At 41.6% G+C, this 57,671-nt stretch carries 43 protein-coding genes, 8 tRNA genes and 3 rRNA genes (2 of these 54 only partly in view); 9 read left to right on the top strand and 45 right to left on the bottom strand.

Annotated elements, in window-relative coordinates:
* The 5 genes from CD03_RS36365 to CD03_RS0122070 all read right to left on the bottom strand — a co-directional run.
* A protein-coding gene (locus CD03_RS36365; RefSeq protein ID WP_197041687.1) for an InlB B-repeat-containing protein crosses the window boundary here: on the bottom strand, positions 1–1,814 show its 5' portion. Its footprint begins 5,494 nt before the window's first position; only the first 1,814 of its 7,308 coding nucleotides appear in the window; its start codon is at positions 1,812–1,814; its stop codon lies beyond the left edge, outside the window.
* A 338-nt stretch (positions 1,815–2,152) separates the two neighbouring features.
* Complete coding sequence (locus tag CD03_RS0122085) at positions 2,153–2,737, bottom strand: nucleoside recognition domain-containing protein (protein ID WP_027295486.1); 585 nt, start codon at positions 2,735–2,737, stop codon at positions 2,153–2,155.
* A 140-nt stretch (positions 2,738–2,877) separates the two neighbouring features.
* Complete coding sequence (locus CD03_RS0122080) at positions 2,878–3,555, bottom strand: lysoplasmalogenase (RefSeq protein ID WP_044289593.1); 678 nt, start codon at positions 3,553–3,555, stop codon at positions 2,878–2,880.
* A gap of 100 nt (positions 3,556–3,655) precedes the next feature.
* A complete protein-coding gene (locus tag CD03_RS0122075; RefSeq protein ID WP_027295484.1) occupies positions 3,656–5,017 on the bottom strand; it encodes an MATE family efflux transporter in 1,362 nt (453 codons plus the stop codon).
* A 201-nt stretch (positions 5,018–5,218) separates the two neighbouring features.
* The gene (locus CD03_RS0122070; protein WP_027295483.1) at positions 5,219–8,356 is read right to left on the bottom strand and encodes a glycoside hydrolase family 2 TIM barrel-domain containing protein; all 3,138 of its coding nucleotides are present in this window, start codon (positions 8,354–8,356) and stop codon (positions 5,219–5,221) included.
* Between the two features lie 287 nt (positions 8,357–8,643).
* Here CD03_RS0122070 and CD03_RS0122065 point away from each other — a divergent pair, with 287 nt between their 5' ends.
* Entirely contained in the window at positions 8,644–9,486 is an 843-nt protein-coding gene (locus CD03_RS0122065; RefSeq protein ID WP_027295482.1) for a helix-turn-helix domain-containing protein, read from the top strand.
* Between the two features lie 62 nt (positions 9,487–9,548).
* Positions 9,549–9,671, top strand: a complete 123-nt coding sequence (locus tag CD03_RS39010) for a hypothetical protein (protein WP_255348096.1) — start codon at positions 9,549–9,551, stop codon at positions 9,669–9,671.
* A gap of 946 nt (positions 9,672–10,617) precedes the next feature.
* Here CD03_RS39010 and CD03_RS0122055 read toward each other — a convergent pair.
* From CD03_RS0122055 to CD03_RS0122045, 3 genes are read right to left on the bottom strand one after another with little or no spacing between them, the layout of a single operon-like run.
* Entirely contained in the window at positions 10,618–10,974 is a 357-nt protein-coding gene (locus tag CD03_RS0122055; RefSeq protein ID WP_027295481.1) for an MGMT family protein, read from the bottom strand.
* Between the two features lies 1 nt (position 10,975).
* Positions 10,976–11,929 (bottom strand): D-2-hydroxyacid dehydrogenase, encoded by a 954-nt coding sequence (locus CD03_RS0122050; protein WP_027295480.1) that lies wholly within the window; start codon positions 11,927–11,929, stop codon positions 10,976–10,978.
* Between the two features lie 20 nt (positions 11,930–11,949).
* On the bottom strand, positions 11,950–13,011 hold the full coding sequence (locus CD03_RS0122045) for a hypothetical protein (RefSeq protein WP_027295479.1): 1,062 nt from the start codon (positions 13,009–13,011) through the stop codon (positions 11,950–11,952).
* Between the two features lie 373 nt (positions 13,012–13,384).
* On the opposite strand from CD03_RS0122045, the gene CD03_RS36360 reads away from it, so the two are divergent.
* Entirely contained in the window at positions 13,385–14,506 is a 1,122-nt protein-coding gene (locus CD03_RS36360; protein WP_052377916.1) for a L,D-transpeptidase family protein, read from the top strand.
* A gap of 128 nt (positions 14,507–14,634) precedes the next feature.
* Here the strand turns inward: CD03_RS36360 and rsmI are convergent, their stop codons facing one another.
* From rsmI to holB, 4 genes are read right to left on the bottom strand one after another with little or no spacing between them, the layout of a single operon-like run.
* Positions 14,635–15,471: a 16S rRNA (cytidine(1402)-2'-O)-methyltransferase gene (rsmI, locus tag CD03_RS0122035; protein WP_027295478.1), complete on the bottom strand. Its 837-nt coding sequence runs from the start codon at positions 15,469–15,471 to the stop codon at positions 14,635–14,637.
* 39 nt (positions 15,472–15,510) lie between these two features.
* Positions 15,511–16,248: a tRNA1(Val) (adenine(37)-N6)-methyltransferase gene (locus tag CD03_RS0122030; protein ID WP_027295477.1), complete on the bottom strand. Its 738-nt coding sequence runs from the start codon at positions 16,246–16,248 to the stop codon at positions 15,511–15,513.
* Positions 16,238–17,143 carry a PSP1 domain-containing protein gene (locus tag CD03_RS0122025; RefSeq protein WP_027295476.1) on the bottom strand — a complete coding sequence of 302 codons (906 nt, stop codon included), beginning with the start codon at positions 17,141–17,143 and terminating at the stop codon, positions 16,238–16,240. Before CD03_RS0122025 ends, CD03_RS0122030 begins: the two co-directional genes overlap by 11 nt.
* Positions 17,144–17,145: 2 nt before the next feature.
* Positions 17,146–18,135 (bottom strand): DNA polymerase III subunit delta', encoded by a 990-nt coding sequence (gene holB, locus CD03_RS0122020; RefSeq protein WP_027295475.1) that lies wholly within the window; start codon positions 18,133–18,135, stop codon positions 17,146–17,148.
* A gap of 59 nt (positions 18,136–18,194) precedes the next feature.
* Here holB and CD03_RS40065 point away from each other — a divergent pair, with 59 nt between their 5' ends.
* Positions 18,195–18,359 (top strand): DUF6783 domain-containing protein, encoded by a 165-nt coding sequence (locus tag CD03_RS40065; protein WP_442969743.1) that lies wholly within the window; start codon positions 18,195–18,197, stop codon positions 18,357–18,359.
* A gap of 156 nt (positions 18,360–18,515) precedes the next feature.
* Here CD03_RS40065 and CD03_RS0122015 read toward each other — a convergent pair whose 3' ends face one another.
* The 7 genes from CD03_RS0122015 to CD03_RS0121985 all read right to left on the bottom strand — a co-directional run bounded on the left by CD03_RS0122015 (position 18,516) and on the right by CD03_RS0121985 (position 27,691).
* On the bottom strand, positions 18,516–19,109 hold the full coding sequence (locus tag CD03_RS0122015) for a hypothetical protein (RefSeq protein WP_027295474.1): 594 nt from the start codon (positions 19,107–19,109) through the stop codon (positions 18,516–18,518).
* A gap of 86 nt (positions 19,110–19,195) precedes the next feature.
* Positions 19,196–20,647, bottom strand: a complete 1,452-nt coding sequence (locus CD03_RS0122010) for an aminotransferase class I/II-fold pyridoxal phosphate-dependent enzyme (RefSeq protein ID WP_027295473.1) — start codon at positions 20,645–20,647, stop codon at positions 19,196–19,198.
* 15 nt (positions 20,648–20,662) lie between these two features.
* Positions 20,663–22,042, bottom strand: a complete 1,380-nt coding sequence (locus CD03_RS34385) for a fibronectin type III domain-containing protein (protein ID WP_052377915.1) — start codon at positions 22,040–22,042, stop codon at positions 20,663–20,665.
* Between the two features lie 169 nt (positions 22,043–22,211).
* The gene (locus CD03_RS34380; protein ID WP_081820338.1) at positions 22,212–24,308 is read right to left on the bottom strand and encodes an amylosucrase; all 2,097 of its coding nucleotides are present in this window, start codon (positions 24,306–24,308) and stop codon (positions 22,212–22,214) included.
* Positions 24,309–24,619: 311 nt separating this feature from the next.
* The gene (locus tag CD03_RS0121995) at positions 24,620–25,894 is read right to left on the bottom strand and encodes an MGH1-like glycoside hydrolase domain-containing protein (protein ID WP_027295472.1); all 1,275 of its coding nucleotides are present in this window, start codon (positions 25,892–25,894) and stop codon (positions 24,620–24,622) included.
* A gap of 55 nt (positions 25,895–25,949) precedes the next feature.
* On the bottom strand, positions 25,950–26,792 hold the full coding sequence (locus CD03_RS0121990; protein ID WP_081820337.1) for a carbohydrate ABC transporter permease: 843 nt from the start codon (positions 26,790–26,792) through the stop codon (positions 25,950–25,952).
* Complete coding sequence (locus tag CD03_RS0121985) at positions 26,789–27,691, bottom strand: carbohydrate ABC transporter permease (RefSeq protein WP_027295470.1); 903 nt, start codon at positions 27,689–27,691, stop codon at positions 26,789–26,791. The genes CD03_RS0121990 and CD03_RS0121985 overlap by 4 nt, the downstream gene beginning before the upstream one ends.
* A gap of 73 nt (positions 27,692–27,764) precedes the next feature.
* Between CD03_RS0121985 and CD03_RS39005 the strand changes: the two genes are divergently transcribed.
* On the top strand, positions 27,765–27,887 hold the full coding sequence (locus CD03_RS39005) for a hypothetical protein (RefSeq protein WP_255348108.1): 123 nt from the start codon (positions 27,765–27,767) through the stop codon (positions 27,885–27,887).
* Between the two features lie 19 nt (positions 27,888–27,906).
* Here CD03_RS39005 and CD03_RS0121975 read toward each other — a convergent pair whose 3' ends face one another.
* The 4 genes from CD03_RS0121975 to CD03_RS0121960 form a co-directional block, all read right to left on the bottom strand.
* Positions 27,907–29,292, bottom strand: a complete 1,386-nt coding sequence (locus CD03_RS0121975) for an extracellular solute-binding protein (protein WP_027295469.1) — start codon at positions 29,290–29,292, stop codon at positions 27,907–27,909.
* Positions 29,293–29,526: 234 nt separating this feature from the next.
* Positions 29,527–30,615, bottom strand: a complete 1,089-nt coding sequence (locus CD03_RS0121970; RefSeq protein WP_027295468.1) for a response regulator transcription factor — start codon at positions 30,613–30,615, stop codon at positions 29,527–29,529.
* A complete protein-coding gene (locus CD03_RS0121965) occupies positions 30,593–32,458 on the bottom strand; it encodes a sensor histidine kinase (RefSeq protein WP_081820336.1) in 1,866 nt (621 codons plus the stop codon). The genes CD03_RS0121970 and CD03_RS0121965 overlap by 23 nt, the downstream gene beginning before the upstream one ends.
* Positions 32,459–32,725: 267 nt before the next feature.
* Positions 32,726–34,084, bottom strand: a complete 1,359-nt coding sequence (locus tag CD03_RS0121960) for a uracil-xanthine permease family protein (RefSeq protein WP_027295466.1) — start codon at positions 34,082–34,084, stop codon at positions 32,726–32,728.
* A gap of 179 nt (positions 34,085–34,263) precedes the next feature.
* Between CD03_RS0121960 and CD03_RS0121950 the strand changes: the two genes are divergently transcribed.
* Positions 34,264–34,767 (top strand): RNA polymerase sigma factor, encoded by a 504-nt coding sequence (locus tag CD03_RS0121950; RefSeq protein ID WP_044289592.1) that lies wholly within the window; start codon positions 34,264–34,266, stop codon positions 34,765–34,767.
* On the top strand, positions 34,754–35,950 hold the full coding sequence (locus CD03_RS0121945; protein WP_027295464.1) for an anti sigma factor C-terminal domain-containing protein: 1,197 nt from the start codon (positions 34,754–34,756) through the stop codon (positions 35,948–35,950). The genes CD03_RS0121950 and CD03_RS0121945 overlap by 14 nt, the downstream gene beginning before the upstream one ends.
* 190 nt (positions 35,951–36,140) lie before the next feature.
* Here the strand turns inward: CD03_RS0121945 and CD03_RS34375 are convergent, their stop codons facing one another.
* The 7 genes from CD03_RS34375 to CD03_RS0121910 all read right to left on the bottom strand — a co-directional run bounded on the left by CD03_RS34375 (position 36,141) and on the right by CD03_RS0121910 (position 44,102).
* Positions 36,141–37,463, bottom strand: coding sequence for an MATE family efflux transporter (locus CD03_RS34375; RefSeq protein ID WP_044289591.1), 1,323 nt, complete (start codon positions 37,461–37,463; stop codon positions 36,141–36,143).
* Between the two features lie 387 nt (positions 37,464–37,850).
* On the bottom strand, positions 37,851–39,320 hold the full coding sequence (locus CD03_RS0121935; protein WP_027295463.1) for an ISLre2 family transposase: 1,470 nt from the start codon (positions 39,318–39,320) through the stop codon (positions 37,851–37,853).
* Between the two features lie 114 nt (positions 39,321–39,434).
* Positions 39,435–40,043 (bottom strand): sugar O-acetyltransferase, encoded by a 609-nt coding sequence (locus CD03_RS0121930; RefSeq protein ID WP_027295462.1) that lies wholly within the window; start codon positions 40,041–40,043, stop codon positions 39,435–39,437.
* A gap of 55 nt (positions 40,044–40,098) precedes the next feature.
* Positions 40,099–41,766, bottom strand: a complete 1,668-nt coding sequence (locus tag CD03_RS0121925; RefSeq protein WP_027295461.1) for an alpha-glucosidase — start codon at positions 41,764–41,766, stop codon at positions 40,099–40,101.
* A gap of 113 nt (positions 41,767–41,879) precedes the next feature.
* Positions 41,880–42,821 carry an AraC family transcriptional regulator gene (locus CD03_RS0121920; protein WP_242849137.1) on the bottom strand — a complete coding sequence of 314 codons (942 nt, stop codon included), beginning with the start codon at positions 42,819–42,821 and terminating at the stop codon, positions 41,880–41,882.
* A gap of 91 nt (positions 42,822–42,912) precedes the next feature.
* Complete coding sequence (locus CD03_RS38335) at positions 42,913–43,590, bottom strand: (2Fe-2S)-binding protein (protein WP_044289590.1); 678 nt, start codon at positions 43,588–43,590, stop codon at positions 42,913–42,915.
* Positions 43,590–44,102, bottom strand: a complete 513-nt coding sequence (locus CD03_RS0121910) for a ferritin (protein ID WP_027295459.1) — start codon at positions 44,100–44,102, stop codon at positions 43,590–43,592. The genes CD03_RS38335 and CD03_RS0121910 overlap by 1 nt, the downstream gene beginning before the upstream one ends.
* 193 nt (positions 44,103–44,295) lie before the next feature.
* Here CD03_RS0121910 and CD03_RS0121905 point away from each other — a divergent pair, with 193 nt between their 5' ends.
* The gene (locus CD03_RS0121905; RefSeq protein ID WP_027295458.1) at positions 44,296–45,645 is read left to right on the top strand and encodes an MATE family efflux transporter; all 1,350 of its coding nucleotides are present in this window, start codon (positions 44,296–44,298) and stop codon (positions 45,643–45,645) included.
* Between the two features lie 212 nt (positions 45,646–45,857).
* Here CD03_RS0121905 and CD03_RS34365 read toward each other — a convergent pair whose 3' ends face one another.
* From CD03_RS34365 to CD03_RS0121820, 15 genes are all read right to left on the bottom strand, one after another.
* Positions 45,858–47,486, bottom strand: coding sequence for a putative polysaccharide biosynthesis protein (locus CD03_RS34365; protein WP_044290227.1), 1,629 nt, complete (start codon positions 47,484–47,486; stop codon positions 45,858–45,860).
* A gap of 212 nt (positions 47,487–47,698) precedes the next feature.
* A tRNA-Lys gene (locus CD03_RS0121895) sits at positions 47,699–47,771 on the bottom strand.
* Positions 47,772–47,821: 50 nt separating this feature from the next.
* A tRNA-Phe gene (locus CD03_RS0121890) sits at positions 47,822–47,894 on the bottom strand.
* Positions 47,895–47,970: 76 nt separating this feature from the next.
* Positions 47,971–48,044, bottom strand: a tRNA-Met gene (locus tag CD03_RS0121885).
* Positions 48,045–48,085: 41 nt separating this feature from the next.
* Positions 48,086–48,167, bottom strand: a tRNA-Tyr gene (locus CD03_RS0121880).
* Positions 48,168–48,171: 4 nt separating this feature from the next.
* Positions 48,172–48,244 (bottom strand) — tRNA-Thr (locus CD03_RS0121875).
* A gap of 5 nt (positions 48,245–48,249) precedes the next feature.
* A tRNA-Val gene (locus CD03_RS0121870) sits at positions 48,250–48,322 on the bottom strand.
* Positions 48,323–48,364: 42 nt separating this feature from the next.
* Positions 48,365–48,438: transfer RNA gene (locus tag CD03_RS0121865), tRNA-Asp, on the bottom strand.
* 121 nt (positions 48,439–48,559) lie between these two features.
* Positions 48,560–51,446 (bottom strand): 23S ribosomal RNA (locus CD03_RS0121860).
* 244 nt (positions 51,447–51,690) lie between these two features.
* A 5S ribosomal RNA gene (gene rrf / locus CD03_RS0121855) occupies positions 51,691–51,808 on the bottom strand.
* Positions 51,809–51,938: 130 nt separating this feature from the next.
* Positions 51,939–53,469, bottom strand: a 16S ribosomal RNA gene (locus CD03_RS0121845).
* The 16S, 23S and 5S rRNA genes sit together here with 8 tRNA genes alongside, the layout of an rRNA operon.
* Positions 53,470–53,868: 399 nt before the next feature.
* Positions 53,869–53,956, bottom strand: a tRNA-Ser gene (locus CD03_RS0121840).
* 106 nt (positions 53,957–54,062) lie between these two features.
* Positions 54,063–54,773, bottom strand: coding sequence for a lysophospholipid acyltransferase family protein (locus CD03_RS0121835; RefSeq protein ID WP_027295457.1), 711 nt, complete (start codon positions 54,771–54,773; stop codon positions 54,063–54,065).
* A gap of 7 nt (positions 54,774–54,780) precedes the next feature.
* Entirely contained in the window at positions 54,781–55,335 is a 555-nt protein-coding gene (locus CD03_RS0121830) for a Fe-S-containing hydro-lyase (RefSeq protein ID WP_027295456.1), read from the bottom strand.
* Positions 55,336–55,484: 149 nt separating this feature from the next.
* On the bottom strand, positions 55,485–56,330 hold the full coding sequence (locus CD03_RS0121820; RefSeq protein ID WP_027295455.1) for a fumarate hydratase: 846 nt from the start codon (positions 56,328–56,330) through the stop codon (positions 55,485–55,487).
* A gap of 366 nt (positions 56,331–56,696) precedes the next feature.
* Between CD03_RS0121820 and CD03_RS0121815 the strand changes: the two genes are divergently transcribed.
* Positions 56,697–57,671, top strand: the 5' portion of a protein-coding gene (locus CD03_RS0121815; RefSeq protein WP_027295454.1) for a bifunctional diguanylate cyclase/phosphodiesterase. The gene runs 1,278 nt beyond the window's last position; 975 of the gene's 2,253 nt are visible here — the first part of the coding sequence; it begins with the start codon at positions 56,697–56,699; its stop codon lies off the right edge, out of view.

The raw sequence follows: 57,671 nt of genomic DNA, 5'->3' as shown, positions 1-57,671 counted from the left end.
ACTGCGGAGTCATACCAGTTCCATGCACCTACTCCGGTATTCAGTTCATTTACTGCATACTGGCCCGCTTCCGGGTACATCTCCGTATGGTTGATATGCACACCAAAGTTTGCATTATATTTCTCACCTTCAGACAGCATGGTGTTAAAGTCTTCCAGACCTCCTGCACGGTTATTATAGTTTGCAAAGTCAGGATGGCTTGCATCATGCCCTTCCCCCTGATATCCCTTCAGGATAATCATCTGTTCAAATCCATCTGTTCCCAGATTAAACTTCTTAACATTATCTAAAATACGCAGGAACGGATATTGTGCTGCACTGCCCACGTTCATTGCCACGCTGGTGTAGGACTGCATAACATCTTCTGCCCCCGGAATCTTCAGATCTGATTCATCCGCATAGCAGTCATCCCTATACGCAATTGTACCATCCTGAAAGTCAATCGCACCATCTGCATTCCGGTCCGCCGTAATCGCAACCGCCGTATAAGGCTTCTCAAAATCTTTGTCATCCAAACCTTTCACCAGAAACTCATTTGTCCACAGCCCTGTTGTATAGTGGTCACCGTTTTTCATCGTCTGGTAAGCCACGCCGCTGTAATCTTTTGAAGAATCGTTCCGGATAGATGCCGCCAGCTCATTATTATTTACAACCGTAATAACTGCTGACTTGTATGCCGGATCCTCTGCAGGATTTGCTGTCAGGTCTATGCTGCTCTGGGTTCTGTTATCATTCACAGTCAGTGCTGCACCTGCCTGATCACTGCTTACAGATACCAGGCTGTGTTTTGGAAAATGAATGGTTTTAATCCCATCAGATATGTTTTCCAGGGTCATCACCATTACATTATCCCTCACCGTCAACACGGTATCAAAAGACATGCTCCCTGCTTCCATATGGTACGTTGCCTTGTTTCCCTCAATTTTTGAAGTCACAGCGGGTACATATGCCTTATTATTAATCTCCAGGGCATGGTACGGAACTTCCTGTCCCTGCATAACCTTGCCGTCCAGGTTATAGCTGATTACTCTTGGAAAATCAGCATCAACTTTTACTGACATCTGGTCTGAAGAAATTTCTTTTTCCGTAATACTGCCTGTTACAGGTTCAATAGTATTTGAGGAAGACACGGAAAATTTCCGGATACCGCCGCCGGAACCTTCAAAATACATGCCGGACTTTCCGGTATCCATGGTAATTTCCGGTACTTCACCATTAAAGATCTCTGCATCATCCAAAAATACCGTAACAACCTTTTCAACAACCCTTACGCGGAGCTTATAAGGTTTCAGACGTTTTGCATAAAGCCTCTGACCATCCCCGTAAGTGTTGCCGCTGGATAAAAGGGACACAGTACGACCGCCGCTGGTTTTCAGATACCAGGGCGATGTATTCCCTCCAACACCGCCATTACCAATTACAGTATAGGAATCGGGTCCTGCATACCGTACTACTGCATAAAAGTTTCCATTATTATTTGCAGGGTCAATTTCAAATTCTACCTCCGTATTTTTAAGTTCCGGCGAGTTCTCATCGATTACCAGTTTTGTACCACTTGCTGGTACCTGAAGTTTTCCATCCCCCTGAGTCAATGTGCCCGTCCCGCTTTTAACCGTAAACCCGTCGATACTATCTTTTGAAAAATCCTTTTGGTATAATCCATCAGTGCCCTCCGGTCCACTCAGGTCAGCTGTGGATACGGACTTTTTCTCATTAGCGCCCCCTGCTGCGTTTGCCGGCATAACCGGCTGAACCGCCAGACAGGTACATAAAAACACCGGCAGAATCTTTTTCCATAACTGCTTCTTCTTCATACATTTACCTTCCTTTCCAATCATCTTTTTTGTTTTCTTAGCTCCTCCGAAACAATACTCTTGTTATATTACCTCCTTCTGAAATACTCAACATTGCACTTCCATCACCTCTGACTTTGATTTTCATCTTTATTCTTGGTTATTTAGTACAGTATTTGGCTTTTTTTTTAATTATTTTTACATATAATTCCATTATATGCGAAAGTAAAGCCCATGTATTTGTACATATACTTATACTTTTTACACAATACGCATATTCACATTAAAGAGGGGCACCTTTCTGAGAAGGTGCCCCTGGCCTGTATTAATCTATATTTCAAAAAACAGCACGGGGTTTGTCAAGTCTTGCTCCGCTTTCCATTCCCCATAATCTTCGCAAACACAATCCCTGTCAGAGTAGAAACGCAGGTCGCCACGATTGCAGCCCCCACGATCGAAGTTGGATTCGTACTCCCATACTGACTCCGGTATGCAATAATGTTTACCGGTATCAGCTGAAGTGAAGAAATATTTAAAATCAAAAATGTACACATAGATTTACTGGCGACAGGTTTATGATGATTCAATTCTCCCAGTTCTTCCATCGCCTTTAACCCCGCCGGTGTAGCCGCCCATCCAAGACCCAGAAAATTCGCTATAAAATTTGTGGTAATATGCTCATTTGCTTTATGATCCTTGGGAATCTCAGGAAACATAAAATGAACAAAGGGCCTGATTTTCTTAGACAGACTCTTAATCAAACCGGCCTCAGAAGCTATCTCCATAATCCCCACCCAGAGCGACATCACTCCTACCATAGTAATGCAAAGCGTTACCGCCTCCTTCGATGAAGTAAGAGCCGCATCTGTAATTTCCTGCATTCTTCCGGTAAACGCACCATAAATAATTCCTATTACAATCATTCCACCCCAGATATAATTCATATATACCCCCAATCAGTTCGTACTGCAGACCATTTTTTCAATGATACACTCTCTTGGCTTAATATATGAAACAAGTTCTTTTTTCATGACATTTTAGATTCGTAATTATCGTTGATCAATTTTAAAGATCACCACTTTTCTCAGAATATCTGCCTTCCTAAAAATACTCCGGATGCAGCAATCAAGTACACCGCCCCATAATACAAGGACATAATCGCATACCGGTAAATTTTTTCTTTCCTCTTATGGATCAGCCGGAAGCCCAGGATGCAGTCGGAACATACAAAAAAAATGCCGCCCACAGCAGCCATTACGCCACTCATTCCTCCCTTTGCAATCACAACTGTAATTCCCATGGATGCCATAACGCTTAAAGCCGCCATATAGAGAAACGCCGGGATTTTCATTCTGGACAAACCCGGAATTTCTTTGCGGAATCCATAGATTATTCCCACATAAATCAATATAAAAATAATGATTGTAATCCATTCTGCCCCGCCATCCATTGCAAATGCCATTATAAAGCAAACATGGGCTAAGCCAAACGCAGAGGCTCCGGCTATAAAATATATCTCCAGTAACACATCCGCAGTCATACAAAGCAACGTTCCCATAAAGATAAGCCAGTTAACCGCTTCCCCTTGGCAGAAAACGCCATAAATCGCCAATATTACAGGCATAAAAGTTGCTGACGCCTTTAAAGCCAGTGCTTTCATGCCAATTTTATCCGCCCGGCGGCAATATGCACTTCCAAAACAAACGGTCAAAATGAAAGTCACCAGCAATATCGTCCTATCATTTTCTAACAGTAATCTCATCTGCAAACCCTCCCTGCCACTTCGGTTACAAAAACCTGTTAAAAATCCCTTTCATCAGCCTGCATATCCATACTTTTCCCGGCTGCATATTGATACCTGCTCAAGCAGCATTTCCATATGCCAGACGTTTCCATTTCGCCTGTCGGAAACGGATCACATAAACCAATCCTCTGGTGCACTCGTCCAGTGCCATAGCAATCCATACCCCTTCCAGCCCCCAGCCAAATGTTATGCCAAATACGTAAGCCATACCAAAAGCAATCAGCCACTCTCCTGTAATCCCGGCGATCATCGGAGTCTTTGCATCTCCCACTGCTATGAGGCTACGTGTCATAATAATATTAATTGCCCTGCCGATTTCCAAAAAGAATTCCAGAAATAAAATCCTTCTTCCTAAAGCCAGAACCTCCGGATCGCTGGTAAACATTCGAAATACCAGATTGCTGTTTATAAATAGCAATAGGGTCACACCAAGGCAGACACAGAGGCAGATTTTCATAGTGCTCCAAACCCTCTTTTGAATATCTTCAATCTTCTTAAGCCCCAATAAATATCCCAGTACAATCTGGGTAGCCTGGGAAAGCGCAACTGCATAAACGTATGAGAGATTTGCTAAAATGCTGCAATATCCCTTTGTGGCCGTTACCATGGTTCCAAACGTATTTACAATTCCCAGAATACAGATCTGTGATACATTGTATGAAAAGCTCTCCGCCCCTGACGGAAAAGCGATCTTACACAGATTCCCCAGTAATTTCTTCGGAAACGGCATTAAAAACCGAAGTCCAAGAGGTAGCCGGACTTTCTTTACAAACAACAGAATAATCAGCAGAAGTCCTATTGTTTTACTAATTACCGTAGAGGTAGCTGCCCCTGCAATCCCAAGTTGGGGAAATCCGAGCCATCCGTTTATTAATATTGCGTTCCCTGCTATATTCAGTATATTCATAATTACCGAAACATACATCACTTCTTTCATTAAAGTATATGTACGCAGAATTGCAGCAAAATTCAAGTATAACCCCTGAACCAAAATAAAACTGCCTACGATCATCAGATATGACCTGGTTTCCCCCATGATTTCCTGCTGCAGCTTCATCATAGTAAATATCGGCTTGTTTGCCAGCATTACAATCAGAGTAATGACAACGCTGACTCCCGTTATCAAGGTCAGCGAAACCATACAGGTCTTAGATGCATTTTCGTCATCCTTTGCCCCCAAGAACTGAGACAGTATCACCGTGGTTGCCATGCTGATCATATTCAGCACAATAATAACCAGATTCATAATCTGATTTCCGTTTACAATAGCCGCCACCGATTTCTGTGAATACTGGCTGATCATGATCTGGTCAATATTTCCTACTAATAACTGCAGCATCAGTTCCACAAAAATCGGAATTGACATTTTAAATACCCTGGACGTTGTATTAATTCTTACTTGCCCTGTTTGCTCTTCCATTCTCTTCTCTCTTCCTTAAGCGTGTTAACGCATAAATTTTTTCTAAATAAGCCCCGTACATTATACCAAACTACTTTATATTTTCATATATTAAAAACTATCAAAAATTCCTATCGATCCGCAAAAAAGAACTGCCCTGCCAGACAAAAGCACTTTAATATGCTTACATGCTGGAGGCAGTTCTTTATTTATTTCATAAATTTATTTATGATCTGATCCCTTACTACACCGACCTGGTTTTATAAAGCACTCAAACACGAATTCTTCTTTATCTAAGCGATATTCCATAGCCAGCTCCGGTCCACAGCTGTTGGAACCTATACCGCTTTGTATATAATCCAGGCAAAGTACTGTGTACCCGGAGGGAACTAAGTCATAGTTATGTTCCTTTTGGGTTAATTCTTCCTGCGTATAGACAGAGGCATTAAAGCTGAATGTCTCTTTTCCGTAAGCCGTAAGTTCTGCTCTGGTTCCACATATTTTCACATAATCGCAATCATAGTGGCTTCCATTTTCCTGTGGACGAATATAGTCCTCATGCATTTTCTCTATCGGACTTTGGAATTTACCATGATAGCTGGCGCGGCATTTATCAATGTAGCTTTCAACCGGTCCGAGTCCTGTGTATTCTGCCTGTTCCATTTCTTTTGGCAGGAAAAGACGAAGTCCGAACCTTGGCAGAAATGGTAAGCCGGAAGGACGGCGAACCTCCTGGTGTGTACCAATTGTTCCATCCGGATAAATGGTCCAGCATACCTGAATCTCAGCAAGCCGCTGCGTATAAATTGCGGAGAGGGAAAGGCTGGTGCTTATTTCCACGCATCCCTCCCATGTCCTGTAACTGGTTTCATAGGCACGGGTAACAATTTTATCGTAATTTGCCTTCATCCAAAGGTGTTTCACATTCCGGTCATTATCGGTAGGCGCTCTCCATACATTAAATTCCATGGGTTTTTCCAGATAATTCATATTCTGGTATACCATTTTCTCAAATGCCCCGGTCAGTTTATTATATACGTAGGAAAACTCTGGTCTGCTTATATATATATAACGGTCATCTTCCTGGATAGTCAGACCTTCACTGATATTTTCTTTATTAATATTGTCTTCCTTAATAATTTCTTTTTTAATATTATCTTTCTTCTCCAGATCTTTCAGACTTTCCAGAAGAACTTTCACGGTCTGATTGCAATTATCCTCAGTGGCTAAAGCCGTTTCATCAAATCCCAACAGATCTCCTTTTTGAACCGGACCATCTGTTTTAGCCGCCCGATATTCCAGTTTCAAATAACATTTTCCTGATTTTGGAATCGTAAATTCAAGTGACAGCTTCTTCTCATGATGGGGTTTCAGATCCAGCAATGCAGCATCTGTAATCTCACCGGATTCAATAATTTTTCCATCCTGCAGTACCGCATATGTAATCGTCAAATAGTCTTTCAGGTTTAAATAATCCATAAAATTCCGGATGGTAACCTCCCTGGTATCCTGGGCAAATTGCATTACCCGTACCGGACGATGTACATTCTTAAATTCTAACAGACCTGTATGAGGCGTGCGGTCCGGATAAACCAGTCCATCCATACAGAAATTTCCATCGTGGGGATACTCACCGGAATCACCGCCATAGGCATATTTTTTCTCACCCAGTTCTGTTTTTCCCACATCGATTGCATGATCACACCATTCCCAGATAAAACCTCCCATAAATCCATCATACTGCTGAATTACCTGGAAATAATCCTCAAGATCTCCCGGTCCATTTCCCATTGCGTGGCAATACTCACACTGTACAAACGGCTTATCCATTCCATTTTTAAAGTATTCATGAATTTCAGAAACAGATGCATACATCCGGCTAAAAGTATCCAGATTAGAAAAATCATTCTCCCTGTTCTTATCTGCATGAAGAGCACTTTCATAATGGGTAAGACGGGAAGGATCAAACTCCTTCGTCCAGCGCAGCGCATTTTCAAAAGTACAACCGTACCCGCATTCATTCCCCATGGACCAGCAGATAACACTCGGACGGTTTTTATCACGCTCCACACAGTGCTGAACACGATCTAATGTGGATTCTATGAAATCTGGATTATCCGAAATATAATGTGCCGTACGGGCAAAGCTCTGCAGCCAGTCTTCCTCCGTCATATAGACATCAGCGGTACCGTGGCTCTCATTGTCCGTCTCATCAATCACAAAAAAACCATACTCGTCACATAACTGATAAAACTGAGGCGCATTTGGATAATGGCTGGTACGGATCGCATTCATATTATGCTGTTTCATCAATTCAAGATCCTTTTTCATCTGGGTAACACTGATTACCGATCCCGTAACAGGGTCGCTGTCGTGGCGGTTTGTTCCATGAAGCTTAACTTTAACATTATTAATATATAAAACAGCGTCCTGAATTGTAATATCCCGGAATCCCAAACGCTCTGTAATTACTTCATTATCCGTTTTCAATACCAGAGTATAGAGAAAAGGCTGTTCTGCATTCCATAATACAGGCTGGCTGACAGCAAACTGTATTTTACTGCCCTGTGATCTGCCTTCTGCAACAATATTCCCCTGATGATCCTCCAGACAGTATTCTACCGGAATCTCTCTGCTGCTGAAAATAAGATCTGCACAAACCTCTGCCCTTTCATTATCCTGGGAAATATCTGTCTTTACAAAATAATCGAATAGCATTTCTTCCGGTCTGGCAAGAAGATAAACATCACGGAAAATTCCGGACATTCTGAATTTATCCTGATCCTCCAGGTAACTGCCGTCACACCATTTTAAGACCAGAACAGCAAGGTTATTTTCGCCTTCTTTCATCACATCCGTTACATCAAACTCACTCATTCCATGGGAAATCTGGCTATACCCCACAAATGCGCCGTTCATCCATACATAAAAACAGGAATCCACCCCTTCAAAATTCAGGTACTGCCTCGGAGCCTCCGGTAATTTATGATATTCAAAAGTATGAAGATAAGCTCCGCATGGATTATCCTGGGGTACATAAGGCGGGTCCATGGGAAATGGATATCTGGTATTCGTATACTGATGGCGGTCATATCCAAAGTTCTGCCATACGCCCGGCACCGGTATTTCTCCAAAGTTCTGTGCCTGATAGCCGGTCTGGTAGAACTCTTCCTGAAGATCATAAATACTGCCATAATACCGGAACTTCCAGGTTCCGTTTAACAGAAAAAACCGGTCAGATGCTTCTCTGTTCCCCACCAAATCATTTCTTCTGCCGGAAGCAGGAATATAGTAACTTCTGTTCGGCATTGTGTTTTTGTGTAAAACTTTCAAATCTTCATAATATCTTGGAATTATCATTTTAGAATCCTCCTGTAATTTTTATAGAAATACAAAACCGTATCTGATCTGTCATTGATCATGTTTAATACTGATTATAAATTCCGGATCATAAAATTTCCATATCCAGGATAGGCGAATATATGCACAAAATGATACAAATGTTATTGTAACTATAATCTTCCCGCGTTATAATGAAAACATAGCTGCGACCAGAAAGTCTAACGCAGTAAGTTTGGACAAATGGCTGGTACTTTGCAATGGTTATCAGCTGGTTGCTGCAATTATATCAGACCGGAGGTATTTTAATGTATTCTAACTCAGGCTATTTTAATGATGTTGATATTGATATTTTGGATCAGGAACATGAAATTTCAGTTTACAGCTGCGGTAATTACCGCTTCATATCCCGGAAAGAAATGGTAACCCTCCGCCCAAACGGACGCCTTGATTATCAACTGATCTACGTTGCCCAGGGTAAAGCCGATTTTGAAAAAAATGATGTTCGAAAAGAACTCGCTGCAGGCAGTCTGATTCTTTACCGTCCTTCGGAGCCCCAGAAATACTATTACTATGCAAAGAATACGCCGGAACTCTTCTGGGTACATTTTTCCGGTTATGGAGCAGAAACGCTGTTAGAAGCTGCCGGGTTTAAAGAACAGGATATCCTGGAGATCGGATTCACATCTGAATACACGCAGCTTATGAATAAAATGATACGGGAGCTCCAGTTAAAACGTCCGGGACACAGCGAGTTACTGGCATTGTATTTCCGGGAGTTCCTCACGTTAATTTGCAGATATCAGCTGGAAAAACGCCTTGGCAGAACAAAGAAAAAAACAGAAATTGAAACAGCGGTACATTATTTTAACGAACATTTTCCTCAGGAGCTGAGTATTCAGGAATATGCCGCCAAAAACCATATCAGTACCTGCTGGTTTATCCGAAACTTTCGCCAATATATGGGCATGACACCTATGCAGTATATTACTTCCATCCGTATGACAAAAGCAAAAGAATTACTGGAGACAACCGATCTTACCATAAATGAAATCGGTGACCTGATCGGCTATCAGAATGCGCTGTACTTCAGCAGAATCTTCAAGAAAACTGTTGGTACTGCGCCCACTGCATATCGACAGTCTATATAGGGCGAACAAATTCAGCTTAAATTTGGGTTTTGCTGATTAATGAGGCTTTGTAGATGTAGGTAGTGTACGGAAAGATGGGAGTGGGAAACTGGCATGGGCTCCGTCAGCTGGCCGCAGAACTGGTATTTTCTAACCTTTCCGAAGCGCTTTTTGGCGGCACGCGGGCATTCGCTCCGAAATCCTGATGCATTTCGCAACTCACTGCCCGCTTAGTATCCGATGGGAGCCAGTCGAATACTATCCGCCAAAAAACACTCCGGCAAGGTAAGTAAATACTCAGATCTGCTCTACGCTTCCTCCGCCCATACCAGTTTCCCACACCCATCTTTCCGAAATAGCATTCGTTGATACAAAGCTGGTTTTCTCAGCAGGTTGGAACCCCTGGGCTGTGGCTGGCTGTTCTTTATTGGATGCAGTGCTGTATGTTTCGGCTATTTATGCGTAAAAGGAGATGAAAGTTTGCTACTTTTTCTGGAATGAAGAAACAAATTACTGTGATAAGTTCAGTTGCTTTATGCTATTCGTTTTCAGCATGATAGATGCCCCGAGGCTAAAACTGTCTATTCTTTATCGGATGGAACGCAGTATATTTTTAGATGTTTATGCATAAAAGAAGATGAAAGTCTACTTCTTTTTCTGATCACAGAAAAAAAACAAATCCCGTTCTCAAGATCAGTTGCTTGATATCATTAGCTTACACCAATCGCGTCCGGCATGCCACAACCCCAGGGTCCCACCACGCTGAGAAAATTAGCTTTGTATCTACGAATGCTATCTCGGAAAGAGAAGGGGGCGGACCAGGACATTGGTTTGGAAGGCGTATAGCAGAGCTGAGCATTTACTTACCTTACCGGAGTGCTTTTTGGCGGATAGTATTCGACTGGCTCCCATCGGATACTAAGCGGGCAGTGAGCTGCGAAATGCATCAGGATTTCGCAGCGAATGCCCGCGTGCCGCCAAAAAGTGCTCCGGAAAGGTTAGAAAATGCCAGTTCTGCGGTAAGCCTTACAAACCAATGTCCTGGTCCGCCCCCTTCTCTTTTCGAACAATACCTATCATCTACAAAGCGTCCCCTTCCTCAGCTAACCCCCCAATTTCTACATATCCATAAAACACAAAAAACAGGGACTTCTATATCCCTGTTTTTTCAAAATATGCCCTCAAACAAAGTGCATCTTCCAATGTATTCTTCCAACCATATTTTTTCAAATCCACTCTCAGATCCGAACTCACTTCCACTCCTTCTTCCATAAGAAGCACGTCCTGCTTATCCGGATCCTGAAAACATCCTGCACCGGAGAGATATCCCTGATGATTTACGATCCTGTGGGCAGGCAGATTATCCCCGGAGAAATTATGCTTAAGCGCATAGCCGACCTGTCGTGAATTTTTAGGTTTTCCGCATAAAAGGGCAATTTGACCGTAGGTTGCCACTTTACCCGCGGGAACTGTTTTACATACCACTGCCACTCTTTGATAAAAATCCATATTACAGCCGATATCCCGTCTCAAAATCTATTCTGTTCTTAAGAGGTTCTCCTACGGCAAACCTTCTCCTGTTTTCTAATGCAATCCCTACAATCCGCTCCAAAGTTTCAGGTATAGAATACCCACCGGAAACGTGGGGTGTTAAGATCAGATTATCCAGATCCCAGAGAGGGTGCTCCTTTGGAAATGGCTCCGGTGTGATGACATCAAGTCCCGCACCGGCAATCCATTTTTCCTTCAAGGCCCGATATAAAACCTCCGTATCGATTAAACTTCCTCTTCCTACATTTAATATGATTGCAGAGCTCTTCATCTTTTTAAACCGTTCTTCGCTCATGAACCCAATCGTCTTATCATAAGCCGGCATGGAAAGCGCCACAATATCCGCCCTTCCTAGAAGTCTGTCCACATCCTCTTCATAATACAACTCATCTACATATTCCGGCTTCTCGCTTTTCCTGCGCTTAACGCCAATTACGTGGCTCCCCAGGGCTTTCATCCTTTTGGCATACTCCATCCCGATATCTCCAAGACCGATCACCAGGACAGTACTTCCCATAATTGTACTTACGCCGCTCTCATAATGCCATCTGTGATTTATTTGGTTGCGGACATACAATGCGGTATTTTTCTTTAATGCAAATGTTAGCCCCACCATAAACTCCCCAATTGACAGACCATATGCTCCTGAAGCATTGGTCAGAATTGTACCTTCTGCCAGCACTCCCGGATTACAATAACCATCCGTACCGGCACTATTTAGCTGCAGCCACTCTAAATTGGCAGAGCCTTCAATAAATTCCGGCGGCACATTGCCGATAATAATATTTGCCTCCTGAACCAGTTCCCTGGTTACGGACTTATACTTTGTATATTTATAGCTGGCGCCCGGATCTATTTGTTCCAGGTCCATGCGCTGTGCCTCAGCCATTGGCAGCGTTACTAAGATATTCATAGGGAATGCCTCCTGTCTATTTATGCCTGGGGATTACCATTTTGCCATCCGCTATTATAGAATGTATCATATTCCTTCCATGCATCATCCCAGCTTGTGTATGCTTCATCGCCACGTTTATCACTAAAATCATAATGCTCGTTTATATAACGTCCAAGATATGCCGTTACCTTCCGGGCACCTCTCGAGTTCAAATGAATCGGATCAATATAATCCGTTGTAAAGTCGATACCTAATTCATCATATAGATCCTGTTTGTTAAAATTAATATAATCAAATCCATACTCTTTTACAATTTCAAATACCTTATTCATCTGCTTTTGTGCATTCTGAGACATTGATCCTGGCATAGAAGTAAACAAGAACTTCAAATCATTCGCTTTCCCATATTCTAATATTTCCAGCAAAATCTCTGACTGAAGTTCCGATATATCACCTATTTTATCGGTTGTCTTAGGTCTTTTCTGGGTTTCTACAGTAAATGCATTTTTTTCATAGACACCCTTCATCTGCCTCTCCGGTATTGTAAAATCGTATTTATTCAACTCTTCCCATCTCGGATGATATTTAATAAATGGAATATAAAAAGACATCTTGTGATCCAGGAATGACTTATCTTCATTATATTTCTCTGCGTATGTAAAAGCTTTGCCTAGAACATCCAGCCGGTTCTTCGAAAACTTCATATTATCCGTCAGACGCCGGATCTTAAACTCCTGTAATTCTAATTTACTGCTTCTTAATCCGCGTAAGTCAATAATAAAGAACTTTGTATTCTGCTTTTTATGTATTTCTTCTATCAAATTAGTAACAAATGGTAATGGCAGACTGTCCGTAGACATAGGATATAATGCCATGCCGTACTCATTCCAGGCAAGGGGGGCTGCCCATGCACGGTCTACCACACTGCTGCCAATAAGTGCACCATCCCATGAATTCTTTGTCTCTCTTTTATAAAATGCTTCATAGCGGTCATTAATTTCTATTGAAGCCGGTTTAACAAATATTCCATTCATCACATAAAAAGCACCACCTGCAAGCATCAGAAAACATATCATTCTTAGTATCTGTTTTTTAGTCATAATCTTCTCCCATATTATAATAATAAACAATAATCATCAACTAATCAAACCATTCAGCACAGAACTGTACAGGGCGACTGCTCCATGAATTTCATTGCATTTTAGCGTCAAATTAGCCATTGCGCCATACAGTCCCGATGGGTACGGTTATTTCAAGTTTTTATTATAACATTTTATGTCAATTATGTCTAATAACTTTCTCTATTACCATTTTTAACCCAGAATCGTTATTCAAATATTTTCTACTTTTTTTCGATTGTTTTTCACTTATACATCAGACACAATATTTCTCCCAATTACTTTTGACAAACCTCCGCTCCCCACCTATAATAACATCAACAGCACAAAAGAAACACCAAACGGGAGGAACCACATGAAAAAGTATATCAACGCCAATAAAATAGTAAAGTTATTCTTCTTATTCGCGCTTGTCCTAACCATGGCATCTGCCATATCACTCCCCACCCGGGCAGCGTCCACAGGACTTTTAAAAGACGTCCGTAAAGCTCCTGTCAAAAAAGGGGACTGGATAAAGAAAGGAAGTAAATGGAAATACCGCTATACCAACAAAACCTACGCAAAAAATACCTGGCTTAAAATAAACGGCAGGTATTACTATTTTAAAAAAAGCGGGTACATGGATACCGGTTGGAAAACATATAATAGACAAAAATATTATCTGAATAAAAACGGTGACATGGCAACTGGATGGGTTCAATATAAAAAGAAATGGTATTACTTTAATAAAAACGGGACGATGGCATCCAACAAATGGATTAGTTATAAAAAACAGAAGTATTACGTAGGTGCCAAAGGTATTATGGCCACCGGATGGAAGACCATTCAAAAGAAAAAATACTATTTTAATAAGAGCGGACAGCTGATGAAGGGTTGGGCAAAAGTAAAGGATGACTGGTATTATCTTAAAAAAGACGGTTCTCTTTCATCCTATAACAAAGCAAGCCAGATGATCTTCGTAAAAGCAACCGGAAGCATGGCAGAATTTACCATGCTGGAACGGAAAAATGATACAACCTGGAATGAAATCTTAAGTACAACCGCCTATGTAGGACGTCTCGGCGTGGGTGCAACATACGAAGGCCTTGCTACCACACCCAGTGGAACATACAGCTTTGGAGTAGCATTTGGCAATAAGTCGAATCCGGGCACCGCATTCCCTTATACCAAGGTAAACCCATCCCACTATTGGGTAGATGATCCAAACTCACAATATTACAACAAGTTTGTCAGCACGAAAAAAATATCGCCGGATTGGAACAGCGCAGAACACCTATCTGAGTATCCAACCGCCTACGCCTATGCACTTTCCATAAATTACAACACTGCCTGTACTCCAGGTGCAGGTTCCGCTATCTTTCTCCATTGTTTTGGCGGCGGCGCCACTGCAGGCTGTGTAGCAATCCCGGAACAGGATATGGTCTTTGTATTACAGCATATAAAAAGAGATGCAATGATTCATATTTCCAGAAAGTAAAACTCCGTTGCAGGTTGTGGAGGATTTCTACCTTTGCGGCAGCCTCCAAAATGGACATGTGCGCGAGTCCCCGGGCTTGCTGTACACAATAAAAGAGAATCGGGGAAGACGACATTCCCCGATTCTCTCTATATCAACTCTTGATAAACATCCCGTTTACTAATTCCACGATCTTTCGCAACACATTTCATTGCTTCTTTCTTATCCATCCCAATATCCAGATAGCGCTTCATGTGTTCCTCTATGGTTAATTCCTCCCAGGCTTTACGTGCCTCTTCCCTGATCTCCTGACGGCTTCTGCCCTCAATGACCAGCACACATTCCCCCCTGGGATCCACTTCCTTATAATGAGCCAACGCCCCTTCAATCGTAGTCACAAAAGCAGTCTCATGTTTCTTCGTCAATTCCCGGCACACAGTAATCTTCCGGTTCCCCAGTACCCCGAAAAGTTCTTCCAGTGTCCTGACAAGCCTGTGCGGCGCCTCATACAGGATCATCGTTCTGGTTTCCCCTTCCAGTTCCGCCAGAACTTCCTTCTTTTCTTTTTTATCAGAAGGCAGAAATGCCTCAAATGCAAAACGCCTGGTAGAAAGTCCCGACAAAGTCAAAGCAGTAATACATGCCGCTGGCCCCGGAAGGGAAGTTACTTCCACGCCTGCCTCATAACACAACCGAACCAGTTCTTCACCGGGATCTGAAATCCCAGGTGTCCCTGCATCTGTTATCAGGGCTATATTTTTCCCGTCCCTCATCTGTTCAATGAGATAATGGGCTTTGTCAATCTTATTGTACTCATGATAACTGGTCATAGGAGTTTTAATATCAAAATGATTCAGCAGCTTAATGCTGTTTCTGGTATCCTCTGCTGCAATCAGATCCACTTCCTTCAGAATACGCAGCACACGCATCGTAATGTCTTCCAGGTTACCAATTGGTGTAGCACATAAATATAATTTTCCCTGCATGTGAGTCATCTCCTTCTAAAGGCTGTCTTAAAAATCAGATCAATAGCCATACACATCATAAATCTCATCCGTATACACACCGGGTTCTTTGTATACGATCAATGGTTTTTCTACTGTTATTCTGGGTTTTCCACCCTTCAGGCCTTCAATTAGAACCATATTCGGCTCTTTGTCTGCAAAAGGATATACTAACCGCATCCGCTTGGGCTCCAGACGGTGCGCGGTCATCTTTGTCATGATCTCAGCCATTCGAAATGGCCTGTGCACCATGTAGAACCTTCCGCCCGGACGCAGAAGCTTAGATGCCTGTCCAATTACATCATCCAGCGTACACAAGATCTCATGTCTGGCGATCGCCTTAGGCATATCCGGATTGACCAGACCATGGTTTCCCGTCATATAAGGCGGATTACTTGTAATAACATCAAAAGAAGCCGCATCAAATAATGTATGGGCCTCTTTGATATCTCCTTGTACAATAGAAATCTGATCTTCCAGATGATTATAGAGAACGCTCCGCCTTGCCATATCTGCACTGGCTTCCTGGATCTCCAGACCGGTAAAATGCTCCCCCTTAGTCTTTGCCTTCAGCAAAATCGGGATAATCCCGGTCCCTGTTCCCAGATCCAGTGCCTTCTCTCCCGGCTTTACATGAGCAAAACCGGACAGCAGCACTGCATCCATTCCAAAACAAAATGTCTTATTATTTTGAATAATCTTATATCCGTTGCGCTCCAGATCATCAAGGCGCTCACCGGGATACAGCTCAATTGTCATCTAACTTGGATTTCCCTTCTTTTTTCTCCATGTCTTCCAACTGCTTCAATTCCTTATCAACGCTGATTTTTTCCTTTTTCCGTTTCGGTTTGAATTTCAATTGGTCTACTTTATAATCACGAATTTCTTTTTCATCATTTACTTCCACGATAACCTTCACAGTCTGACGGAGTACACTTACACTTTGTACTTCCCCTTTCAGTCCGTCTTCTGTAAGAACACGATCTCCCACATTTGGCAGCCTGCTGTTCAGATATTCATATGTCTCTTCTTCATTCTTAAGACAGCACATCAATCTTCCGCATACACCGGAAATCTTCGTCGGGTTCAAAGAAAGGTTCTGTTCCTTCGCCATTTTAATAGATACCGGTGCAAATTCAGCAAGGTATGTATTACAGCAGAGAGGCCTTCCACAGATTCCTATACCACCAAGAATCTTTGTTTCATCACGTACCCCGATCTGCCGGAGTTCGATTCTGGTTTTAAATACAGCCGCAAGATCCTTAACCAGATCACGGAAATCAATTCTTCCGTCTGCGGTGAAATAAAACAGTACTTTATTATTATCAAAAGTATACTCTGCATCAATGAGTTTCATTTCCAGATTATGTTTCTTAATCTTCTCCTGGCAGATACGAAGAGCATCTTTTTCCTTTTCTTTATTCTTCAGTTCTCTGTCCGCATCCTCCTGGGTTGCTACCCGGATTACCGGTTTTAAAGGCTGAATCACCTTCTTTTCATCCATATCCGTAACCTTCGTTACCACGGTACCGTATTCTACGCCCCTTGCAGTTTCTACGATTACATGATCCCCTGGATCCATAGCGTAATGCTTGGGATCAAAATAATAGATCTTTCCCGCATTACGAAATCTAACACCTACAATCTTAACCATTGCTAGTTCTCCTTTATCATAAGGAACAATAATTCCATCGTTAAATCAAAGTTTACATTTGCATTCAGACGGGCCTTCGCCTTCTGCAGTCCACTTAATATCTTCTCAATCCCCTCATACGAACTCATATTCGTCTGATCGGCAATCACTCTTACCTGATCACGGAATACCAGCCCATTGGGATCTTTCGTTGCTTTAAAATAAAGCACATCCCGATACCAGATAGCCAGAATATCCAGATAATCCTGTATCTCCATCTTAAATTCGGAAACAGCTTTTACTGCCGCAATAATTTCACTGATCTCCATATCCTTTGCATGTGTCAGCAGATGCAGTGCTGCCGCCTTAATCTCATTAAAATTATCAGAAGATGCCAGTTGTACTGCTTTTCCAATATTTCCCTGAGCAAACGCCACGCATACATCCGCCTGGTAGTCAGGCACCTCCACATTTTCCATCAGATACTTTTTAACCATTTCATCCGGTACCGGCTTCATATTCAAAGTCACACACCTGGATAATATTGTTGCTAAAAGAGAGGTTGCGTTAGCCGTCAGTAAAAGAATTACCACATAAGCCGGCGGTTCCTCAATTGTCTTCAGTATCGCATTTTGCGCCTGGACTGTCATTTTCTCAGCATCCGGCACGATATATACTTTATAAGGGCTGCTGTAAGGCTTCACCATAACGTCGCCTACCAGCTTCTCCCTGATATCCTCAACTCCAATACTATTTGGCTTATCATGGGTCACCGTAATAATATCCGGATGGTTCCCGTTCTCAGCCTGTTTGCAGGATCTGCAAATACCACATGGTTTTGCGCCTTCTCCTTCACACTGTAATGCCATTGCAAATATATTAGCCAGACTCTTCTTGCCAGAACCTTTTTCACCATTAAATATATAAGCATGAGAAACCTTGTTCATCTTCATCGCATTCTGTAAATGTTCCACTATTTGTTTGTGTCCTATAATCTTATTAAATCCTGGCATAATATCACTCCTCACTGCCTCTTTGCACCAGAGCCTGTTTGAAAATTGCTTTCTGACAGCTGTGTGTCACCCTATTCGTGGAATTTGTTCCGGTAATACAAGGTGCAGCGGGCTGCACTGGCTATTTACGGAGCAGATTCCACGTGAAGCGGGGTGTACAGATGGCGGGAATAAATTTCCAAACAGGCTCTGGCCTGGACCAAATGCAGGCCTATCTGTCTTAATAAGTCCTATTATAACATAACATCATCCATTTACCTAGCTTTTTTGGGTAAATTGTATGAATTGTCTGTGAACCTGTTACTGTTCACAGACCAGCCTGTAAACGTAACACCGGCTGTCAATTAAAACCGCCTTCAGTCAGGAGGCAGGCTCACTGGCTATTTTACAATATCGTAGATGTAATCAACTACTTCATTCATGCAGGCTTCTCTGTCCGTATCATTTACAAAACGTTTTGTAATTCCTGCTTTTGCAATATTTTCTTCAGAAAAATCCTGGGCATCAGCCAAAAATCTGCGGCATAATTCCTCATATTTGGGCTGTTCCTGCTTCCGTTCCCGCCTAAGAGCCCTCTCAAGCCGGTTATCATCCGCAACCTCAATATAAATAGGCACTACCTTCTCATCTCCAAAATAAGCTTTCATCTTCTCAAAAGATTCCAGTGTCCCAATTGCCAGAAAATTCTCATGATCCAGATGAAACTGTCCATCATCCACTGTTGCATAACTCCAGATACCATGGATGGTATCATAGGATCGCATTTCAATTACTTTTCCTTTATTTTTAAGCTCCAAAAGCCTGGCTTCATCTACAAAATGATATTCTACCCCATCTTTTTCCTTGGCGCGGATAGGGCGGGAGGTATAAAGTATTACATTTTTCAGATGCAATTTCTTATTCTTCAATACCTCCTTAAAAATCGTATCTTTACCAGTTGCACTTTTTCCCATGATGTAAAATATCTTTCCCATAAATATCCTCTTTCTGTAAATTATTAACGATGCCAGATCATTCCAAAACGTCCCTAAACCTGCTTCTTCCCGGCTGCAATGTATATTCAGACCTGCTCCAGAACTTCTATAAAGTGCCCGGAATAATCCTGCATTCCCTGAAGCGTAATTCCTTTTTCCCTATATTGTATTACGTTTCCCACAAACTCTCTACTTATTTTTTCACCCGGTACAATTAACGGAATTCCAGGCGGATAAAGATATACAAATTCCCCTGCTATCCGGCCTGATGCATTTTCCAGCAGGACCGGCTCCATCTTTTTTTCCATCGCCCGGCATACTGGCATTACTTCCCAATCTGTTTCTCCATCTGTTTCCCGATCTACTTTATCCTCTGTTTTTTCCATCTTCTTTAAAACATTATCATTTTCACTCAATCTCCGGTCTATATCTGCCAGCGCCTGGTACAGTCTGTCAAATCCCTCCCTGGAATCCCCTATGGAGGTTAATGCCAGGGCATAATCCCCTGCTGCCATTTCCAGTTGCAGATGGTAGTGCTGCAGCAGTTCTTCATATAATTCATTACCGCTCATACCGCCATTTTTTACGTATAGGATCAGCTTGGACAGATCCAGGTCCACAACCTCCTTCTCTCCTGCCAATTGTGCTTTTCCTGCCAGACAAACCCGTTGAAAATCTGCTGCTTTCCTCCTGAATGCCTTCAGGTTTTCCACAAATTCTTCAAACAGCCTGTCGCCGGATTCCTCCAGCATGCGTATACACTGATCCACACCTGCCATAAGCAGATAAGAGGGGCTGCTGCTTTGGTAAATCCCCAGATATCTCTCGAGTTTTGCCTTATCTACCAGACCGCCATTCAAATGAATCAGACCAGTCTGCGTAAATGCCGGCAATGTCTTATGCAGACTGTGAATTACAATATCCGCCCCTTTTCCAATGGAATTCTCCGGGAAATACGGATGAAATCCAAAATGTGCGCCATGTGCTTCATCCACAATCAGGGGTTTTTTATATGTGTGACAGATATCCGCTATCTTTTTTACATCCGATACCACTCCGTCATAAGAAGGGGACGTAATGATCACTGCCTGAATATCCGGAGAAGTTATCAACAGTTCCCGTATTTTTTCCGGTCTTAATCCACAATTCAGCCCAATTCCCTGTTCCTGCTGTGGATAAATGTATACGGCTTCCAATTCTCTTATCAAAACACTGTGGTAAACGGCCTTATGGCAATTTCTCGCCATCAGAATCTTACCTCCTATGGAAGTACACGCAGATACTGCGCTCAGAATTCCAGCCGTACTGCCATTCACCAAGAAATAAGTATTAGCAGAACCATAGACTCCTGCCGCCCGTTCCTGAGCCTCTTTCAGTATTCCTTCTGCATGATGCAGATTGTCAAATCCCTCTATTTCTGTTATATCTGCCTCTATTGGATTCATAAATTCCCCCAGACGCCTCTTATGTCCCGGCATATGAAAAGGATAATAATCTGATTTGGCATAATTCCTTAATTCATCATATAAATAAGGCATTTCCTATTCCTTTCTTCATCCCAGTAAATCCTGCAATATCTGGGCAGCCGATTTATTCCGGTACCCCTGGGGATCTGTCATAACTGAACTTCCCGATACATCCCAGCGCATCTGGGCATAGTGGGACAGATAACTTTCTCCCCGCATACAGTTTGGATATTTCTTATACCACTTTGGAAAATAGTTCTTCATGTAATAGGCTGCCAGATTTACAGCCTCACTTGAAGTATTCCCATAGCGGTCTACGGTGCCGTTTATCTGCACCCCCTGAGGGCTGCTGTGAACCAGTACCACACTTCCATCCTGACATGCACCGACTACAATCCATACATGGCCGCAGTCACTGCAGGATGAGCTCATTATATCTCCCGGCTGATAATCTTTGACGCTGAAACGTCCCACATACTGCCCCCAGCCTCTGGATGCAAAATCAGATGCCATCTCCTCTGCTTTCATGACATAACCCTCTTTTCCACTGGAAGTGTTCATGATATTGTATATGCACCATCCCACATATCCGGAGCAGTCCAGACCATCACGAATCTGATAACGTGTCTGATTATAGTCATAACTGCTGTTCTGTTTATTAAAAAACCGCTCCCATTCAGGACTAACTCCTATGGTTCTGGCATCTGTTCCGGCACCGGTATCTTCTTCATTCCAGCCCCCGCCCCAGACATACATAGTCTTGCCTACCGGCTGTAACGCAGTCTCCAGGAATTTCTTCAGCGTGGATTTTCCTTTTTTCTGAGCTTTGGGCACTTTTGCTTCTATAATAGCACTATATTTACTGTAATAAATTTTTCCATCCACCTTTTTTCTGGTTTTAATCCTGTACCTGTAGGTTAGCCCTGCTTTTAATCCTTTGACACTATAGTTTCTTTTTGTTGTAGATGCAATCTTAATATATTTATTACGGCTTTCACTGTATTGATAGATTGAATATCCGGTTGCCCCGCCTGCCTTATCCCAGCTCAGTGAAATACTGTCCTTTTCAGCCTTAGCCTTCAGCCCTGAAGGCTTCCTGACAACAGGTTTGGGCAATACTGTGATTACTTTAGAAAAAGAACTTGTCAGAGTCTTTCCTTTTTTGACGGCATATGCTCTTATTTTAAAGCGGTAGCTCACTCCACATTTCAGCTTACGGAAAGTAAAATTCGTTCCGGTTGTCTTCTGAACACGCCTATAACTGTTTTTCTTCATATCATATTGGTAAATCCGGTAATACTTTGCACCTTTGCTTGATTTCCAGGTAAGCTTTACCGTCCTGTCACCCAAAATAGCTTTTACCTTTTCCGGCCGGTTTAGTTTTGCCTCTGCCCGAACAGGCATAACTGCAGTCAATACCACCACCATTAACACCACATATATACTCCATTTTAAATATCTCTTCACTGTAACCCTCCTCCTCTTTCGCAAACCATTACCCTTAGAGTTTCCATACTCCATTTCAAAAGCAAATTTGAGCTTATTTTATCATGGGGCTGTCTGATTCACAAGCAGGAATCCACGTATTCAATAAAAATGGCACTGCACTTATAAAGTACAATGCCAGATGCTGCCATTATTTTCTCTTCAGCCAGTAAAATCCATATCCCGGCATTTTCACCCCTGATGCTCTCATTTCTTTGCCGGTAACTAAGTCCTGATACATTCCATCTTCTTCATTAATCCACGACATTCTTTCATTTTCACTGAAGTTAAAAAGACCTATAACTTTTTCACCGCCTGCCATACGTACCAGACACAATACACTGTTATCCCAGGTTTCCAGTGTCCATGTCTCTGCCGTAGACACAAACGCAGCATGACTCTTGCGGATATTTTCCAGTTGCCCTAATCTGGAAAATACCTGCCCCTGAACAGTCTTGTCATCCCCGATATAATCCGTCAGCTCCCATTTAAACGCACCCCTGTGAATATATCTGGAATCCGGTGCCTTGTGGATATCCTCTTTGTAACTGTAGTCATTTACCTGGGCTATCTCATCTCCGCTGTAGATCACAGGAATTCCTGACTGCATGAACATATATGCATGAAGCATGATATCCAGCTGGATTGCCTGCTGCATCTCCTGCTCATTCTGTTCGAACCCTGCTTTTTCCACACCACACATAGAGGCCGTTGTTCCGCAGAAGCGTGCATCACCCGTGACCGGATCGGCATTATATAACTCACCCCGGCTGAAACTGCCTTCCTGACTTCCTGTGAAGAAGTCATTGATATACTGTTTGTGTGCCCTTTCATCCATGCCCCAGTTCTTAAGGGTCTTATAGTCCAGTCCCCATCCAATGTCATCGTGGCATCTGAGGTAATTAAGAAACGTATATTCCTTAGGAAGTCTGTCGATAATCTCCATCTGCTGCTTTAACAGCCTCACATCCCTTGTTGCCACGGAATTCCAGGTAGTTGCCATAGTCGTAACATTATACAGCATATGGCACTCCGGTTTTTCAACAGATCCAAAATATGGCGTCACTTTCTCCGGCTCCATAACCACCTCACCCAGCAGGAGAATTCCCGGGCATACAATTTCTCCAATCATACGCATCATGCGGACAATGGTATGAACCTGAGGCAGATTGCGGCAGTCAGTCCCAATCTGTTTCCAGATATAAGGAACCGCATCGATACGGATAATGTCAATACCCTGATTCGCGAAGAAAAGGAAGTTGTACATCATTTCATTAAATACCGTTGGATTCCCGTAGTTCAAATCCCACTGATAAGGGTAAAAGCTGGTCATTACAAAATGTCTGTTCTCTGGCAGGTAAGTAAAATTTCCCGGGGCCGTTGTAGGGAATACCTGGGGCACCGTCCGCTCAAACATTGCAGGGATCGAATAATTGTCATAGAAAAAATACCGGCTCATGTACTCTCCATCACCCTGTCTTGCTTTTACTGCCCACTCATGATCCTCGGAAGTATGATTCATTACAAAATCAAGGCATACACTCATATCCCGTTTATGACATTCTTCTGCGAGTTCAGACAAATCCTCCATGGTTCCCAGATTCTCCTGAACCTTCCGGAAATCAGATACTGCATATCCGCCATCGGAACGTCCCTCCGGTGATTCCAGAAGAGGCATCAGATGCACATAGTTCACATTGCATTTCTCAATATAATCCAGTTTTCCCTTCACTCCCTGCAAGTTTCCGGCAAAATTATCCACATACAGCATCATGCCCAGCATATCACTTTGTTTGAACCAGTCCTGTCTCAGCTCTCTTTTACTATCCAGATTCTTAAGCGCAGCCTTACGTTCCTGATAAAACCCATACATATTTTTACAAAGTTCATCAAACATGTAATCATTGTTATATAACTCCATATAAAGCCACTTAAGTTCATTCACATGTCTGTTAAATCGTTCCTGATATTTGTCATTTTTTACCGTTGCTTTTGCGGTTTCTGTGTTATCCGGTTCTTCTGCGTATACTGCATCCGGAGCGGCAACCGTCTTTTTCAAACTTTCCGAAAACGTTTCCAGAACAGGCAAAACATTTTCCTTTGATGCTTCTTTTGACTCCTCCTTCACAGCTTCCGGTACTGATTTCTTCACTTCCCCTGCAATCGACACTTCCGGAACCTTCTCCTGACCTTCCGGAACAATTGCACCTTGTTTTGCAGCTGCCTTTTTAACTGTTCTTTTCTTCATAAATTCCTCCATTCACGCAGTACCGCACGAAAACCACTGCGCATAAGAATCCGGTACTTTGCAAATCCCATATCTCACTCCGGTTTCTTATATTCCTTTAGCTAATATGTTTACTGGTTACGAAACTATATGTATTATAGCAAAGTTTACGAGACTTTACCATTGTCAGATGTGGAGAAAAGCAGTAACTATGTATGGATATACAAACTTTTCTATATATTTATTTATAATCAATTAAAAACAGAGTGGGAACCAAACGGTTTCTCCACTCCTTATACACTAATGCACTACCCGGGTCAACAGATATTTCATTACTCATCTAATTCTTTTACCATATTCAGAACAAGGATATTCCAGTTAATAAATCCACCATTCATGACCGGCTCACCGGTAAATGGATTATAGTATTCATGCAGACTCCCCGTCTTCTCCAGGTCACTTCCTAACAAAATAAGAGTTCTTCTGCACATTTCTTTTGCCTCTTCCCTATAGCCATAATCTAGCATCCCCCTGAAAATTACATAATTGGCTACAATCCAGACCGGTCCCAACCAGTTAGAGGGATTATTCGTTGCTGAAAGATCAAACATCTTCTCATCCTTTGCCAGGGTAGTAATCCCATATGGAGTGGAAAAAGTTACCTCATCTTTCCAATGTTTTATTAACGACTCGGCCTGATCTTTAGTGGCAAATCCTGCCCACATTGGAATAAAACCGGACCACGTTCTGATTTTAATGGGAAGAGTCTTCCAGAATACGCCAAGGCCTTCGTGAAACCAGTCGTATTTTCTGGTTTTAATATCCACATCCACAGAATAAAAGAACTGATCCCTTACATCCCAGCATTCTCTTTGCACAGCTGCTGCCAGCTCTTTTGATTTATCCTGATAGTACCACCCTTCTTTCTCTTTCCCGGCAAACTTCATGATCTTTGCCATACATTGCAGCTCTCTTACCATAAAGCTGTTCAGGAAAATATTAGCCGTAGAAGACTTCGGCCGCCCAAAACTTGCCGGATCATTGTCCATTCCGATCATAATGTCATCGCACCAGACATACAGACCGCTGTTAGCAGAGTAATAGTTTTGATCATAGCAGGAAAAATACATTTCCAATCCATCCAGATACTCCATAATCCACCCATAATCTGACTGGTAATCACTAATCATACAGATCTGTCCACACAAAAACGGTTTATGCATATTCATCTTGACGCCGTCTTTATGTTTTAGGTTCAGATATGGCTCATCCCAATTTTTTGCCTCAATCATCATTGGGATATATCCATCTTCCAACTGATGATCCAGGAAATTCAAGATATTCCCCCTGGCATGCTGCATAATCCGATTTCTCAGATCCTCCTGAAAGGAATCCATCATCCCAAGCAGACCGTAAACTGACCAGTAAGTATCCCAGTCCCAGACATTCCCATCATACACGGAACCCGGATCAATAAATGGATAGCGAATAAAACTCCTTGGCTCTTTCAAAACCATTTCCACATTTTCTGCAATAAAGCTTCGTATTTTTTTTTCATATCCCCTATATATCTGCAGCTCATTCATTTCATCTCTTTCTTTACTCATAAGAATCTCCTTCCATACGTGTTTGAGTCTTTTATCCCTCTATTATCACTACTCTTTAACCTTTAATTGCTCCAGCCGTCATACCCTCAATTACTTTTTTATTTAGTATCAGATACATAATCAACATCGGAACCACGCACATGGAAACCGAAGCAAAGATTGCTCCCCAGTTCTTTGAACCAAACTCATCCTGAAAATATAACAATCCCGTTTGGACAGTTTTGAGAGAGGTGCTGCTGACAAAGGTCATAGAATATAAAAGGTCATTCCATTTAAAAAAGAACTGAATAACCAGGACCGTTATAATTGCATTTTTCATTAGGGGAACTACAATTCTCAGCAACAGGTTATAGATTCCACACCCATCAATTACTGCAGCTTCCATAATCTCGTCCGGAAAAGACTTCAAATATCCGGTAACCAGATAAATAGAAAATGAAATTGCGGATGCCGTATAGACAATAATAAGGCAGGATCTTGTATTAATTAAATGTGCCTTTTGAAAAATCTGAAACAGGGGAATCAGAGAAGTTGCCATTGGAACCATAATTCCAAACGCAAAATAACGCTCCATATTTTTCTTCCACTTCCACTCCATTTTAGTTATTGCAAAGGAAATAGTTGTTGTAAAAATTACGATAAATATCAATGACAAAACCGTGTTTATCAAACTGTTCTTAAAAAATACCGCCATGTTTCCCCTGGTCCATGCGTCAATATAGTTTTGAATAAAAAATCCATCATTCAGTGCATATGCCGGTTTCGAAACAAATTCTGCCGGCTGCTTAAAAGATGCGGTAATCATCCAGAACAGCGGATAAATATTTATTGTAACAATTGCAATAATAATCAACCCGATCAATAAAGTTCTCACATTTTTTTTCACTTTTAAAGTCATTTTCCACGCCTCCCAACCTTTTCCTCTGATCCCTCAAACAAACGTATGACGCGGGAGCCAAATACGCAGACCAGGAAAATGAAAATAGCTATTACACTACCATAACCCGTTTTACTATAAGTAAATGCGGAATCATACATATACATGGACAGCGATTTTGTTGCTGAACCCGGTCCTCCCCCTGTAAGTGCCAGCGCAGATTCAAACATTTTTACCGTTCCTGTAAAGCTAAAGATAAGACAGGTAATTATCATTGGTTTCAACAGCGGCGCCAGTACAAACCGGAACATTGGAACGGATCTGCATCCGTCTATTCTGGAAGCCTCAATAATATCATCCGGAATATCAAGCAATGCACCATAAAAAATAATAGCGTAAAAACCTACAGCAACCCAGATATCCATTGCCGCCAGTGATCCCAAGGCGGTGGAAGCCTGACCAATCCACGGCTGTACCAGACTTTCAAGTCCCACTGCCTGCAATAAACTGTTTAACAGGCCGTAATGTGGCTGTATTTCGTAAATCTTGGAAAAAAGCTGAGCTACGGCTACGGTTGGAAGCACCACGGGAAAAAATACAATGGTTCTGATAATTGTTGCAAAATGTTTAAGCCAGAACTTAAAAATTAATGCCATACACAATCCAAGCCCCACTTGCCCAAGCGTTACTATAGCAATATACTTTAAATTTACAATCAATGAGTTTGCAAAGTTCTTGTCAGAAAACAATCTTACATAATTCTTGAGTCCGGTAAACTCCCATTTAATCCCCGGTACCCCATCATATAATGTATAGTAGAAAGACCAGATAACCGGCAGGATGACAAACAGGCTGTATACCAGAAACCCGGGTCCTACAAACAATGCTATTGCCTTTTTATTACTCAATACCTTTTTCATTTTCTCACCTTACTTTCTTCGAATCTTTCTATTACAGAAAACAGGAATATCACCGGCATCAGCAAATTACTGTATGTTTCTGCCAACTGGATATGTATTCCCACCTTCGGCAGGAATGTGCCATATTCAGGTGATGCAGCAGTCTGCACTAATGAAATCTGGTCACATTCATACCGGTAAGCAGGAAGCAGATTAATTATCCTAATATTTCTGCTTTATTTCACATCATAAATATCCTGTAATGACTGGGTATACTCCTCAGCTGTCATATTTCCATTCATCAGCGACTGTACATTATCCTGAGCCACCTTTGATAATTCCGCAGGCATATCAGCCTCAAACCAGGTACTTGACCCCTTGACCTTCGCCATCTCATCTGCAACAAGTTGGGAGTATTTGTTTAAAGCCGCGGGTGGATTCTCAATTTTATATCCTTTAAGTGAACCCAGCTCATTAATGGCATAATCACCAATATGAGACACGAAATATTTTAGCCAGTCAGCAGTTGCATCATCAAACTTATCTTTATTAAAGCAAATAATCGTTCCACAGTTCATGGAATATTCCTCTGCTTTTCCAACTCCTCCTTCTACTGTCGGGATATTAAAGAACCCTATACCGTCTTCCCCCGCCGGATTGGTATCTGCAATTAACATATCCGTGTACCAGCTGCCATTGTAAATCATCGCTGCTTCTCCGGAAAGAATCATACTTGCAGCAGTATTCTGGTCTACCGTAGTTGCTCCAACCCCAAAATATCCCTTATCCACCATATCCTGCAGTATTTGTGCTCCCTCTGTAATGACCGGATCTGTATATTTTATTTCCCCTTTATAAGCCTTTCTCATAGTATCTACGCCGCCTTTTCTCATAACATAGGCATTAATAATCCGCGTAGCCGGCCACATATCTGCACCGCCCGTTGCAAAAGGCTGAATGCCGGCAGCCAATAATTTATCTGCCGCCTGCATCATCTCATCCCATGTAACCGGAGGAGTATCAATACCTGCTTTCTGAAATAATTCTTTATTATACCAGAATCCTTCAATATTCATTCCGAGAGGAAGATCATATAATTCCTCTGTTGATGTCATTCCAGTCAGAAAATCGACTGCTCCTTCATCAACCATGTCAAACACACCCAGATTTTTCAGCTCCGATCCAACATCCAGCACAAGGCCTGCATCAATTAAATCAATCAATGGAGTTCCTGCGTCATATGCAAACACATCCGGAAGGTCATTTGAAGCAGCCAGGGTGGTTACCTTCTGTCTAAGGTTGTCAGATGATACCAGTTCAAATTCATAATTAAAATTGGGATTTACTTCTTCCATATATTTTTTGGTCAGATCCACAAAAAGCTTTCCATTGTCTTTATCTTCTGGCCAAATTGATAAAATTTTAATGGTCTTTGATTCCTGAGAACCTCCTTTGTCACTACTGCCGCTTTCCTGTTTTTCTTCCTTTGCTGACACCGTTTCCTGCTTTGTATCCTTTGTCTCTTTCACTGCCTCTGTGTTGCTGTCTGAGCCGCCGCATCCTGCCAGTACACTTGAAACCATAGCAATTGATAACATACCTGCCAAAATCTTTTTCTTCATTTTGTTTCCTCCCAATATTGAATTTAAGTTTACAGTAATCTTGTGTAAATACACTAACTAATTTTAACTCCCGGGAATTTTATAGGTTCATGTTATCATCTAACATTTATACTTTCTAGTGCTAATATTTTCATTCATTGTTTAATTTTTTTATATTTCATTACATTTTATAGATTTTTATATGTATTTTAAATATTTTAAGTTGAAGATTTTATTATTATTTATTTAATTCTATTAACTCCATACATCAGGTTTATACATCTCTTTATACTCATTTGGCAGCATATGTTCATACTTTTTGAACACCTGACTGAAATAACGGTAGTCATGGTACCCTGCCTCCTCACTCACCTCTGTCACTTTCATCCCCTGACGGAGCAGCTCCTTAGCCTTTTCCATTCTGATTTTTGTAAGATATTTAATATAACTCATTTTTACGGTTTCTTTAAACAAGTTACTCAAGTATGCCGGATTCATCTTTACCGTATCCGCCAACTCATTTAAACCAATGTCCTCTCGATAATGTTCCTCTATATATTTCAACAGAATCGGAATCGTCTTATTCTTAGACATTCCTGATGTAATCTCAAGCCCCTCCCCAATTAGGTTGAAAGCTTCCCTCATATAATGAATAATCTGAGATTTCTCTTTCATCTGTTTTATTTCCACGTAAGGTACAATCTGCCTTTTCATCTCAAACTGAGGATTCTTTTTATGCAGAATCTCAAGTGCCACATAGATATTTTTCACGCATTCATCTCTGTACTCTTCCAACGAAATGCTCCAGTTCTGCCACTCTGCTAATCCCTCTTCGATGCATTGGCAAAGCTTCCTGTGATCCCCCTCCAGCATATAATTTGTCAATTCATCTGTCAATTTTTGAAAATCCTTAATATGCCTGTCCGAGCCTGATTTTTTTTGCTCCAGAAATTGACTGTATTCTTTTTTCAAATGCAGGCTCTCTTTTGCATTTTTTAAGGTGTGAACTACCTTTTCCAATGTAATCGGTTTATCAATAAAGTCCAGTACCTTCAATGACAAAGCCTTTCTGGCATATTCAAATTCCCGGTAACCACTGATTACGATATATACCGTATCCGGCAATTCCTCCATGGTTTCCTCTATCAAAGACAGCCCATCCAACCCCGGTATCCGTATATCCGTAATTACTACATCTGGTCTCTTATCCCTTATAACTGCAATTCCGTCAATTCCGTTCTGTGCCGTTGCCACTACATCAAAATCAAGTTTGGTGCGCTCAATCATTGCCTTGACCGCTTCCAGCACAATTCTTTCGTCATCAATTACAACCAGTGTATTCATTTTTCCCCTCCTCACTTCTCGGACTATTTTCCCCGACCATAACTGGAATCCGTATCTCTACCTTTGTTCCAACTCCATATTCACTCTCCACCTGAATCCCGTACTCCTCTCCATAGAACAGATGAATCCGGTCAATCACGTTAGTAACACCAAATCCTTTCTTTATCTCTTCCACATCTTTCATCCCCACACCATTGTCGCTGATTGTAAAATAGATATCACCCTCAATCTGTTCCCCCTTTAATTCAATATAGCCTTTACCAATTTTAGGCTCCAGTCCATGATACATGGAGTTTTCAATAAATGGCTGTAAAATAAATTTAATCATAAATAGTTCCTCAATATCTTCTTCTATTTCCAGAATCAGGTCAAAACGCTGCTCATAACGAATATTTTGAATCGTCATGTATTTTTCGATATACTTAATTTCCTCCTGAATGTGAATCACCTGCTTACCATTATTCAAAGATATTTTAAAGGTATCCGATAAAGCTGATACCATGTCTGCTATCCGGTCTTCCTTATCAATCATAGCCATGCAATAAATAGAATCCAGAGTATTGTATAAAAAATGGGGATTAATCTGCGCTTGCAGCAGCTGCAGCTCCGCTTCTCTTTCTTTTACCTGAAGGGACAAGAGCTGCTCCTTTAACTCCAGATTATTGTTTACTGTCTCCTTTAACAGCCCTCCAATTTTACCTATTTCACTGTTATCAAATTTTTCAACGATGTGACGTTTTCCTTCTTTTACCTGATTAATGACGATTTCCAGCTTTCTAAGCGGTTTGTTAATCTTCTTGGAAATAAAATCAGAAATAAACGTACAGATTACCACCAAGGCTGCTGCAGCTATCAGGCTCACCATCCCGATATACGAGCTATCCCGGCTCAAATCACTTTTTGCAATACCATTTACAATCTTCCAGCCGGTAACAGTATTTGTCCGGCTAGTAAACAAATATTGTGGATCATCCTTTCCCTGTGCATGAAAGTATCTGTTTTTGATATCCTCTGAATATTGCACATCGCCGGTTTGATAAACTACCACATCCGGTGCTCTTTCATCTATCACCATCAGCGTGTCCGTTTTGAAATTACCATCATTCTTCAAAAGAGAGCTGCGCAGAAAAGACTTGTTCAGATGTACTACAATCTGCCCCTGTGACTGAAGGGTTGCAGGATTTACAATGTCCTTTATCACTGAAATAACATTTTGGTTCCCTTCCGGATCCAGAATGTCATAACCATAAAAAATCTCTCTGCCTTTCTTCTCCTCCGCTTCTTTCATCCACTGGTATGATGCCATTCCATCCCAGTTATAGTACTTCAAATACGCGGAAGAATTCTGCCCTCCCCTGATGCGCTTATAATATCTTCCACTCTCATCAAAAATAAAAATGCCGTCAATCATTAAATTCTGGGATTCTACATTCATAAAAATACTGTCCAGCCTCTTGCTTAGAGAAGTATCATAATATGTCCCGGTGGAATTTGAATACTCCTGATTTTTTGCAGACAATATATTTAAAAAGTTGCTGTCTCCCACCGTGATTCGTATGAGATCAATGGTATGATATAGTTTCAAATCGATTACATCAGAAAAAGCTTTTAGATTATTTTCGTATGTCTTTTTATAATTGTCCTCAATTCTATTCTTTGAAATGCTATAGATCACTACAGATAATGCAGTTGTAATAAAAATGGTTAGTAGAATCATGGAAAACAGAATCTGACTCTTAATCTTCTTCGAATTGGTTCGGATAAAAGATTCAATTTTATGTATCATGGCATACTCGTATGACCCCTCCCGAATCCGGATAGTTCTATAACAAACAATTTCCATCCCATTCCAGAGGATATTTCCATACTCTCCTTTCTATCCCAATATTAATGTGTACATCATTCTTGCTCATTACAGTCTTATTTCACATATAATTATGCATAACAAAAAGCTATGGTTTCTTCATTTTATGATCATATTCAACAAATTTATTTTACTACATAAAACCTCCCATTGGTATAAAAATTGTCTGGAAATTGTAATAATACAAAAAAGCAATACAGCATCCCAATTCGAATACCGCATTGCTTTTCATCTAAATCACAAATCTTAAGAAGAACAACTCTCTTCGCTGTCCCCTTCTCCGGATACCTCCATATTAGCCGGAAGCACCAGATTCATTACTATTGCAACGATAAATACAATCGCAACACAATTATTAGCCAAAACTTCCTGTACCATTTTCGGGAAAATTGTGAAAATGGCTGGTACCTGTGTGAACCCAATTCCAATTCCCAGAGATAGTGCCGTAATCACGGTATTCCTCTGATTAAATCCACACCTTGTAATCATCTGTACACCGCTAACAACAATGGAACCGAACATCATGATTGTACAGCCTCCCAAAACCGCATCCGGCAGTGTGGCAAGCAGTTTTCCGATAACCGGAAACAGGCCTGCAAGTATCATGACACAGGCACCTGTCATAATGGTAAAGCGGTTTACCACTTTCGTCATGGCGATCAGTCCCACATTTTGACTGAATGATGTAATAGGAAGACAGCCAAACAGAGAAGATACCGAGCTCAGATATCCGTCGCAGGCTAGCGATCCGGATATTTCCTTGTCCGTCACATCTCTTTTTAGGCCTGTAACAGCCATGGCAGAAGTATCTCCAATCGTTTCTGTGGCGGAAACCAGAAAGATCACCGTTACAGCAATAATCGCGCTTACATTGAATTCAGGAATAAACGGCAATACCTTTGGCAATGCAACAATACCGGCGGAAGCCACTTCCGAGAAATTCACCATGCCCATTACCATTGCTAAGACATACCCCACTACAAGTCCAAAGAGCACGGATAATTGTTTCCAGAAGGATTTCGCAAATATGTTAAATACCAGACAGCTTACCAATGTTACAGTTCCCAGAATCAGATTCTGTGCTGATCCAAAGTTTTCACTGCCGGCGCCTCCTCCAAAAGAAGAAGCCCCTACATTCAGCAAAGAAAAACCAATTGCGGTAACAACACAAGCCGCTACGATGGGTGCTACGATCTTTCTCCAGTATTTTGCACAAAGCCCCAAAGTACCCTCAATAATACCTCCGATCAGAATCGCGCCAATAGCGGCTGGGTAGCCAAACGTGGCTGCAACGTAACACAGAATTGTTACAAAGGTAAAACTTACCCCCATTACAATTGGCAGTCTTGCCCCAACCTTCCATACCGGATATAATTGAATTAACGTACCGATTCCTGCAATAAACATTGCATTTTGAATTAACATCGCTTTTTGTTCAGGCGTAAGGCCTGCTGCATTTGTCACAATCAGAATCGGTGCTATATTCGCCACGAACATTGCAAGTACATGCTGCAAACCAAAGGGAATCGCCTTGGAAATGGGCACACGGCCGTTAAGCTGGTAGATATTTTCTACCCTGGCATTTGAATTTACATTTGCTTTCATTTCTTTCTCCTTTAGTAGTTTCTTGGTAAATCTCAAGTCACGAAATTTACAACAGATTTATTTTACTATAAAAAGTACTGTATGGGTATAAAATTTTTATGGAAATTTAATAATTACAAAAAAAGTGTAACCTTTTGTAATGGAAAACGTTTATTAAATGTACAGGAAGGAGGGGAACTGTGAAAAAGGATGACCTGGAACAAATATATAAAACCTATTACCATGAAATATATTTATACGCTCTGTCTCTATGTAAAAATACGCTGGAAGCAGAGGAGATCACCAGTGATACCTTCTACAAGGCCCTCCTCTGTGCCGAGCTTCAGAATGAATCCATCAAATACTGGCTTCTGCGTGTATGCAAAAATATTTTTATAGACCAGGCAAGGCAGAAAAAAAGAAGACCTGTTACACCTTTAGAAGATATCGGCAGTCCGTCTTATGACAATGTACTGGAACGAATGATTCAAAATGAGGATGCAAAGGTACTTTACCACTGTATTCTACAATTACCCGACCGTTACCGCGAATTAATCTACATGTTCTATTTTATGAATTACAGTTTAAAAGAAATTGCTCATTTTACAAGTCAATCAACAGGAACCACCAGAACAGCCCTCTGCCGGTCCAGAGATAAGCTGCGCTCAATATTAGAAAGGGAGGGATACTATGAATTTCCATGAACTTTTAGAAAAATACAAATCCAACACAGCCACACCGGAAGAAATCCGGATGGTAGAAGAAGAATTGGAGAAATACGAAAGCATTACCGAATACTATACAGACCAGATGGGCGAAAATCTGAATCTGGACCTGCTGTCTGAAACAGAAGAATCAGAGATCAAAAATGTAAAAAAACACGTAAACCGTAAACTCCGCCGAAATATTTTTATCTCCATATTAAGCATCCTCATTTTATCTGCGGCAGTAATTCTGATTATCAATCAGAACTACTACGACCCCAATAGCGGAATTCCCACGGACCAATACGGTTTTGGACAGTTCATGATGGATACCATGGCTTTTACCGAAGTACATTCACCCGGATACGCAACCAATACAGCAGAAGCCGTAAGAGACGGGCTGGGCAGCTATCAGATCCAGATCAGGCAGAACCATTATTTTACCGGTAAGGAATCTGTATTCAGCGGAAAAATAATACGGGGAGAATTCCTGGACAGCGGCAACTCACTTATAAACTTCTGGCATTTCCCCTCTGCAAACTGTTTTGCTTTTAAAGAAGGCACACTGGTCTGGCAGGAAGCATCCGGAGTAGAGTACCGCCAGCAGCCACAGGACGACATCCAATATCAGTCAGATGCCTTAAAGGACCTGCCAAAATCATCTCAGGTCGAGGCATATTTTACTTTTGAAAAAAATCTTACACTGGAAGAATTCAACAAACTCTACCTAAAATGGTATGGTGATGAAGACCATCAATTAGACATTACTTATGCAGCAGTCTGGACTGGCACTCACAGGGGCGCAACCGTTGGATTCCAGCCTGGTGGCGGCGGCAATGTATATGAATCTGTCAAAGAAGTGGAAAAAAATTATCCATATCTAAGCCTGGTGGACCACAATGAGGAGCTTGATAAAGACCCTGTAGGAATCTGGCAGACTCACTTCGAGTCACTTTTAAGCTATCTCACAGACCGGCAGGAATTTTTACAGGCAATGGCAAATGTAAATAATATCGGCCCCTGGTTTTACCAGGATATTCAGGCATATATAAAGGAAAACGGCATGCAGATCTATGGTATTTTAGCACAGGGCAGCGCAGATCAAGTACTGAGTTTCCTGGAGCAGGAGAACATAGACGGATTTAATGTAGCGGATGTCAAACTATCCATCCTGTCCCACTGATGTCCATGAAGCACTCCGCTGTTGCATAATAGCTCCTTAAACTGTATCCTCTTCATTTCGCCGCAGTCCTACATCGCCACTGCCAGTCACTGCACTGCTAAACTATACACCGCTATATTTCACCACAGTCCTACATCTCCGCATCCGGTCACTGCGCTGCTAAACTGTATTCCGCCGCATTCCACTGCTACTAAACTGTATTCCGCCGCATTCCACTGCTGCCAAACTGTACTGCACCGCATACTGCAGCCGTTAAAAGTTCTGTAGCCGGCACAACCAGCCATACCCCTGTCATATTCCATACATTTGGAAATACAAGGATCAAAACTACATTTAGTATAACTCCTCTTAACAGAGCAATCAGCATGGAGCGCGCCGGCTGATCTTTGGCTGACAATACGGCAGCCATAACCACATTGATTCCCATAGGGATAAAAGCGAGAAAGTAAATCTTTATTCCCTCCAGGGCAATCTTCGTAAACCCGGCGTCACCTGATTCATTGAAGATTGCAACAATAGGTTCTGCCAGCAGCACACCGCCTGCATAACAGATTACTCCGCAGGCGGCAGCAAGCAGAACCCCTCTTTGCATCACGAAGCGTATACCTCCAAAATCTTTTTTCCCATACTGGGAACTGATGATCGGCTGCACTCCCTGGGCAATTCCAGTAAATATGGAACATACAATCAGGGCAATATTGGCAATCACACCATATGCAGCGACACCTATGTTCCCAGCAAGCTTTAAAATTGTAAAATTGAACAGCAGCATCACAATTGCAGAAGATAATTCTCCAATAAAAGAGGACATACCAAGAGAAATTGTCCGGACTACATCTGAAATCTTTGTTCTTTCTTTCACCAGCCTAAAGTGGCTGCGTCCTTTAATTTTGTGTGTGGAAAGCACACACATGCTTAAGACCGGTGCAATCCCGGTAGCAAATGCCGCCCCAAACATTCCCCACCGAAACCCGAATACAAATAAAATATCCAAAACAATATTGCTGAAACTTCCGGTCAGCATCGCCGCCATTGCCGTCTGGGGGTACCCGTCGTTCCTTACAAAACAAACCAACACATTATTTACCATAAACGCAAGGGAAAAAAGCAGTATGGTTCTCATATAAGGGATCATATCCTGCATAACTGCCTCATCTGCTCCCAATAGAGCCCCCAATTGCCTGGATGCAAACAAACCGACTAATGTAAAAAACACACCACAGAGAAGAGCCAGTTTAACGGAAAGTGTAAAAGAAGCTTTCGCCGCCTTTTCATTTCCTGTCCCCATAGCCATCGCAAAACGGGTAGCACCCCCCATTCCAATCATCAAACCTATCCCATTCATAAAAGAATATACAGGCAGCGTCAGATTCAATGCCGCAAGCCCATTACTCCCCACACCGTTTGCAACACAGAGGGTATCTACAAAAATAAAACAAGACAACCCCAGCATACTCAAAATGTTCAAAGATACATACTTTGCAAATACCCTTCCCAAACTTTTACTTTCCATAAAAATTCCACCTTTCTGCCTTGAGCCAGTTGAAAAAATATTCCTTATCACAAAAAAAGCACCAGTCATCTATACCCAATGGCCTAACGGTATAGATGTCCGATGCTTATTTATGATACATGCATCCGGCGACGCATGTAAAAAGCTCTTCTTTTATAATATGAGATTGATCTTACCACATGTTAAAAAAATTTGCAACTTAAAACACGCTCTAGGGTTGCGTAAATTTACCTTCGGAAATAATGGTGTAGAGTTCACCCATGATGCGCTGATAACGTATCAGGCAATGGCTTATGTATTTAATATACCTCTTTTGGGTATGCAAAGCAAGCCCAGTTTTCTGAGCTGTTTCCGGTTTATCCCTCTTTCTCTTTTTTTGTTCCCTTTTTACAATCCCCAGATATGCTCATTGAAATACATGATTTTTTTACTCTGCAATGACAGACTATGGCTTATGCTTTCTGTGTATTTTCCCAGTTCTCCATGTCTGCTTCTTTCTGACTGTAATATCTGTGTACTGCTCAATACTTCATACTCCTCCCCCACTGCCTTTGGCACATCCTTTTTTTGGTATCTTACCAATTCCAGCATTTCTCCTCTGTTTTCACTATAGGCTCTTAACTGTGCCATTTTTGCTGCTCCTGTCATACTCCATCCCATCGGCCTTGAACTCATTCTGCTGGATAATACATGGCTCACATGGCCTTCTGTACTGCTTCCTTTTACTCCGTCTTTATGTTTTAACCGCAGCCTCGCTGCTGTCCAGTTCGACAGGATATAGGCTTTTGCTTCCGACATTCGCTTTGTTTCTCTTTCGTTTTCCAGATAGCCTTCCAGTCTTTCTACGGTTCTTTCAAACTCTTTTTTCGTCTTACTCCTGATTGCAGTCCGCAGTTCATCTGCCGCATCCTCCCGGCTGTCTTTCATGTGGCTCGTCAGCCTGGTCAGATACTTTTCCAGATGAAATTCATCCAGCACATACGTTATTCCTGCCATCCGCTTCATTCCTGATTTAATCCAGCCCCCTCCATCTGCATTCAGATAGATTTTCTTAACCTTATCGAGATCGTAATGATTATTCATATATTCATAGATTTCGTCCCAAAATTGATTGTTTTCTTCTCCATGGCTGACACCGCAGAAGTAGTACGGGTTTATCAGTTTATGACGTTTACTCTTTGGTGCCTCTTTCTCGATTCCCTCATGAACATAAACCAGTTTGGTGATCAGACAGTTATTCTTCTGGTGATTCTCATTTTCTCTAAGATCCCCTTTCTTCTCCCGAAACTGGAGAGAAGCATGGTCTTCATCTGCTTCAATATACAGATAATCAACTTCTTTTTTCTTCTTTGGTTTTTCTTCATTTTTGGGGAATTTCAATCCATGAATTTTATTTTTTACAGTCTGTTTCTTCACGTTCCCTGTCAGGCTGCTTTCTTCTCCTCCCCGTCTATAGGATGTCTGCACAGCTTCCTTTAGCATTCTTGCCAATGCGTCCTCCGTAATACGCTCGTTTCTTTCCAGTCCAAGAATACGGTCCAGCAGATATTCACTTTTGCCGGTCTCTTTATTCGTGAACAGGGTCTTTTTAAATGTAACTGTCCCCAGCGATGTGAGCAATTGTTTAGTCTCATGGGATTCTACTGACCAGTGCTGCAGCCTTTTCTGGCTCTTTCTCAGCATTTCATTCATACTTTCCAATGATTCCTGGATCATTCTTAAGCCCAGATTGTGCAGCTCATCTGTCAGACTATGGACATACTCAGCCAGCTTTAATGGCTCTTTCATAAATTCATTTTCCAGTTTTTCAAATTTGTTGATGCATTTTTCTTCAAAATACTTTATACTGTTAATCATAGAGGTCACCTTTCTTTGTATGTATTTTGGTCGTGCTTAATACTTTATCACAAAATGGTGGCCTCTTTCTATTTATTTTTCATTATCCGAGTAAAATTTTACGCTAGCCACGCTCTAGTAGTCAGTCACATCAAATTTTTTGTCCTTAAAGTAAAAATCCCTGTCCGCCTCAGTAATCTCCCGTAGGATTCTGCATGGGTTACCCACTGCCACCACATTATCCGGAATATCCTTAGTCACAACGCTTCCCGAACCGATCACCACATTGTTGCCAATATGGACTCCGGGATTAACTACAACATTAGATCCCAGCCATACGCTGTCACCAATAGTGATGCCGATTCCATATTCATATCCTGAATTTCTGGAATCCGGATGAATCGGATGCCCTGCAGTAATGATAGACACATTCGGTCCAAACATTGTATTATTTCCAATAGTAACTTTTCCCACATCCAGAATAACACAATTATAATTGGCAATAAAATTGTCACCTACTTCAATATTTTTTCCATAATCACAGTGAAACGGCGGTAAGACAGCTACATTTTTACCGGCCTTTCCCAGTATCCCACGGATCATCAGTTCCATCTTCTCCGCTTCATCCGGCCTGCATAAATTATATTCATATATTTTCTTCTTATTTTCAATCTGTTCCTCAGCAAGGCCATCCATCCAGGCCTTATATGGAAGCCCCGTCAGCATTCTTTCTTTGTGATTCATACTGGTTCCTTTCTAGAAAGCAGCGGATAAATTTTCCGCTGCTTTGATCATCTGATTAAATTTCCAGAATTATAACCTGATATCCTTTGAGCTGCAAATCATTACCGTCCTGAGCAAGATCCGTATAATTATTAATTAATAATTTTTTATATGAACTTGGTAAAGTCACCGTCTGTCCGTCCATCTGGAAGTTAGCTACAACCATCAATGTCTTTTCTTGTCCTTTACGGTAATAAGCCATCAGATTATTCTGATCTTCCCATTCCGGAATAAACTCACCATATACAACAGCCTCCTGATAGACCGGATTCTTACGCAATGCTATCAGTTGTTTGTAAAAAGAAAATACGGAATCTGAATTCTCTATCTGACTCTTTGCATTGATTCTGCTATAATTGGGATTTGCCGCAAGCCAGGGTGTACCAGTAGTAAATCCTGCATTTTCACTGTCACCCCACTGCATTGGCGTTCTTGCATTATCCCTGCTGAACTTGGAAATGACCTTTAAAGCTTCCGCTTCTGTAAGCCCTGCATCTATGGCAACACGGTATTCTTCCAGGGAGGAAATATCATCTACCTCGTCTATAGAAGTAAATTCCATATTTTCCATTCCAAGTTCCTGTCCCTGATAAATAAACGGAAGGCCTCTCAGCATAAAGTTTACTGCCCCCAAAAGCTTCTTACTTGCATCGCAGACTTCTCCCTCCGGTATGTAATGGCTGACACCTCTTGGCTCATCATGGTTTTCGATAATATTAGAGAGATATCCAATGTCTCCAACACGTTTTTGTGCATCAAAACAACATTTTTTATAATCATTCGGCGTAATCTGCGTATGAGCGTACCACCCTTTTTCATTCTGCCCAAAGATTGTTTCATTGAAATCAAACATACTGGAAAAATATCCATTGTCTCCGATAAAATCAGGCAATTCACCCTCTTTATCATTAAAGACTTCACCAACAGTAAATGCGTCATACTTTTTAAATGTCCTGTCCCGCATTTCTCCCAGAAATTCACCAACACCCTCAGCTTCCTCTAACATATGGGCAATATTACTTAATCCATCTGCACGATCCGGTTCATAATTTTTAAATGGCAATGCCTTTTTAATATTAATAATTGCATCGATACGAAAGCCCGAAAGCCCTTTCTCCAACCACCAATTAATATTTTTATAAACCTCTTCCCGCACCTCCGGATTTTCCCAGTTTAAATCCGGCTGTTTTTTATGAAATACATGCAGATAAAGCTTATCGGTATCGGAAAGCGGCTCCCAGCAAGATCCTCCAAAATAAGATCTCCAATTACATGGAAGCTCCCCGTCCTTCTTATCCTCCAGATAAAAATACTTCCCATATTTCCCTTCCGGATCTTTCATCGCCATCTTAAACCACTCATGTTCATCGGAACAATGATTAACTACTAAATCCATAAGAATATACATTCCCCGCTTCTTTGCTTCCATAAGCAGTTCATCCATATCCTCCATCGTCCCAAATCTGGGATCAATGTTATAATAGTCCGAAATATCATATCCCTGATCCGCCAAGGGTGAGGAATAGATGGGAGATAACCAGATGATATCCACTCCCAGATCCTGTAAATAATCCAGCTTGCTTATAATTCCCTGTATATCTCCAATTCCATCCCCATTGGAATCATAAAAACTCTTCGGATAAATCTGATATGCTGTCTTTTCTTGCCACCATTTTTTTTGCATTCTATGTGCCTCCACAATTATATTTTCATTACTTATAGCACATATTATACTATTTCACTTCACATAAGTCCTACATTTATTTGTTCAAAAACTTCACTATTTTGACTTTTTTATCATTTCATCTCATTCGCAAAACTGCTGCGGTTTTCCTTCTTATACAAGCGTGGAGTCGTTCCCGTATACTTTTTAAACTCTCTTAAAAAGTTTCCAAGATTATTAAACCCGCAGTCCAGACAAATGTCCATAATCAGATTATCTGTACTTATCACCATTTCAGCCGCCCTGCGAATACGAATTTCATTAACATATTCCATTGGTGTCTTACCTATTGCCCGCCTAAAGAAACGGCAGAAATACTGCTCATTTACATTAATCAGCCCTGCCAGATCACGAATATAAATTCTATCCCTGTAGTTCTCCCTTATATAAGTTAAAACCGTCTTAATACTCTCCACCTGATGATTTACTCCGTTCTCCTGCCTGGTAAGCAGCCCCTGCCCGGTAAGTATCGCAAGTATCCTAAGCAAAGATGCCTTAATCAACATCTGGGATACCGATACACTTACATTTTTTTGACCTGGTTTCTCCCCTGTGTCTTCCATCATACTAAAAGCTTTTTGAATCTGCTCATACTCTCTGTATATATCCTGAAACTCTTTAAGAGATGCATTTATACTTCTTGGTAATGAAAGATTTCCATTTATCAAAGGCTGAATTACCTGGTTTTGCATTGTGTCATAAGAATTAAAGCTAAGTACATAAGGGTTAAAAACTACCGCATCTTCCTCACATAGACCATCCGACGTAATATAATGAAGTTCTCCCGGGTTGACAAAGAAAAAACATTCTTCCGTAATCTCATAAGACTCCATGTTTATCTCCATATGAAAATTCCCTTTTTTAAAATGCAGCAATTCAATCTCATCATGCCAGTGATGCTTTACTAAAAAAAGACTTTCACTCTGCTCAGCCTCATAAAAAGCACAGCGAAAAGAAGCTGACCCATGAGGCTTATCCTCCTTCAAACTCTTCGTATTTTGTACCTGAATAGCCAAGACCCTCCTCCCCACAAGAAAAAAAGCTGTCTCCAGCTTTTTCTTCTTCATTCTTCTTTTACTTTTTCCATTACTTCTTTTACTTTTTCCATTACTTCTTTTTGCTTTTCTTTTTCTTCTTTATATCTTTTACTTTAAAATTTTTGTCATCTAACTTAATAACCCTAATCTTCTGTTGATGATCTTTTTTTACTACCTGACCATTTATCAATTTCGCTTCTGTTTTTTCATCCTCAGACTTTTTCTCTTTTAATCTCTTATCTATTGACATAGCAGTCATTGGATTTTCATCTTTGAGCTTTATATCCTTCAGAGTTTTATCGTTTATTGATATATCCTTAATCTGTTTATTCTTTATCTTTTTATCCTTTGTCTTCCTACACTTCGATCCCTTTGCTTCCTTAACCTTTATCCCTTTATTCTTTGCTTCCTTATCCTCTGTTTTCTTAACCTTTATCCCTTTATTCTTTGCTTCCTTATCCTCTGTTTTCTTAACCTTTATCCCCTTATTCTTTGCTTCCTTATCCTTTGTTTTCTTAACCTTTATCTTCTTATCCTTTACCATCTTAACACCGGAAGTTTCCTTCCCCATATCTTCCAACATTTCCTTTGTAAATTCCTTCACTCTGCATTCACAATGTCCACATTTCCCAGATACCTTCGTTACCTTCTTTACCTTTTTAAATGAATCCGCACCATCTTCTACTGCCTTACGGATATCATCACAAGAAACCTTAAAACAAGGACAAATGTATTTTCCTTTTCCCATTATAACACCAATGACGGAGCTGTATAAACTCTGGCAGCCATCTCTGAATCGATGAGGTATAGACCCTTAGGATCTTCACCAAACAGTTTATATTTCTTGATCATATCCTCCGCATTTTTCTCCTCTTCTCCCTGTTCTTTTACAAACCAGTCCAGAAACTGCATCGTACGGAAGTCTTTTACAGAATAGGCTGCCTCGTAGATCGTATGAATCAGCCCCGTAACGTATTGCTCATGCTCCAATGTTGCCTGAAGCGGATCTCCTGGTTTTTTAAATTCAAACTCTGGCTTTTCAACTGCTTCAAAAGTTACCTTTTCTCCATTATTCTGCATATACTGCATAAATAATAACGCATGATCTCTTTCTTCCTGCGCCTGAATCTTGAACCAGCTAGCATATCCCTCTAATCCGGTTTCAATAAAATAATTTGAAAAATCCAAATAGAGATACGCGGAATAAAATTCCTTATTAATCTGAGTATTAATTAGTTCTGCTACTTTTTTATCCAACATTTTGTTTCCTCCTCGGTTTCTAAGATTCTGTATATGTGATCATTATAGCACCTGTATCTCTAAGAAACAATGCAATTATTATAGTCAATATAAATGCTTTTCATTCATAATCCAACTATGGTATAATCCTCTTAATATACTCTCCAGCCTGCTCTAACAGAATATTAGAATTTAATAAATATACGAGGTACTTATGAGTAAAAATATTAACCTGCTAAAGGGCCCTATTCTGCCCTCACTTACAAAATTAGCTTTACCAATTATGCTAACTTCCCTGATTCAGATGGCATACAACATGATTGATATGATCTGGATTGGCAGACTCAGCAGTAATGCCGTCGCTGCTGTTGGTGCTGCAGGAATGTACATGTGGCTCTCAAACGGACTTGCAGCCCTTGGCCGAATGGGCGGACAAGTTAAGGTTGGGCACTCCTTTGGTGCAGGAGTGTATCATACTGCCGCTGATTTTGCCAGGGCCGCTTTACAACTGGGAATATTTTTTGGCATTGCCTATGGACTTGCCTCCGTAATTTTCCATGTACCACTGATAGGCTTCTTCAAGCTGAACAGCCCACAGGTTGTGGCAGATGCCCAGATATATTTAATCATCACTTGCGGCGGAGTTCTATTTTCTTTCCTGAACCAGATATTTTCCGGCATAATGACCGCCATGGGAAACAGTAGAAATTCTTTAATAGCAACAACTACCGGACTTGCCCTAAACCTGGTACTGGATCCTGTTCTTATATTTGGCTTAGGTCCATTTCCCAATTTGGGCGTAGCTGGAGCTGCCATTGCAACCGTACTTGCACAGGCGATTGTTACGCTGGTATTTATTGTTTTTGCAATGAGAGATACCATTATTTTTAACAAAATACATATATTCTCCAGACCGTCAAAGCAGTATATGGCTGAAATAATACGAATTGGACTTCCCACATCCATACAGAGTATGATATTTACAGGTATCTCCATGATCATAGCACGACTCATCGCAGGCTTTGGGGACACTGCCGTAGCAGTTCAAAAAGTTGGTTCCCAGATAGAGTCTATCTCCTGGATGACTGCAGATGGCTTTGCCGCAGCTGTGAACTCCTTTGTAGCACAGAACTATGGCTCCGGGAACAATACCCGGGTAAGGAAAGGTTACGCTGTATCAATGGGCGCAGTTACCGTATGGGGTATCGTATGTACATTCATCTTAATCTGCCTGCCCGGACCTATTTTTCAAGTATTTATTCCGGAGAAAGAAATTTTAAGTATGGGTATAGATTATCTGCAAATCCTGGGAATCTCACAGTTGTTCATGTGTGTTGAGATTGCAACAGCAGGCGCATTTTCGGGATTGGGTAAAACCATACCTCCATCTGTAGTTGGTATTGTACTCACTTCCGCCAGAATTCCTCTTGCTCTATTGCTGACCGGTACCGCTTTAGGTCTCAATGGAATTTGGTGGAGTATCACAATATCCAGTACTCTAAAAGGAATTGCCCTGTTCATCTGGTTCTTCCGGTATCAAAAAAATACGCTTTCCCATGTTTAAAAATATATAGAATAAAAAGGAATTATTTGTTATATTACCTAACGAATATAACAAATAATTCCTTTTATAGGTACGCTTATACGTAAATCTTTGCGGACATTGCTTTCCTTCCTCCTCCTAATACCACGGACGGGATTGACTGCAGTCGCCATCTCCACGGGAATCGAATGGATTACCGTAGTTGCATTCCAAACTTTAATTTACTTAAAACATTACCGATAAAATCTCCCTGTAAATCTTGCTATTGTTCTTCCCATGGGCAAATCATATAATTCCTCTAAAGAGAAACAGTGAAAAGCAAAAATAAAGAAAAAGTAACTGCAAACGCCAACGGCTAAAGGCACTACCACTGAAACAACTGTATTTCCGATAAACTTATCCACAATCCAGTAAACAAAAAATACAATTATCCCCATAATCAAGGACGCAATGATCGGAATTAGATACGTCCTCTTCACATCCTTATGGATATGTAGCTCATTATTCAAAGATCTCTCGTTTAAGACACAGATTACCAGAGGAAAAATAATATTTCCCACAACTAAAATATAAGCATTCAATCCAGTAAAAATCAAAAGAGGACAAATAAATACTAAATGTACCACCAAACCAATAAATGCATTTACAATTGGCTCTCTCATCTTGTTCAAACTTTGTAATATTGCTGTAGATATGGATGCCAAAGAATAAAATACAATCGAAACAGCCCCTATCTGCAGCATGTGTACCGACAAATCTCTGTGTTCTGTCAAAGCTGCAAATATTAACGATATAATAGGCCTAGCAAGCACCATAAATCCAATTACTGACGGTATCGTAAGAACCATCACGAACTTATTAATAAAGTTTACCTTCTCAAATATTCCTCTTCTATCATGTCTTTCCTTAGAAGCAACAATGCTGGGTACAATAGAAACCGCCAAAGAAGAAGCAAACGCAATAGGAATATTAATAAGAAGATTATATTGCGTACTATACACACCCTGAATTGCAGTTACAAAGTCCACAGCTAAACCTTTAAAATTCAATATATTTCCAAATATTAAATCATCCAGCGTCCCGCTGAGCTGATAAGCTGCCTGACTTAAAGAAATAGGAATTAATGTCATCAGCAATAACTTGTTCAGTCTTCCATCTGATGCCACATGACGGTTCTTACATCTTCTTACTCTTCTAAGATACCCCGGTCGATACAGTAAATATAAAACTAATAAAAAAGCAAAAGCAGACAACGCACCACACAAGGTACCCATAATACCGCCTGCCGCCCCATATGCAAAAACATCTGCGGAAGATTGATATACTCTCATAAATTGCATAACTGCTACAATACTTATAATTGCATTAATAATCTGTTCTATAATCTGAGAAACCGCCGATGGAATCATCGTATTTTTTCCCTGAAAAAATCCCCGCATTACACCTAAAATAGCCATCACAAACGTAGTCGGTGCTACGATTCGGAGGGGTTTTGCCAATCCTGGTTTCGCATAACACATTTCCAGAAAATCAGCACCAAAATATATTAATACCCAAAATATACCACCAACAATTACCGCCAGTATTAAGGAATTGCGAAATAAGCGATAAGCACTCCGATACTCCTTTTTAATCTCATACTGGGATATTAATTTAGATAATCCCAGAGGAAGGCTGGAACATGACAAAGTTAAAACAATATTATAAATACCAAAGGCTACTCCATATAGACCGTTTCCAACCTCACCGAGCATGTTAGCCATTGGAATACGATATAAAAATCCAATCAACTTTACGATAATACCTGCAACCGCCAGAATGCTTCCCTGAAGAAGTAATTCCTTCTTACTATCATTTGCCATATCCCGTACCATATCCTTTCATAGGCTGCAGCCTGCAAACCTCTTTATCCCGTATCTGTCATTCTTCCCACTAATTTATAACTTATTCATTCCTATTTTAACTGTACTCCCATATTTAAAAATCGTATAAAATCAATTTAAATCCAACTTAAAACAAACTGAATAACAGAAAACCCCACAGGATAGTTACTCCTGCAGGGTTCTTTCTGTAATGAGACATCGGGGATTCGAACCCCGGACAACTTGATTAAAAGTCAAGTGCTCTACCAACTGAGCTAATATCCCGCATATTAAATTTTACTTTATAAGACATAAACCAGTTTCAAGTCTTATAATGCCCAGAGCCGGAATCGAACCAGCGACACGAGGATTTTCAGTCCTCTGCTCTACCAACTGAGCTATCTGGGCCTAGGGTTGTACACCCTCTTTACAGCATAATGGAAGCGAGCTTCCGAATACTTCCGTAATGGTGCGCTTCCAAAAATTGCGGGGGCAGGATTTGAACCTACGACCTTCGGGTTATGAGCCCGACGAGCTTCCAGACTGCTCCACCCCGCGATAGTATTTATTTAGTTTTTTGATAGAGATGTAAATCTCAATGGATGGAGGTGGATTCGAACCACCGAAGCAATTTGCAGCAGATTTACAGTCTGTCCCCTTTGGCCACTCGGGAATCCATCCAAAAAGCCGATGATCGGACTCGAACCGATAACCTGCTGATTACAAATCAGCTGCTCTGCCAATTGAGCCACATCGGCATTAATGGGACCTATAGGGCTCGAACCTATGACCCTCTGCTTGTAAGGCAGATGCTCTCCCAGCTGAGCTAAGATCCCATGGGATATAAAATTATTTAATTACACATCTACTGATGTGAACGACCCAGATCGGACTCGAACCGACGACCTTCGCCGTGACAGGGCGACGCTCTAACCAACTGAGCCACTGGGCCAACTCTTTTGTAAGGTTTATATACCTTCAAAACCACACACAGAAATTCATCAAATATCATCCGTTCTTGCATTACCAACTTCGTTGATCATATCAACTTTATTGACATTATCCTAAACCTTATGGATAAGCCTTCGACCTATTAGTATTAGTCAGCTCCATACATTACTGCACTTCCACCTCTAACCTATCTACCTCGTCGTCTTCAAGGGGTCTTACCGCTTATGCGGGGGATATCTCATCTTGAGGGGGGCTTCACGCTTAGATGCCTTCAGCGTTTATCCCTTCCCGACTTGGCTACCCGGCCATGCTCTTGGTAGAACAACCGGTACACCAGAGGTCAGTCCAACCCGGTCCTCTCGTACTAAGGTCAGCTCCTCTCAAATATCCTGCGCCCACGCCGGATAGGGACCGAACTGTCTCACGACGTTCTGAACCCAGCTCGCGTACCGCTTTAATGGGCGAACAGCCCAACCCTTGGGACCTACTACAGCCCCAGGATGCGATGAGCCGACATCGAGGTGCCAAACCACTCCGTCGATGTGAACTCTTGGGAGTGATAAGCCTGTTATCCCCAGGGTAGCTTTTATCCGTTGAGCGATGGCAATCCCACTTTATACCACCGGATCACTAAGTCCTACTTTCGTACCTGCTCCACCCGTCGGTGTCACAGTCAAGCCTTCTTTTGCCTTTGCACTCTGCGAATGGTTTCCAACCATTCTGAGAAGACCTTTGAGCGCCTCCGATACCCTTTCGGAGGCGACCGCCCCAGTCAAACTCCCCGCCTGACATTGTCCCACCACCGGATCACGGTGGCTGGTTAGAAATCCAATACTGCAAGGGTGGTATCCCAACAATGACTCCTTCACAACTGGCGTTGTGAATTCTCAGTCTCCCACCTATCCTGTACATGCAATACCGAATCCCAGTATCAAGCTGGAGTAAAGCTCCATGGGGTCTTTCCGTCCTGGCGCAGGTAACCAGCATCTTCACTGGTATTTCAATTTCACCGGATGCATTGTCGAGACAGTGCTCAAATCATTACGCCTTTCGTGCGGGTCGGAACTTACCCGACAAGGAATTTCGCTACCTTAGGACCGTTATAGTTACGGCCGCCGTTTACTGGGGCTTAAATTCAATGCTTCGCTTGCGCTAACATCTCCTCTTAACCTTCCAGCACCGGGCAGGCGTCAGCCCATATACTTCACCTTGCGGTTTTGCATAGACCTGTGTTTTTGCTAAACAGTTGCTTGAGCCTATTCTCTGCGGCCTCTTTCGAGGCACCCCTTCTCCCGAAGTTACGGGGTCATTTTGCCGAGTTCCTTAACAATGCTTCTTCCGTCGGCCTTAGGATTCTCTCCTCATCCACCTGTGTCGGTTTACGGTACGGGTATAATATAAACAATAGCGGCTTTTCTTGACAGCTGGCTCACACACTTCGCTACTTTAGTTCGCTCCACGTCACGTCTTCGGATTGTAGTACGGATTTGCCTTTACTACTCCTACCCCGCTTGTACCGGTTTTTCCATTCCCGGATTGTGCTTTCCATCTGTGTCCCCACAGTTCTGTTATACTATAGTACAGGAATCTCAACCTGTTGTCCATCGACTACGTCTTTCGACCTCGCCTTAGGCCCCGACTTACCCAGAGCAGATCAGCTTTACTCTGGAAACCTTGGATATTCGGCCGGAAGGATTCTCACCTTCCTCTCGCTACTCATTCCAGCATTCTCTCTTCTTAACAATCCACTGCTCCTTACGGTACAGCTTCGTCTCAGTTAAGAATGCTCCTCTACCAATGACTATGTCATTCCTCAGCTTCGGTGTTGTGTTTCAGCCCCGGACATTTTCGGCGCAGGACCTCTCGACTAGTGAGCTATTACGCACTCTTTTAATGTATGGCTGCTTCTGAGCCAACATCCTAGTTGTCTTCGAAATCCCACATCCTTTTCCACTTAACACACACTTTGGGACCTTAGCTGGAGGTCTGGGCTCTTTCCCTTTTGACTGCCCAACTTATCTCGTGCAGTCTGACTCCCATACATCATCTATACGGCATTCGGAGTTTGATATTCTTTGGTAAGCTTTGACGCCCCCTAGGAAATTCAGTGCTCTACCTCCGTTAGACTAATATGAGGCTAGCCCTAAAGCTATTTCGAGGAGAACCAGCTATCTCCGGGTTCGATTGGAATTTCTCCCCTATCCACACCTCATCGCCACCCTTTTCAACGGATGTGCGTTCGGTCCTCCATTACCTTTTACGGTAACTTCAACCTGGACATGGATAGATCACCCGGTTTCGGGTCTACTCTGACTGACTCTTTCGCCCTATTAAGACTTGGTTTCCCTCCGGCTCCACACCTTGAGTGCTTAACCTTGCCAGCCAGCGTAACTCGCTGGACCGTTCTACAAAAAGTACGCGGTTCCACATATAAAGTGGTTCCACAGCTTGTAAACACAGGGTTTCAGGTTCTTTTTCACTCCCCTCCCGGGGTTCTTTTCACCTTTCCTTCACAGTACTATGCACTATCGGTCACTAAGTAGTATTTAGCCTTGGGGGGTGGTCCCCCCGACTTCCCACAAGGTTTCTCGTGTCTCGTGGTACTTTGGATACTGCCTGCTCTCTTCTGGTTTCAAATACGGGGCTTTCACCCTCTCTGGCCGGATTTCCCAAAACCGTTCTTTTACCATTCAAGTCACGTTATGCAGTCCATAACCCCGGAATGCACGCATTCCGGTTTAGGCTCCTCCCATTTCGCTCGCCGCTACTTTGGGAATCGAGTTTTCTTTCTTTTCCTCCGGGTACTTAGATGTTTCAGTTCCCCGGGTTCCCTTCCATACGTTATGTATTGGCGTATGGATACTTGAGGTTTGCTCAAGTGGGTTTCCCCATTCAGATATCTCCGGATCGTAGGATATTTGCTCCTCCCCGAAGCTTTTCGCAGCTTATCACGTCTTTCATCGGCTCTTAGTGCCAAGGCATCCACCCTGCGCTCTTGTTCGCTTAACCATTTTTTCACCTCACATAGCGTTGTTCGGTGTTGGTTTAGTTTTGTTGCTAGTTTAAAATAATTACCTTTTTAAAAGATAACTACCTCGGATGTCTTATCTAATTTAGATATTTTTGATTATTTCTATATGTGATTTTCAAGGTACATATCTTACTGACTGAATTTTTATCAGTCATTTAAAACCAAAAGCATTTTGATCTTAAATCACTGGTAAAAACAGTTATTTCATATTATTTTTTTGTAATCTGGCAGCCACCTGCTCTCCCACACCGTTACCAGTGCAGTACCATCGGCCGCTTAAGTCTTAACCATCGTGTTCGGGATGGGTACGGGTGTTTCCCCTAAGCGCATCGCCACCAGAAATTTCATATTATTATAGTAATTTCATTTCTGCATTTTGTTCTGCCCGGCTTTTGCCCGGCTTCCCAGAATACTCTTTTTATTACTTAATAATTGAACAGTAAAACAACCTTTACTCATTCTTTCCTTAGAAAGGAGGTGATCCAGCCGCACCTTCCGATACGGCTACCTTGTTACGACTTCACCCCAGTTACCGGCTCCACCTTCGGCAGCTCCCTCCTTACGGTTGGGTCACTGACTTCGGGCATTTCCGACTCCCATGGTGTGACGGGCGGTGTGTACAAGACCCGGGAACGTATTCACCGCGACATTCTGATTCGCGATTACTAGCGATTCCAGCTTCATGTAGTCGAGTTGCAGACTACAATCCGAACTGAGACGTTATTTTTGGGATTTGCTCACCTTCACAGGGCTGCTTCCCTTTGTTTACGCCATTGTAGCACGTGTGTAGCCCAAATCATAAGGGGCATGATGATTTGACGTCATCCCCACCTTCCTCCAGGTTATCCCTGGCAGTCTCTCCAGAGTGCCCAACCGAATTGCTGGCTACTGAAGATAAGGGTTGCGCTCGTTGCGGGACTTAACCCAACATCTCACGACACGAGCTGACGACAACCATGCACCACCTGTCACCTCTGTCCCGAAGGAAAGGACACGTTACTGTCCGGTCAGAGGGATGTCAAGACTTGGTAAGGTTCTTCGCGTTGCTTCGAATTAAACCACATGCTCCACCGCTTGTGCGGGTCCCCGTCAATTCCTTTGAGTTTCATTCTTGCGAACGTACTCCCCAGGTGGAATACTTATTGCGTTAGCTGCGGCACCAAAGAGCTTTGCTCCCTGACACCTAGTATTCATCGTTTACGGCGTGGACTACCAGGGTATCTAATCCTGTTTGCTCCCCACGCTTTCGAGCCTCAACGTCAGTTACAGTCCAGTAAGTCGCCTTCGCCACTGGTGTTCCTCCTAATATCTACGCATTTCACCGCTACACTAGGAATTCCACTTACCTCTCCTGCACTCCAGCCTGACAGTTTCCAATGCAGTCCAGGGGTTGAGCCCCTGCCTTTCACACCAGACTTGCCATGCCGTCTACGCTCCCTTTACACCCAGTAAATCCGGATAACGCTTGCCCCCTACGTATTACCGCGGCTGCTGGCACGTAGTTAGCCGGGGCTTCTTAGTCAGGTACCGTCATTTTCTTCCCTGCTGATAGAAGTTTACATACCGAAATACTTCTTCCTTCACGCGGCGTCGCTGCATCAGGGTTTCCCCCATTGTGCAATATTCCCCACTGCTGCCTCCCGTAGGAGTTTGGGCCGTGTCTCAGTCCCAATGTGGCCGTTCACCCTCTCAGGCCGGCTACTGATCGTCGCCTTGGTAAGCCGTTACCTTACCAACTAGCTAATCAGACGCGGGTCCATCTCATACCACCGGAGTTTTTCACACTGTGCCATGCAGCACTGTGCGCTTATGCGGTATTAGCAGACATTTCTGTCTGTTATCCCCCTGTATGAGGCAGGTCACCCACGCGTTACTCACCCGTCCGCCGCTCAGTCACTAAAACTTCATTCCGAAGAAATCTGTTTTAGTGCTTCGCTCGACTTGCATGTGTTAAGCACGCCGCCAGCGTTCATCCTGAGCCAGGATCAAACTCTCAAATAAAGTTTTGATCTTAGTTCAAAAATCAACTACTAGCTAATTTTATCCCTTTATTACTGTTTTAAGGTTGTATCATTTCTGATACGGTTCTTAATTTTGAAATCTCTTTTAATAGAATCTTTCAAGGTTGTTTCACTGTTCAATTATCAAGGTTCTGTTTGCTTTTCTTTGCTGTTGTACTCTTTAGCGCAACTTCTATATCTTATCACACTGCCAAGTGTTTGTCAACAACTTTTTTAAAAAGTTTTTTGTGATGTTTTCTTTGCTGTTTTGACAGCTTTTATAGTTTATCACTTAGCTTACATATTGTCAAGCACTTTTTTACATTTTTTTACAAATGTTTTTGTACCATATTACTGTTTCCATCTTTTAAGATTTTAAACAGTGTTAGAAATAAATTAGCGGAGAAAGAGGGATTTGAACCCTCGCGCCGCGCAAACGACCTACACCCTTAGCAGGGGCGCCTCTTCAGCCACTTGAGTATTTCTCCTGAATCATTATTTCCTATATAATACTGCTTGTCACCTATTGTGGTGACGCACAAGTTATTATACTAAAGGGACTTCTATTTGTCAATCACTTTTTTTAAAAAAGTTTTATTCATTATCTTTAATCGTTTTTTCTATTCTATTTTTTACTAAAGTGGCTATTTCGGTGGACTTTAGCTCTTTGTAATCTTCATAATATATTGGGCTTAAATAGTGAACCTGTACGGTGATCCTTTTTATAGAATGAGTATCAAAGGATTTATAAGAGTCTATTAGCGCTACAGGAACAATGGGGCATTTTGCTTTTATTGCAGATTTAAAACTGCCGCCCTTGAAATCCAGCAGATCATTAGGATGCTTTGTTCTTGTTCCTTCTGCAAATATAACGTAATTTCTACCCTCCATTACTTCCCTGGTAACATCCATAATTACCCGCATAGACTGCTTGATGTCTTCTCTGTCAATTGCTTTTGCACGCATAATTGCAAACACCTGCTTCAGGAAGGGTACATTTGCTACTTCCTTTTTCATGACAACTGACAGCGGATGGCTGCTGCTTTCCACTAATGCCAGTACATCGAATAAACCCTGATGGTTTGGAAATAGTACGAAGCCATTTTTTTCCGGCAGATTCTCTTCTCCGGTTGTCTGAATGGTAACTCTTCCTCCTTTGTTTGCATTGATCGTTATCTTTCTTAATAATGCAAACCTTTCCTCCTCCGTATGCTTATCATTCTCTTTTGCATATGAAATCAGCTGGCATGCCCAATAAGGTACAAACAATATATTTCGTAAAACCATCAAAATTATTCTTTCCACTAATTTATCAGCTCTCTTTCTTATATTGTTTTATTGCGCTCTCATAGAGATTGTTACCTTTGCAGTCTGCAACTACGATAACCGGAAAATTCTCTACTTCCAATTCTCTTATTGCTTCTGTGCCAAGATCATCATATGCAATTATCGTTGATTTTTTAATTCTTTGAGATAACAATGCACCGGCTCCCCCTACTGCGGCAAAGTAAACGGCATTATTTCTTTTAATTGCAGCCAGAACTTCCGGTGTCCTTTTCCCTTTGCCTATCATACCACGCAGACCCAGATCCAGCAGTTTCGGCGCATACTTATCCATCCTGCTGGCAGTTGTGGGACCCGCCGATCCTATTGGACGTCCTTCCCTTGCCGGAGATGGCCCCATATAATAGATGATATTATTCTTTACATCTATAGGAAGTGTCTCATTTTTATCTAAAGCTTCCTGCATTCTTTTGTGGGCAGCATCTCTTGCTGTGTATATTTTCCCCGTTATATAAACATAATCGCCGGCTTGCAGTCCTTTTGCATCTTCCTCACTTATTGGTGCATTTATATATTTATCCATACTTATTCCCATTAAGTATTACAGGCAAGCCTGTAATACTGCCACAATCAAACAGGTTGAAAGAATCACATCGTGGCGTCCTTTCTGCATCATAATTTTCTTTCAACCTTTCCCTCCAGTGCCGCACTGTTTCTTATATTATATCTATTTTATATTTCCCTTACACTATGCCGGTTAACATGGCAGCAAATATTTACGCCAACGGGAAGTCCCGCAATGTGGGTAGGATATGTATTAATATTTACGGCAAGAGCAGTTACTCTTCCTCCCAGACCGCCTGGTCCGATTCCAAGACCATTTATTTTATCCAATAACTCAATTTCCAGTTCTTTTACATATTCTACTTCTGAATGGGAACCCGCTTCCCTGGTTAGTGCTTTCTTAGCCATAACCGCACATTTTTCGAATGTACCTCCGATGCCAACACCTACGACCATTGGCGGACATGCGTTAGGACCTGCATCTTTTACTGCAGTTAATACTGCATTCTTTACGCCTTCTATACCATCAGCCGGCTTCAGCATAAATACACGGCTCATATTTTCACTTCCAAACCCCTTTGGCGCTACAGTAATCCTTACTTTATCGCCGGGAACTATTTCATAATGAATGATTGCAGGTGTGTTGTCTTTGGTATTTTCCCGTATGATGGGATCATTTACTACTGATTTTCTTAAAAACCCATCTACATATCCCTGACGTACGCCTTCATTAACAGCATCTTCCACACTTCCGCCTTCAAAATGTACTTCCTGCCCTACTTCCAGAAATATAACTGCCATACCTGTATCCTGGCAGATGGGTATCATATCTTTTCCTGCTATTTCCAGGTTCTCCTGCAGCTGGCATAAAATCTGCCTGCCCAGATCAGATTCTTCTATATCTACAGCCTTTTTCATTACCTTATCCATATCTTTGGATAAATAATGATTTGCCTCTATGCACATCTCTTTTATATTTTCTGTTAACTTGTCCACATGAATTGTACGAATCATGGTATAACCTCCTAGATTTATTCTTATCTTCTATAATATAGTATTCAAATCTCAACTTCAATATAAAAATGGATTTTCAGAAAAAACCCAGGAAAAAATGCAAATAGTACGTTTCGATTCTGGTATATCCGACCCAATTCCGGCTTTGCCTATGAACATTCCGAAATCAGGAATGTGGCAATAGGGCAGTCCCCTATTGAAGATGTAATTTCTGCTTTATATGGAAGCTGGATGTAATATATTTTTCAAGCATATTTTAAAAGGTTTTCCTATACTCCAACTTGTTATTTGAGTGATCCTATGATATGATTTTAACTAGAGGACTAGATTACAGACAATACTTTTACAACTGCTTGGGAGAACTTTATGAACGATAAGAAACGCAGTTTATCTTATATTATAATGCTAATTATCTGTTTTCTTTTTTTAATTTTGGGCTGCATCTTCGTATATTTTATGATGCGTCAGAATGAAAAGAACGATTTGAACAATTTGTATGACCTGGCGGCTCAGGAGAAGACAATGATCTTAAAACAGATAAATGGTGACTGGGAAACTTTATCGGGTATATCTATCTGTCTTGGTGATCTGAACATCACTGAGACAGATCAGCTTACACCCATTTTAACAACGATTAATAATGCTAATACTTTTATCCGCATGGGTTTTATTAACACAGAAGGTATTGGGGATCTCATAGACATTAATGGGAATACATATGAGCATGTGGACTTTTCCAATGATTCTTTTTTTCAGGAAGCTCTGGCCGGGCATAACTCTATTTCTGAGGCCATCGAAGATCCATATTCAATCGGGTATATTAATTATTACGGTGTTCCTGTTTATCAGTCTGAAAAAGTGATTGGTGTTTTATGTGCGGTTAACAGCACTGATATTCTCCGCAACATCGTGGATGCAACCCTGATCCAGGGCGGTGGATTTTCAAATATTCTGAAAAGCAATGGTCAATATATTATCAGGTCGGCACATCACTACAATGTGGACAACATATATAAATTGGCGGATTTGGGAGATTTCTCGAAAGAAGCATATGCCAATATTCTGTCGGATTTTGCTGCAGGATCTGAAAATACGGTTCGCTATAACTACAAAGGAAATAAATACTGGGCTGTCTATATACCCGTTGACGTCAATGACTGGTATATTATAAGTATCGTACCGGAATCTATCATAAATGGCAATTACAACTATACTCTGGGTGTTATTCTTATCGTAAGTTCTGCTTTTATTATATCTATGGTTTTTGCTTACCGTATGAATCAGATGACCAGGAAAAACAAAGAACATCTGGAACAGCTTGCCTATTCCGATCCGATTACA

Origin of the sequence: Robinsoniella sp. KNHs210, assembly GCF_000686105.1 — a bacterium.
GTDB lineage: Bacteria > Bacillota > Clostridia > Lachnospirales > Lachnospiraceae > Robinsoniella > Robinsoniella peoriensis.
Note: the sequence above shows the minus strand (reverse complement) of the source record. Positions and strands in the feature narration are given on the sequence as shown.

Bases quoted from the DNA above. Each gene is read 5' to 3' on its own strand.
- CD03_RS0122085 (WP_027295486.1), bottom strand. From the start codon at position 2,737: ATGAATTATATCTGGGGTGGAATGATTGTAATAGGAATTATTTATGGT.
- CD03_RS0122080 (WP_044289593.1), bottom strand. From the start codon at position 3,555: ATGAGATTACTGTTAGAAAATGATAGGACGATATTGCTGGTGACTTTC.
- CD03_RS0122075 (WP_027295484.1), bottom strand. From the start codon at position 5,017: ATGGAAGAGCAAACAGGGCAAGTAAGAATTAATACAACGTCCAGGGTA.
- CD03_RS0122070 (WP_027295483.1), bottom strand. From the start codon at position 8,356: ATGATAATTCCAAGATATTATGAAGATTTGAAAGTTTTACACAAAAAC.
- CD03_RS0122065 (WP_027295482.1), top strand. From the start codon at position 8,644: ATGTATTCTAACTCAGGCTATTTTAATGATGTTGATATTGATATTTTG.
- CD03_RS0122055 (WP_027295481.1), bottom strand. From the start codon at position 10,974: ATGGATTTTTATCAAAGAGTGGCAGTGGTATGTAAAACAGTTCCCGCG.
- CD03_RS0122050 (WP_027295480.1), bottom strand. From the start codon at position 11,929: ATGAATATCTTAGTAACGCTGCCAATGGCTGAGGCACAGCGCATGGAC.
- CD03_RS0122045 (WP_027295479.1), bottom strand. From the start codon at position 13,011: ATGACTAAAAAACAGATACTAAGAATGATATGTTTTCTGATGCTTGCA.
- CD03_RS36360 (WP_052377916.1), top strand. From the start codon at position 13,385: ATGAAAAAGTATATCAACGCCAATAAAATAGTAAAGTTATTCTTCTTA.
- rsmI (WP_027295478.1), bottom strand. From the start codon at position 15,471: ATGCAGGGAAAATTATATTTATGTGCTACACCAATTGGTAACCTGGAA.
- CD03_RS0122030 (WP_027295477.1), bottom strand. From the start codon at position 16,248: ATGACAATTGAGCTGTATCCCGGTGAGCGCCTTGATGATCTGGAGCGC.
- CD03_RS0122025 (WP_027295476.1), bottom strand. From the start codon at position 17,143: ATGGTTAAGATTGTAGGTGTTAGATTTCGTAATGCGGGAAAGATCTAT.
- holB (WP_027295475.1), bottom strand. From the start codon at position 18,135: ATGCCAGGATTTAATAAGATTATAGGACACAAACAAATAGTGGAACAT.
- CD03_RS0122015 (WP_027295474.1), bottom strand. From the start codon at position 19,109: ATGGGAAAGATATTTTACATCATGGGAAAAAGTGCAACTGGTAAAGAT.
- CD03_RS0122010 (WP_027295473.1), bottom strand. From the start codon at position 20,647: ATGCCTTATTTATATGATGAATTAAGGAATTATGCCAAATCAGATTAT.
- CD03_RS34380 (WP_081820338.1), bottom strand. From the start codon at position 24,308: ATGAAGAAAAGAACAGTTAAAAAGGCAGCTGCAAAACAAGGTGCAATT.
- CD03_RS0121995 (WP_027295472.1), bottom strand. From the start codon at position 25,894: ATGAGTAAAGAAAGAGATGAAATGAATGAGCTGCAGATATATAGGGGA.
- CD03_RS0121990 (WP_081820337.1), bottom strand. From the start codon at position 26,792: ATGACTTTAAAAGTGAAAAAAAATGTGAGAACTTTATTGATCGGGTTG.
- CD03_RS0121985 (WP_027295470.1), bottom strand. From the start codon at position 27,691: ATGAAAAAGGTATTGAGTAATAAAAAGGCAATAGCATTGTTTGTAGGA.
- CD03_RS39005 (WP_255348108.1), top strand. From the start codon at position 27,765: ATGTTTCTGCCAACTGGATATGTATTCCCACCTTCGGCAGGAATGTGC.
- CD03_RS0121975 (WP_027295469.1), bottom strand. From the start codon at position 29,292: ATGAAGAAAAAGATTTTGGCAGGTATGTTATCAATTGCTATGGTTTCA.
- CD03_RS0121970 (WP_027295468.1), bottom strand. From the start codon at position 30,615: ATGAATACACTGGTTGTAATTGATGACGAAAGAATTGTGCTGGAAGCG.
- CD03_RS0121965 (WP_081820336.1), bottom strand. From the start codon at position 32,458: ATGGAAATTGTTTGTTATAGAACTATCCGGATTCGGGAGGGGTCATAC.
- CD03_RS0121960 (WP_027295466.1), bottom strand. From the start codon at position 34,084: ATGAAAGCAAATGTAAATTCAAATGCCAGGGTAGAAAATATCTACCAG.
- CD03_RS0121945 (WP_027295464.1), top strand. From the start codon at position 34,754: ATGAATTTCCATGAACTTTTAGAAAAATACAAATCCAACACAGCCACA.
- CD03_RS34375 (WP_044289591.1), bottom strand. From the start codon at position 37,463: ATGGAAAGTAAAAGTTTGGGAAGGGTATTTGCAAAGTATGTATCTTTG.
- CD03_RS0121935 (WP_027295463.1), bottom strand. From the start codon at position 39,320: ATGATTAACAGTATAAAGTATTTTGAAGAAAAATGCATCAACAAATTT.
- CD03_RS0121930 (WP_027295462.1), bottom strand. From the start codon at position 40,043: ATGAATCACAAAGAAAGAATGCTGACGGGGCTTCCATATAAGGCCTGG.
- CD03_RS0121925 (WP_027295461.1), bottom strand. From the start codon at position 41,766: ATGCAAAAAAAATGGTGGCAAGAAAAGACAGCATATCAGATTTATCCG.
- CD03_RS38335 (WP_044289590.1), bottom strand. From the start codon at position 43,590: ATGGGAAAAGGAAAATACATTTGTCCTTGTTTTAAGGTTTCTTGTGAT.
- CD03_RS0121910 (WP_027295459.1), bottom strand. From the start codon at position 44,102: ATGTTGGATAAAAAAGTAGCAGAACTAATTAATACTCAGATTAATAAG.
- CD03_RS0121905 (WP_027295458.1), top strand. From the start codon at position 44,296: ATGAGTAAAAATATTAACCTGCTAAAGGGCCCTATTCTGCCCTCACTT.
- CD03_RS34365 (WP_044290227.1), bottom strand. From the start codon at position 47,486: ATGGCAAATGATAGTAAGAAGGAATTACTTCTTCAGGGAAGCATTCTG.
- CD03_RS0121830 (WP_027295456.1), bottom strand. From the start codon at position 55,335: ATGGATAAATATATAAATGCACCAATAAGTGAGGAAGATGCAAAAGGA.
- CD03_RS0121820 (WP_027295455.1), bottom strand. From the start codon at position 56,330: ATGATTCGTACAATTCATGTGGACAAGTTAACAGAAAATATAAAAGAG.